Origin of the sequence: Vibrio sp. D417a, assembly GCF_030248595.1 — a bacterium.
GTDB lineage: Bacteria > Pseudomonadota > Gammaproteobacteria > Enterobacterales > Vibrionaceae > Vibrio > Vibrio alginolyticus.
Map to the genome: position 1 here is coordinate 1 of NZ_JAHGAM010000017.1, position 57,671 is coordinate 57,671.

Genomic DNA, 57,671 nt, shown 5'->3' on the forward strand with positions numbered 1-57,671 from the left:
CCGTCCACTCCGCCACTTATTTGAGCGTCGTCTCAATAAACACGAATTACAGGGGTGTAGCTCCAATTGGCAGAGCAGCGGATTCCAAATCCGCGTGTTGGGAGTTCGAATCTCTCCACCCCTGCCATACTCTAAAGCCTCAGCAGTAATGCTGGGGCTTTTTTGCATCTGAAGAAAAGAGAAGCTGACTAGTTGGAAGAGTTGTCGATTCCTCTGATACCAAAGTATCGGGGGGATTGAAAGCTCATATCTCCGGGATATTGGTCCACTTCACCTATCCCCCATATTCATAAGCTCTGGCTTAGGTCAGGGTCTCTTTTATTCCTAACGTATAGTTTCGATGTCAGGTGTATGTTTATCCAACGAATATGGCATACCTTTGCTTCAGATAGTTTTATTTTCTAGTAATGTAATTACTAAATGTTGATGTATCGCGTTGCTCTTTCTGTTTTACCTTCGAATTTCATAACACTTTTTCTTCGTTATCGAGCACATCTGATTCACAATCTATTGAAAGGTCAGTGGTTACATTGGCTTGGATGATTACTGACTTGGTTCCTGTTATCATCATGCATTAATGCTAATAATTAGGAAGTAAGTTTATGCCACATTTTCGATTCCGTGCTGTAGAGCCACAAGCTGTTCAGGCATTATCAAAACCCCTTACGGATGAACTTCAGCCTCTAATGGACTGTCCGCGTGAGGATTTTACTTTTGAGTATATCTACACTACGTTTTTCAATGAGGGTGAGGTGAGTGCTGCATATCCTTTTGTCGAAGTGCTTTGGTTCGACCGTGGTCAGGAAGTGCAAGATGAAGTTGCCAAGCTTATTACGCAACAAGTGCGCGGTATCGCTGGTGCCGATATTGATGTTGCAGTTATCTTTTCCGCCTTATCTCCTAAAGCTTATTACGATAATGGCGAACACTACTAAAGGTTAAAGGCTATGAGGCTGAGTTTCATTGTAACTTTGGGTTTATGTTTCTCAGCTTCAGTATGTTCTACTCCTTGGGAGTCTGCGGTTAATCCTACCCGAAACTCTTCCTCCTCTATTGGTAGTTATGCTAACGGTTGTTTAGATGGTGCATTACCCTTGCCTCTCGATGGCGTTGGTTATCAAGTCTTACGTAGTAAAACGAAGCGCTACTATGGGCACCCTAAAACGATAGAGTTTATTGAAAATCTGGCGCTTAAAGCTCACCAAAATCTCAACACCACTCTGCTGATTGGTGATTTGTCTTTACCTAGAGGTGGAAGGTTCTCCTCTGGTCATTCTAGTCATCAAACCGGGTTAGATATCGATATTTGGTTAAGACTTGCTGACCAACCGCTTTCTTATAACGAATTACAACTTCCTAAGCCCATGAGTGTGGTGGATTTAAAAGGTTATTCCATACTTAATCATCGCTGGGAAGAACGGCACTTTAAGCTAATTCGGTACGCTTCAAAAAGTAAGGATGTTGCACGAATTTTTGTACATCCTGTTATTAAGGAGCAACTTTGCTTGCAAGAAAACGGCAAAGATCGTTCTTGGTTACGTAAAGTACGTCCATGGTGGGGGCATCATTACCACTTTCACGTCAGGTTATCTTGTCCTGATTCGAGCGACTATTGTGTTGATCAAGCTCCACCTCCAGTAGGCGATGGCTGCGGTGTTGAGCTTGCAAGTTGGGCCCTGAAAGCAAAACCTATTGATACCCCTCCACGGGTAAAAACAACCTCTAAGCCCAAACGAAAAAAAGTCGTTCCACCTCAATGCTTGCCGCTTATCAATCCTAATTAGTGTTACTCTTCAGGTTTATCTGTACTTGGTGATCTCTTTTATGAAACTGGAGAAACATCATACTTTTGTCTACATTGAATAGTACCAATACAAAAACTAACCCAATTAGTTTTGGGGACATATTATAGAAATCTAAATTAAACAAAGAGTTGTAGTATGGGTAAGTTGTAACTTCTCTGTTTAGAAAAAGATCTTTCGTCACGATACTCTGGTTTCTTAGCAATATGTCTGTCAGTTGGCTAAAAAGCGATAGCAACGCAGACAAGTGTGTAAGGCAGGGATATGCCCTTTTCCTGTTAGAAGAGTAAATCAAGGACAAAACCATGACTATGATTTGTGCAAAAGAATTTGCAGAGTGGTTAAGACACAGATTTAGCAGTGATACTAAAGGAGTCTCTTTGACTCGAGAGGATGTGAATCACCTGACTGGGCGTCAACGCCTTGATCCGGGTTTTGTTAATGATGTGCATTATGAGCTGATGCAATATGGGATGGCTTTCGTTACTGATACGAGCCGAGAAAACTTTTATTTAATACCTGTTTCTCAAGCGGAGAATTGGCGTGAGAGACTAGAGTATCATTTTGAAAAAGAGCTATTCTGCAATATTATCCCTATTGAAAAATCAGGTTGAGAAAAGGTTCAACTTTGATGTCAAAGTTGAACCTAATTGCTCTTATGCTAACCCTTGAATAATCACGAATTTTTCAAGCAACTGCTCTTCAGTTTCGACATGGTTCGGATCAGTTATTATGCATTTTGTAATTGGACACACTGACTGACAGGTCGGCTTTTCGTAATGCCCCTTACACTCTGTACATAGCGCTGGATCAATTTCGAAAATGCTCTCTCCCATACTGATTGCCCCATTGGGGCATTCGGGATCACACATGTCGCAGTTAATGCATTTATCAGTAATGAGCAAGGCCATGGTTACTTACCAGTCGGGTTACGGGTGTCCTGCCCTGAGTTTAGATTACGCATTAATAGGCCATATTCTAAATCTAGCTCTGCTGGTACTGGAATGAATACAAAGTGACCGTTTCCTTTCGCGTCTTCAATAGACTCTGATTTGCGGTTTTCCATTGCCTCTAGCGTGAAAACAATATTGCCTTTTGGCGTCATTAGTTCAAGGCTATCACCGACAAGAAACTTATTTTTTACTTCTACTTCAGCCATGTCACCACGACGTTTGCCAGTGAATTCACCAACAAACTGTTGAGCATCAGAGACTGAGTAACCGTAATCGTAGTTTTGGTAAGTATCGTGTGTATGACGGCGTAGGAAGCCTTCAGTGTAGCCACGGTGAGCTAGGCTTTCTAGTGTACCCATTAGGCTTTCATCGAATGGTCGGCCTGCTACAGCATCATCAATTGCTTTACGATAAACTTGAGCGGTACGTGCGCAGTAGTAGAACGATTTAGTACGACCTTCAATTTTCAATGAGTGAACACCCATCTTAGTTAAGCGTTCAACGTGCTGAACCGCTCGTAGGTCTTTAGAGTTCATGATGTAAGTACCATGCTCATCTTCGTAAGCCGCCATTTTTTCTTCTGGACGGTGCGCTTCAGAAAGCAGAACGACTTCATCTGTTGGTTTGCCGCGACCAATTGTGGTTTCAGGGCGCTCGTCTTGTACTTCGACAGGCTGTGCTTCAGTCGGGTCGAATTTCTCTACGATATCACCAGCGTCGTTTTCTTTACCCTCTTCAACTTTGTATTCCCAGCGGCATGCGTTAGTGCAAGTGCCTTGGTTAGGGTCACGTTTGTTGATATAGCCAGAAAGTAGGCAACGACCAGAGTAAGCCATGCATAATGCACCGTGAACGAATACTTCAAGCTCAGTTTCAGGGCAATGCTCACGAATTTCTTCGATTTCTTCTAGAGATAGCTCGCGAGAAACGATCACACGCTCCACGCCATTCGCTGCCCAGAACTTAACGGTCGCCCAGTTTACAGCGTTCGCTTGTACAGAAAGGTGAATTGGCATTTCTGGGAAAGCTTCACGAACCATCATAATTAGGCCTGGATCTGACATGATCAATGCGTCAGGACCCATCTCTACGATTGGCTTAAGATCACGGATGAACGTTTTTAGCTTCGAGTTGTGTGGTTGAATGTTACATACCACATAAAGCTTTTTGCCTAGGGCGTGGGCTTCATCGATACCGATTTTTAGGTTCTCGTGGTTAAACTCGTTGTTACGTACGCGAAGGCTGTAGCGAGGTTGGCCAGCGTAAACTGCATCTGCCCCGTAGGCGAATGCGTAACGCATGTTTTTCAGGCTGCCCGCTGGAGATAGTAGCTCAGGCACGAATGCTTTCTCAGTTGTCATTGCTCAATTCTCTTTTATCTGATCACAAGTCAGGCCAATTCCACCTAATGGAAATGGGGCGCAAATTTTACGTCAAAATGTGAACTGTGACTAGGGTAATTGTGTTTCAGATAGAAAAACACCCTCAAAAAAAGTGAGGGCGTTATGGTTAACCTTTATACAATATTATGCGTTAGGATTCGGTAAGCCGCCTAGCGCGTCGTATAGGTTGGGAAGGAAAGCACTGAACTCTCCACACATTAGAGAGAAGTCTGCATCAAATCGAGCTGCTTGATCTTCACGTGGAATATCATCGTTTTGATCTTTCAATTCATCAGAGAATTTTAGACGTTTGATGCCCGCATCTTCCGTCATAATGAACTCAATACGATCTTGCCAATTAAGCGCAAGTTTCGTCACGACTTTATCCGCAGCGATGTGGTTGCGGATTTCATCAGTGGTTAGCTCTTGCTTCTTACAGCGAATCACACCACCTTCTTCAAGTACGGATTTTAGCTCAGCTTCGTCCATCATGCTGATACCTTGAGGTGTGTCACCGCTTTTCACCCACTCGGTTAGCGTAGTTTCAATCGCCACTTCTGGAATAGCAGGAACAACAGGTAAACTACCCATGGTTTTACGAAGCAATGCTAATACATCTTCTGCTTTTTTATAGCTGCTTGCATCAACAAGGATAAAACCTTCTTTTGGCATGATGAGCACGTGAGTGTGGCTGCTGCGGCTGAATGCGCGCGGCAGTAAATCCATTACGATGTCATCTTTCAGGTTGTCTTTCTCTTTCTTCTTCAGAGGACGACCTTCTTGCGCTTCCATTGCTTCTACTTTTGCATTCAATGATTCTTTGATCACAGAGGCAGGCAGCATTTTCTCTTCTTTCTTGGCGCAAATCAGAATGCGGTTTTCTGACACGTGAGTCATCATATCGCCATGTCTACCCATTGCACTGACCCAGCCAAATTTCTGTTTGTCTTGACTGCCACACGGGGTGAATCGGAATTCAGACAGCTGAGTTTCTAGTTGTTCGGCGTTAAAAGTAACCTCGCGGTTAACGCGGTATACCAGACAGTTTTTAAACCACATAAATCTTCTCTAGGCTTGATGACAAGGGACTAATCATAGGGAATTTTTGTGCTGATGTCTTAATAGAAATGAAAAATATCCGAATGAACCTCAAAAGAAAGTTATATGAAAATTTGTTTTCAAAGGTCACAAAAGTGTCATAATTGGTAGTGATAATGCTTATGCAAAGAGAGGCGCTTTGTCTCTTAAATTCATTAGCTCAACGAACATAAGGTTACTCAATTATGTCTAGAAGGATTCTGGTTGTTGAAGACGAAGCTCCTATTCGCGAAATGCTGTGCTTCGTACTTGAGCAGAAAGGTTACCAAGCGGTAGAAGCGGAAGATTACGATACTGCAGTAACCAAACTGGCTGAACCCTTCCCTGATTTAGTTTTACTGGATTGGATGTTACCAGGCGGTAGTGGCATTAACTTCATCAAACATATGAAGCGAGAGGAATTAACGCGCAACATTCCAGTTGTGATGCTTACCGCTCGTGGTGAAGAAGAAGATAAAGTGCGCGGTTTAGAAGTCGGTGCGGATGACTACATTACTAAGCCATTCTCTCCTAAAGAGTTGGTTGCACGCCTAAAAGCGGTGATTCGTCGCGTTACCCCTACTGCACTAGAAGATGTAATTGATGTACAGGGATTGAAGCTTGACCCTGTATCGCACCGTGTTACGGCTAATGATGCGCCATTAGACATGGGTCCAACAGAATTTAAGATGCTTCATTTTTTCATGACGCATCAAGAACGCGTATACAGCCGTGAGCAGCTATTAAACAATGTTTGGGGCACTAACGTGTATGTCGAAGACCGTACGGTCGATGTTCACATTCGCCGCCTGCGTAAAGCATTGGAAGCTGCAGGGCATGATAAGCTGATCCAAACTGTTCGTGGTGCTGGATACCGCTTCTCGACGAAGGCATAAATTAACACGCAGCTTATCGGTACCATTTCTGGAGTTATGAGTGGTTGAAAGATTAACGTGGAAAAAGCTGGCTTGGGAGCTGGCTTTTTTTTACACCCCATGGGTGATAGTAGGTTGGATATTCGGTTATATGCCGTGGTTGCTTTTGGCTGCTACGGCATTGCAGCTTGTGTGGCATTTGCATAACCAAGTACGTTTATCTTCTTGGTTATGGGATGAAAAACGCCTCACGCCACCGTCAGGTAGCGGTAACTGGGAATCTTTGTTCAATGGGTTGTATCGCTTACAACAGCGCCAACGCCGCAAACGAAAAGAACTTACTAATCTTATTCGTCGATTCCGAAATGGTGCAGAATCGCTACCCGATGCGGTAGTGGTATTCCGTGCTGAAGGAAATATTGTTTGGTGCAACAAGCTGGCTCAGCACTTACTGGGCTTCCATTGGCCAGAAGATTCAGGTCAACCTATCTCCAATCTCATTCGTACACCTGATTTTATCAAGTACCTCAACAAGAAAGACTTCTCAGAGCCATTAGAAATGCGTTCACCACTCAACGTCGAACGCATGCTGGAATTGCGTATCGTACCGTATACCGAGGGTGAGCACTTGATGGTAGTGCGTGATGTGAGCCAATTAAAACAACTTGAGGGAATGCGTCGCAACTTTTTTGCCAACGTATCTCATGAACTGCGTACACCAATGACGGTGCTACAAGGTTATTTGGAGATGACTGAAGACCCTGATATGGTCGTGGGTCCAATGTGGAGCAAAGCTCATGGTGTCATGACGGAGCAGCTTAACCGCATGAACAGTTTGGTGAACCAACTACTGACACTATCTAAAATTGAAGCGGCACCTATGCATGAGCTTGAGGAAGTCGTGAATGTGCCCGCGATGCTTGAAGTGTTAGAAAAAGAGGCGGTTAGCCTTAGTGGGGACAACCAACATAAATTGAAATTTGATGTTGATGCTAGCCTACGCGTGCTGGGCGATGATGACCAGTTACGTAGTGCTATCTCTAACCTCGTTTATAACGCCGTCAAATACACACCGCCTGGTGCGAACATTAATGTTCGTTGGTTCCAGACCTCTCAAGGCGCATGCTTAGAGGTGGAAGATAGCGGTGATGGTATTGAACCTCAGCACCTACACCGACTTACCGAGCGTTTTTATCGAGTAGATAAAGCAAGATCACGTGATACTGGTGGAAGTGGTTTAGGGCTAGCCATTGTAAAACACGCGCTGAGTCACCATGACTCTCATTTAGAAATTCACAGTGAAGTAGGTGTGGGCAGTAAGTTTTCTTTCGTATTGCCTGAGCGTTTGGTGGTGAAATAATGGCTTTACGATTGGCAAAAACATTCAGTTTATTCGCGCTTGTTTGTTCTTTTATTGCTGCCGCTCAAGATAAACCATTGCCGACTTATCATAAAACGACGGGGATTGTCGGGAACTTGCTCTCTGTTGGCTCCGATACACTTGCGGGTATGACAACGCTTTGGGTTGAAGAGTTTAAATCCATTTACCCGAATATTAATGCGCAAGTCCAAGCGTCTGGCTCTTCTACTGCCCCTCCAGCATTGACCGAACAAACAGCTCAGTTTGGTCCCATGAGCCGCCCTATGCGTTTAAGAGAGGTTGAAGCGTTTGAACGTGAACATGGCTACAAGCCAACGGCGCTTAGGGTAGCCATCGATGCAATCGGTATTTTTGTTCATCAAGATAATCCAATTCAAGGTCTTAACTTTAGTCAGTTAGATGCTTTGTTTTCTGCCACGCTACGCTGTGGTGAAAGTCAATTTGTCACAAACTGGCAGCAACTCGGTCTTGAATCACAGTGGGCAAAGCGAAACGTCCAGTTGTTTGGTCGTAACTCCGTTTCTGGAACTTACGGTTACTTCAAAAGCAATGCCTTGTGTGGCGGCGATTTCAAGACCCGAGTTAACGAGCAGCCAGGCTCCGCGTCAGTTGTGCAAGCTGTAGCGTCAACCATCAGTGGAATTGGTTATTCCGGTGTCGGTTATCGAGTGGCAGGCGTGCGCTTAGTCCCTGTGGCTAAAATGGGAAATGACTACGTGACTCCAACGCGAGAACATATTGTTAGTGGTAAGTACCCACTATCACGTTACTTATATGTTTACGTGAATAAGCACCCTGATTACCCATTAACACCAATTGAAGCTGAGTTTATTCGCTTTATCTTTTCTGCTCAGGGACAAGCGTTGGTTGAGAAAGATGGTTATGTGCCCATTACGGCAGACTTTGCAGAAGAAGAGTTAAAAAAAGTCGGCCTGTAAGCCGACTTTTTATTTAGGTATGGACAGTACGAGATCAGAAAGTGAGTGTCCACTTCGCGCTGTCCCAACGTTCTTGTTCTTCCTGTAAATCCGCGTGAAGTAATTTATTGTTTTCTAGCCATGCTTCATCTGTGCAGGTGAGAATCCATTCGTCATTTTTGATAGATAAGGTGATATCAGGCAATGGATCTTCATTACGCTGCCCATTTAATACGATAGAAAGTCGTAATATTTTGATGAGGCTTATAACGTCACTCTGTTTATAGAGGTTGAAATCTGGTAGTTCTTGCAATTTGAGCGCTTTACGCTGGAAGCGAGCTAATGTTGCAAGCACTAATTGCTGCTCACGGTTGAAGCCTTGTAGGGTGGAGTGCAACAGAATATAAAAAGAGTGGCGATGGAAACTACGCAAGTTGATACTTAATCCGACTTCATGAAGCAACGCTGCCCATTCTAGTAAGTCAAATAACTCACTCTTTTTCTTAATGCCTAGTTCAGAGCGTACCTGACATAACATCTCACGTGCATGACCCTTAACACGAGCGGCATGCTCTAAGTCGACTCGGTGCTTGTTGGCTAAATTTTCTGTGGTGCGCATGCGAATATCGGAGCGTGCGAAACGTTCTTCCATTTCGTACAACAGGCCTTCGCGTAGAGCACCATCGGAGAAAAACATTTGCTCAATGCGAAGCGCTTTGAAAATCGCGGACAAAATCGCTACGCCTGCTGCGAATACGGGTTTACGTTCTTCTGTTAGACCCGCCAGCTCAATATCTTCAATGGAATCAAATTTACACAGAGTTTCGATAAGTGTATCCAGTCGACTCGCTGTGATCAGGCCATCTTCAAAACCTAATCCTATTAGCACTTCTTGAATCGCTTTGATGGTTCCTGATGAGCCGAGAGCAATATCCCAGCCCTTTTTACGATATGTTGAAGCGATGGACTCGAGTTTTTGTTCGGCAGCTAACATCGCCTTGCTGAAGTTTTTTCCTGACAGTTTGCCGTTTTTAAAGTATTGCTCTGTAAAACTGACGCATCCCATTTGTTTACTGTTGAGAAGCTCAGGCTCAAATTCTTGTCCAATAATCATCTCGGTACTGCCGCCTCCGATATCGATGACTAGTTTGGAGTTGGATTCTACTTGAGTGTGCGCGACGCCTAAGTAAATCAGGCGGGCTTCTTCTTCTCCAGGGATAATTTCTATTGGGAAAGGCATCACTTCTTTCGCACGCTCGATGAAAAGGTGGGCATTTTTAGCGCGTCTTAGTGTGTGTGTGGCGGCGATACGTACATTTGACTCATCAAGCCCTTGCAACCTTTCAGCGAACATGGCTAAGCATTCTAGCGCACGCTCCATTGCGGCGTGACTTAAGTTCAATTCACTGTCGAGTCCTGATGCTAAGCGAACACGTTGTTTATGACGACTAACCAGTTGTAGGTCACTGCCGACAACTTTGGCCACCACCATATGGAAACTGTTTGAGCCGAGGTCTATCGCGGCAATGTAGCGAGTATCTTGTTCAAGTATTTGAGGCATCTGAATTTTGTTTTCTAGTTTGCTTTTCTATATTTTTAAGATAGTCATAGATAGCGATTTGAGAGCGAACTTTTTTGCGATTACCTCGTGGTACGTAAGCGTTACTCATTTCTTTATCTATTAAACGAGCCTTTACTGTATCGGTAAAATGGATATTCGTTATATCAATAATTCTCTGTTTCAAACGCGGATCACGGACTGGTACTGCTACCTCGATACGGTGATCAATATTTCTTGTCATCCAGTCTGCGGAGGAGATATAAACTTGCGGATCGCCATCATTGTGGGTGATCACCACGCGAGGGTGCTCAAGAAAGCGGTCAACAATACTGATGATGCGAATATTGTCGCTGATCCCCTCAATGCCCGGTACTAATGAGCACATACCTCGAATGATCATGTTTATTTTTACACCGGAAGTACTTGCTCCATAAAGCTTATTGACGATGCCTTTATCGACTAGGTTATTGACCTTGATCGTAAGAGCGGCTTTTTTCCCTAGCTTGGCATTCGCAATTTCATTATCAATTAAGCGGTAGATTTGGGTTCGAGAATTACGAGGAGATACCATAAGGTGATTGAACTTCACTGGTCGGTATGGATTCTCAATGTAACCGAAGACATTACGGACTTCATTAGTGATTTCTTGATCTGCCGTAAGCAGGGAGAAGTCGGTATAAATTCGTGCCGTCTTCTCATGGAAGTTGCCTGTGCCGATGTGTGCGTAGCGAATAATTTCTTCACCTTCGCGGCGGCTAATCATCAGTAGCTTTGAGTGAATCTTAAGACCAGGCGCACCAAAGATGACGTGCACACCCGCTTCGGTTAATACTTTTGACCATTCGATATTGGCTTCTTCATCAAAGCGAGCTTGCAGTTCGACGACCACAGTGACATTTTTGCCGTTGTGCACCGCATCAATTAAAGAGTTCATCAAGCGAGAATCTTTCGCGACGCGATAAATGTTAATCTTGATACTAAGTACTTTGGGATCGAAGGAGGCTTGGCGCACTAACTCACTAATATGGTCAAAAGTGTGGTAGGGATAATAGAGCAGAATATCTTTCGCTTTAATCGCGTCAAAGCTGTTGGCATAACCTTCGAAATCGGCACATTTCATTGGCGGGAGAGGTTTATTTTCAAGATATTCTCGTCCAACATTTGGAAAGCCGATGAAGTCTTTAAAGTTGTGATAGCGTCCGCCGGGGATAAGATTATCGTAGTTAGAGATATTAAGTTTGTTACACAGAAACTCTAACATTTGAGGCGGCATATCGCGTTCGTAGACGAAGCGAACGGGCTTTGCTGTCAGTCGCTGATTGACACCCTCTGACATTTGTTCAAGCAAGCTGTACTCGATTTCATTGCGTAAATCGTATTCAGCGTCACGCGTCATTTTCATCGCATAGCCGCTAAGCTCATCATAATCAAAAAAGCCTTTGAACAGCTCGTCCAAACAGTGGCGGATAATATTATCAAGTAAGATGATGGTTTTTCGACGCTTTCCTTTCTGTTCTGGTACCATCACAAAGCGGGGAAGGTGATCGGTCGGAATTTCGATCAGAGCGTACTGGTAATGTTCTTCTTTACGCAGTTCTACGGCGATGTAAGCGTACTCGTCTTTGAGAAATTGCAGAACATCGATCTCGTCTTTCATTAGGAGGGGAGTGATATGCGGCATTACCTCTCTACGGAAGTATTTCGCGATCCACTTTTGTTGCGATTCATCCAGTTGTTGCTCGTTGACCAAGAAAATGCGACGTCGCGCCATTTCTCGAATCAACTCGCTGTAAAGCTCATCAAATTGTTCGTTAAGCTTTAGTGCTTTCGACTGCATTTTGGTTAACAGTCGTTTAGGGCTATCACTGCCACCGCGCTCTTGGCTGATTAGGATTCTGCGCTTCACGTCCGCAAAGCGTACTTTGTAAAATTCATCTAAATTGTTGGAAAAGATCCCAAGAAAGCGAATACGTTCGATCAAAGGGACGGTTTTATCGGCAGCTTCTTGTAATACTCGTTCGTTGAAAGACAACCAACTCAGCTCTTTTTCTATATATAGTTTTTCTGCGCTCATAACCTTACCTAGCCAAAAGTGAAGTAACACGTACTCATCTTGGAAAAATGGATGAGTGAGAACATTATGAGATTTTCATTACAGATTTATTTCATACCACGCATTGCATAAGAGTTGTATTCTTTTCAGGTGTTTAATGTGATCTGTAATATAATTGTCATCTTAACGACATATTCTAGTACTAAGTCAAAAAAGGTAGAGATTTAAATGGCACAAGCCGAGTTTTCATTGCAGGAAAAAGATAAGAAACGACTGATAAAAGATCGTTTGGTTCGACTTGCAGTGACATCCGGTGGTGTCGGCGTACTCGCGGCGCTTATTTTGATCTTTGTCTACCTCGCTATGGTGATCATTCCGCTTTTTTCTGATGCGGAGATCAAAACCAACCAAGCCATTCGAGCCACTCATATTGAAACACCACTTGCGATTTCAGTGGATGATTACGCTCAGCTCGCGTTCGTTCTAACCCAAAGTGGTGAGATTCAATATTTGTCGATGGACGATCCTACGAAACCTGCGGTGTATACACAGCAAATCGTCCAGAAACCCGTCGCTTTCTCTCAATCTGCTCCTGGGCTAGGTTGGTATGGATTTGTTGATGGGCAGGGTAAAGCGAACCTTTTCAAGCCAGAATTTAATGCCACATTGAGAGAAAATACACGTCCTCCGGAAGTGATTGAGCTAGACACCAGCATGGATCTGACACTAAGTACGCCTCAAGATCCTGTGACTCAGTTTGTATTTGCAGCTTCGACGCCCTTACCAACGGTTGTTTGGCAGACGCAAAGTGGTGAAGTGAAAGCTCGCTGGCAAGTGGCTTCGTCTTTGGGTACGTCTCCTACAACGATCGATTTTACGTTCTCTTCAGGCTTTGATACGCCTCAGCAAATGTTATTGACACCTGACGGTGAAACGCTTTATTTGCGCGATGGCTCTGAGTTGATAGTGTTAAAGAAAACCGCACGTAAATTTGCTGTGCGAGAGGTGGTCGACCTAACTCAAGGTGATAAGAAGCATTCCGTTCGTACGATAGACTTATTGGCTGGTGCTTACTCGCTTTTGGTGACGCACAACGATGGTCGGGTGTCGCAATGGTTTGATACGCTGCAAGAAGAAAAACGCACGTTAACGCATATTCGTGATTTTAAATTGGCATCAGAGCTTAAGTATTTGTTGCCGGATTCTCATCGAAAAGGATTTTATAGCTTTTACACCAACGGCACGCTGCAAAGCCATTATACAACCAGTGAAAAACTGGTGTTGTTTAAGCGTGCGTACAATCAAGTGCCCGCAATCGCAGCAATGTCTAACAATGAACGCTACTTAATCACTTGGCAAAATAATGCGTTAAATGTTGCGGAAGTGGACAATGCCTATCCGGAAATTTCATTGTCTTCATTATGGCAAGAAGTGTGGTACGAAGGGTATCCTGAGCCTGAATTTGTGTGGCAATCGACTTCGGCGAGCGATAACTTTGAGGCTAAGTTCAGCCTAGTACCTATTGCGTTTGGAACGATAAAAGCGGCGATGTTTGCGATGCTGTTTTCAGTACCGCTCGCAGTGCTAGGTGCTATTTATACGGCTTACTTTATGTCGCCACGCATGCGTCGCGTCGTAAAACCGTCGATTGAGCTAATGGAAGCACTGCCGACGGTGATCATAGGTTTCCTAGCGGGATTGTGGTTCGCGCCTATTGTCGAAGATCATTTGATTACGATCGTCGTTATGCTGTTTGTTTTGCCCTTGAGCACCATGATTATGGGCGGGCTATGGGCATTAATACCGCAACCTTTGCGGAATCGTCTGCCTAATGGTTGGCATGCTTTAGTGCTCATGCCTGTCATATTGGTACTGATTGGGCTTGGAGTGTGGATTTCGCCTACGATTGAGCAGACGTTCTTTGGTGGCGATATGCGCTTATTCTTAACCGAGCATGGTATTGGTTACGATCAACGCAATGCATTGGTGGTGGGGTTAGCGATGGGGTTTGCTGTTATCCCGACGATTTTTACCATTGCCGAAGATGCCATTTTCTCTGTACCGAAGCATTTATCGGATGGCTCTTTGGCATTAGGGGCCACGCCTTGGCAAACTTTAATCTATGTTGTCTTGCTTACTGCAAGCCCAGGTATTTTTTCTGCCATTATGATGGGCCTGGGACGCGCTGTTGGCGAAACCATGATTGTGTTAATGGCAACGGGCAATACGCCATTAATGGATTGGAATATTTTGGAAGGATTGCGCAGCCTGTCGGCGACCATCGCCGTTGAGTTGCCAGAGTCGGAAGTTGGAAGTTCGCATTATCGCCTGCTGTTCCTAGCTGCATTGATTTTATTTGTGTTTACGTTTGCAGTAAACGCGCTTGCGGAGTGGGTTCGTCAGAGACTGAGAGATAAGTACCGTGCGTTGTAATAATGGTTTGAATAAAGAGCGAGTAATAACGTGTTAAATTGGATTCGTTCTGGCGCACCGTGGATATGGCTAACAGGCGGTGCAGTCAGCATCAGTTTGTTGTCGGTATTAGGGTTGTTACTCCTTATCGGCTGGAAAGGCCTGACTTACTTTTGGCCAGCGCCTTTGTATCAGTGGAATGTTGCAGCGCTGACTCCTGTACAAGGCGAAGTGCTACATGAAAATACTATTCTGATTGGTCAAGTGTATGAGCGCAGCTTTGTACCGAAGAGTTATTTGCCTGAAAGCGCAGCACAACAGTTAGAAGACGATGAAGATTTTGCCACGCGACTCAGTATCAAAATCGCTAACCGAGAGTTGTATCCCGCCGATTTTATCTCCGTATTGCAAATGCAGTTGGATGAGCCCACGATGCCAAAAGAGTGGGCGGTGATAGAGCGCAGTAGCGGTGGTTATTTCTTTGGTAAGCTGGTGGCGTTTCAAGATGGTGATAATATATACACCAGTGATATTCAATCGGTACTAAATAAAAAGCTTGATGATGCAGAAACTCTGCGCCATGAGATTGATTCTTTGGTGGTCGATCAGCTTAAAGAGCTTGGTTGGAAGCTAGAGCAGTTGCGATTAGAAAAGCGCAAGCATGAATTGAATGACACGCTGACAGAAAGCTTCTTAAACGAAAACCAGACGAAAAAAGAGCAGATAGAAAAAGCGCTTGCGACGTTAGATTTGCAACTTGATGGTTTACGACTTCAGCTCTCTGACTATGCCTTGATTGTCGAGGATATGACGGGGTCACAAGTATCGATTCCGCTCGAAGACATTTTGGACTACTGGTATCCAAACCAAATGTCACTGCCTGATAAAGTCATGCATTGGGGAAAACAGGTTTGGAAGTTTTTATCTGAAGATCCAAGAGAGTCTAACTCCGAAGGAGGCGTGTTCCCTGCGATATTTGGTACGGTTTTCTTAGTACTCATTATGTCGATCATTGTGATGCCACTCGGGGTGATCGCCGCTATCTATCTACATGAATATGCTAAGAATAACGCTCTAACCAGAGTTATTCGTATTGCGGTTATAAACCTAGCGGGTGTTCCATCGATTGTTTATGGCGTGTTTGGTTTAGGTTTCTTCGTTTATACGATTGGTGCCTCTATCGACAACGTATTCTATGCGGAGAAGCTACCGGCACCAACCTTTGGTACGCCGGGTTTGTTATGGTCAGCACTAACTCTTGCCGTGCTGACGCTTCCAGTTGTGATTGTGACGACAGAAGAAGGTTTAACTCGAATTCCGAGCTCCGTACGACATGGCTCTCTGGCACTTGGTGCAACTCAGTTCGAAACGCTATGGCGCGTGGTTTTGCCTATGGCGACGCCAGCTATTATCACAGGTTTGATCCTTGCGATTGCGCGTGCAGCTGGCGAAGTAGCGCCACTGATGCTGGTGGGGGTCGTGAAATTGGCATCCAGTTTACCGGTTGACGGACAATTCCCTTATGTGCATTTGGATAGAAAGTTCATGCATTTAGGTTTTCACATTTACGATGTTGGCTTTCAAACCTCCAACATCGAAGCGGCGCGACCATTAGTTTATGCCACCTCTTTCTTACTCGTGACAGTGATTGTCGGGCTAAACTTAACAGCAATCAGTATTCGCAATAATTTACGAGAAAAATACAGAACGTTAGGACAAGATTAAGTATGTTTAATTTTGATAGTACATTAGGTTATGAGCCACCATTGGATGTTCATAATTTAACGGATGAACAAACAGCCATCTCAATCGAGAACCTTAATCTGTTCTATGGTCAAACTCAGGCGCTGCATGATATTTCGATGCGAATTCCCAAAGGGCGAGTCACCGCTTTTATCGGTCCTTCAGGGTGTGGAAAGTCGACGTTATTACGTTGCATCAATCGCATGAACGACTTAGTGGAAGGGTGTCGAGTCACAGGTAAAGTGCGTCTCCATGGCAAGAATGTTTATCATCCTAATGTCGATGTTGCGACACTTCGACGCCGAGTGGGGATGGTGTTTCAAAGACCCAATCCATTTCCTAAGTCTATTTATGAAAACGTAGTTTATGGCTTACGCTTACAAGGTGTAAAAAACAGCCGCAGTTTAGATGACGCAGTGGAGCGATCCTTGCGCTCGGCGGCGTTGTGGGATGAGGTAAAAGACCGCTTGCATGAGAACGCATTTGGCTTATCTGGGGGGCAGCAACAGCGCTTGGTCATTGCGCGCGCGGTGGCGATTGAGCCGGAAGTCCTGTTATTGGACGAGCCAACATCAGCGTTGGATCCAATCTCAACTTTAACTATTGAAGAGCTTATCAATGAGCTGAAGACTCAATATACTGTCGTTATCGTTACCCATAACATGCAACAAGCGGCGAGAGTGAGCGATCATACTGCATTCATTCATATGGGTAAGTTAATTGAATACTCTGACGCGGACTCGATCTTCACTTCGCCAATGAAGAAACAGACCGAAGATTACATTACGGGTCGCTACGGTTAAGTCGCGACTCTATACGGAATAAGGAACATCATGCACTTTGGACGTCATATTTCAGGACAATTTAACGTAGAGCTAGAATCGATTCGTACTCATGTATTAACCATGGGAGGCTTGGTAGAGCAGCAGCTTTCGTATGCTATTCAAGCCTTGCATAAAGAAGACATCGAACTGGCGCGTAAGGTTGTGCGTGACGATCATAAAGTGAATGCGATGGAAGTCTCGATCGATGACGCCTGTACACGCATTATTGCTAAGCGTCAGCCAACGGCAAAAGACTTGCGCTTAATCATGGCTATCATCAAAACGATCACGGATTTAGAACGCATCGGTGATGTGGCGACACGCATTGCTTACGTTGCCATTGAAAGCCCATCATCAAAAGAACGACAATTCCAAGTGTCGTTAGAGCCTCTCTGCCGTCAGGCAATTAATATGCTGCATCAGGTTTTAGATGCGTTTGCCCGCATGGATGTAGAAGCGGCAGCAGAGGTGCATAAACAAGATGACAAACTAGACGCCGAGTATGAAGCGGTGATTCGTCAGTTGATGACTTACATGATGGAAGATCCAAAAAATATCCCTAATATTCTTCAAGTGATGTGGTCGGCACGCGCGATTGAACGCGTGGGGGACCGCTGCCAGAACATCTGTGAATACATTATTTACTTCGTGAAAGGGAAAGATGTACGCCATCTAGGTGATCAAAGTATTGATGACGTACTGAAGTAACTGACTTCAATAAATAGACCAGCTTTTAGGCTGGTCTATTTATTAGAGAGAAGGAAAGCACGTCAATATTTATCAGGAACGAAGGTCTGATCATCAATGGGCGCTCTGACGTAACCTTCTTTATTGAGTTCAGGTAATTCGATGGGTGAGTACTCAAGTGCTTTGTAATCAATCTGGCTTAGTAAATGACTGATACAGTTCAAGCGCGCTTTCTTTTTGTCATCAGAAGGGACGACCCACCAAGGGCAGCTTTTCGTGTCTGTATAGGCAAACATCTTATCTTTTGCTTCCGAATACTCCGCCCAGCGATGACGTGACTCCAAATCCATGGGGCTGAATTTCCAACGTTTGATCGGCGTATTAATTCGACCTAGAAAACGTTTTTCCTGCTCTTCGTCTGAAACCGAAAACCAATACTTAATCAGAATAATCCCGGAGCGTTGCAACATTCTCTCGAATTCAGGGCAAGAGCGTAAAAACTCCTCGTATTCGTCTGGAGTACAGAACCCCATGACTTTTTCGACACCTGCTCGGTTATACCAACTTCGGTCAAATAAAACGATTTCACCAGCAGATGGTAAATGAGCGACGTAACGTTGGAAGTACCATTGCATTTTTTCTTTTTCTGTCGGTGCAGGCAGAGCCACTACGCGACAAACACGCGGGTTTAGCTTTTCTGTAATTCGCTTTATCACTCCGCCTTTGCCCGCAGCATCACGTCCTTCAAACAGAACCACCACTTTTAACCCTTTGTGTTTGACCCACTCTTGAAGTTTTACGAGCTCAACTTGAAGGTTTTTGAGCTCCTTTTCGTATTCCTTTTTCTTCAATTTAGACATACACCTTTCCTCACTCCTTGATAAACAATATGTTAGCACTCAAAAGCTATGCGCGTGAGGTTACGGTCGTCTATTTGAGAGCTGCTACGACATCGGTAATGGCTTGTGTACTTGTGATGGGGATTAAAAAATCATCGACATCGGATGCGCCCATTTTGCTTTGTTCAGCAACAAAGGTCATTTGGCTAGGGCGTGTGGTTTTGCCTGACAGATGGATTTCAGGAACTTGAGTGTCTTCTACTAGCTCACGTACGTTACTCGCATTAACGCCAGCCCCCGCCATGATTGCTATGCGCCCTTGGGCTTGATTAACCAAAGCTCTAAGCACATCGATCCCTTGTGGTGCTGAAGGCGCAAGACCGGAGGTTAAAATACGTTCACAACCTAAGCTGATCACTTCTTCCAAAGTTTTTTCAGCGTCACGACACTGGTCAAAGGCACGATGGAAGGTTACGCCTAAGCCAATCGCTTGAGCAAATTCACACAGCGCAGCCGAGTAAGGCATGTGGATATCCCCCTCTTGGGTGAGTACACCGAGAACCACACCATCCAAGCCCGATTGGTGAGCCGCTTCAATATCCCAACGCATCATTTCGATCTCTTCTTCATTGTAGAAGAAGTCACCTTGGCGTGGGCGGATCATGGCATAAACTGGAACACTAGAAAGCTTAGCCGCTTGCTGCATAAAGCCATAACTGGGTGTTAGTCCGCCTAAAGCCAAAGAGGAGCAAAGTTCAATCCGAGTGGCGCCGCCAGCAATGGCGTAGTGCAGAGATTCAATATTATCAATACAGACTTCTAGGTGAGTAACCACGTTCATTCATCCTGCTAACGTTACAAATAAGTGTTGTGGCTAAGATATTAACAGGGCCAGTAAGCAGAATCTGTATGGAGGGGATGATAAATAGAGGTAAAGTTTACGCTAAAGCGTTACCTCATTTTGGCGGTTTATCTGAAGGAAAAAGAAAGCCCAGAGCTGAGGCTCTGGGCTTTGATAGGACTTTACTTAGACTGATTGGCGTTTGCGGTTTTCCGCATTAGCTTTTTGCTTTATATACATCCAACCATCACACCCGTTGAGCTAGGGTGAAGGTCTATTATTTTTTGCCTAGGTCAGCTGCGTGCTCAGATAGGAACGCTGCAACACCTTTTGGAGATGCGTCCATACCTGCTTTACCTTCTTCCCATTGTGCAGGACATACTTCGCCGTGCTTCTGGTGGAAGTTAAGAGCGTCAACCATGCGTAGCATTTCGTCGATGTTACGGCCTAGTGGTAGGTCGTTAACTACTTGGTGACGTACAACGCCTTCTTCGTCGATTAGGAAAGAACCACGGAAAGCAACGCCTGCTTCTGGGTGCTCAACGTCGTAAGCTTTACAGATTTCGTGCTTAACGTCAGCAACTAGTGGGTACTTAACTTGACCGATACCGCCATCTTCGATAGCAGTGTTACGCCATGCGTTGTGAGAGAACTGAGAATCGATAGAAACACCGATTACTTCAACACCTTTAGCTTGGAAGTCAGCTAGACGGTTGTCGAATGCGATTAGCTCAGATGGGCAAACGAAAGTGAAATCTAGTGGGTAGAAGAATACTACTGCTTTCTTACCTTTAGTGAACTCTGCAAAGTTGAAGTTTTCAACGATTTCACCGTTACCTAGAACAGCTGCTGCAGTAAAATCAGGGGCTTGACGACCTACTAGTACCATTTTTTTGCTCCTAAAAAGTATGGTTAGCTCCAAACCGAATTCAGTTGTGTCGGTTTGGTTCGTGTTTGTACGAGACAAACTATAGTACAGATTGTAGTATTGAAAAAAGCGAAATAAATAGATTGAGTTAATCGAAAAAAACGATAATAACAAAACTCTTAACTCGATCACTGGAACGGCGGTAGATACAAATACAATTATGAATAAATGGCCCAGTTTGAAGCAGTTACACTATTTAGTCACACTGCATGAAACAAGACATTTTAGTGACGCTGCAGAGCGTTGTTTTGTCAGTCAGTCGACTTTAAGTAAGGGTATTCAAAACTTAGAGGAGTTGATTGGCTGTCCATTATATGAAAAGAAAGACAAGAAAAGTCCACTGGTTTTTACCCAAACAGGAGAAATGGTAGTAAAGCAGGGGCGAGAGCTGTTAGCAAAAGGGCAAGATTTGGTCGAGCTTGGACGTATGTGCCAAGGCGACGATATGCAAGGCCAGCTAAAAGTAGGATGCATACCAACAATTGCTCCGTTTTTACTGTGTGATTTGGTACAAGAGGTGAACTACCGTTTCCCACAACTGAACCTTTTATTAAGAGAAGACACGACGACAAACTTACTCCAAGCGCTCAGACATGGTGAGCTGGATGTGCTTATTTTAGCGTTACCAGTCGAAATTGATGGGATGGAAAGCCGAGTAGTGGGTAAGGATCCGTTTCGAATGGTTATAAGCGCTAATCAAGCCCAATCGGTCCCTGTGCCGATTCGTTACGCGGATTTACCTGACGAATCCGTCTTTCTACTAGAGAAAGAACATTGCTTAACGGAACATGCGGTATCAGCGTGTAAATTAACAGACAAAGAAAAAATCAATCCGTTTACGGCAACCAGCCTCCATACACTGGTGCAAATGGTTGCGAATGGTTTGGGAACAACGTTCATTCCTCAAATGGCTATCGACCATGGCTTGCTGCATAACCAGAATTTAGTCGTGATCGATCCTCCAGGTAAACAAGCTTATCGCGAAATCGGCTTAGTTTGGCGTCCGAGCTCGTCAAGAACGAAAACATTTAATCAACTTGCAGAAGTCGTTTCAGAGCTGCTTTAGCTATTAGTATTAGCCCTTACTTCTCCATTATTTATCTAAAAGCGCACTGGAAACAGTGCGCTTTCTAGTATTTTATTCTGTTGGTAAACTTTGACTTGTAAAATTTTACAGCTCTTCTTTGATGAAGCTTTCATAAAATAGTGAAATTTCACAATGTTAATTTTACACAAAGCCCTGCATACCTTGTTTGACCCCTGTTTAAATACATCTCTTCAGCCCTTGTGAATACAAGGTGTTTGTTTACCAGTCTATATTCATACGCTTGTTTGAAATGATAAAACGACTTTAAATTTAATGTAATTTTATTACGTAATAACTTACAAAATAAGGCGCTTGATAGATGGTTTTTACCTTGCGGAATAAAACTTTGAATTTTCTGTTTTGTTTATATTGGGGGTTTCACTAAACCCTTTGTTGATATAGCTTATTTAAAGGCCGATACGACTTATGTCTAGATTGAAAATACACGTAGCATTACGCAATCTATCGGTATGGCTAGACGAGTTGAACACAAAGTTAAAGGATGTAATTTGTTGTTCATAACTTACAAATGTAGCTTTACGCTGACTGCCCAAGATTGATAAAGCACGTTAAGGATGAATGATTATGCTTGCTCAGACAGAACAAAAAACACAACAACTAAAGCAAACCCAAGGCATGCTTGAGGTGAATGGAGTCGTTGCTCCAGAACATCAAGCAATTTTCCCTGTTGAAGCCCAAACCTTTTTATCTCTACTGTGTGAAAAATTTGCCGGACGTGTTGAACAGTTGCTGGAAGCAAGAGAAGAGAAGCAAGCACGTATTGATGCTGGTGAGCTACCAGATTTTCTACCAGAGACACAAGACATCCGTGAAGGAAGTTGGAAGATCCTAGGAATCCCACAAGATCTGCAAGATCGCCGTGTGGAGATTACCGGACCAACTGACCGCAAGATGGTGATTAACGCACTGAATGCGAATGTAAAAGTGTTCATGGCAGACTTCGAAGATTCAATGTCTCCTGCATGGAGTAAAGTGCTGGATGGTCAAATTAACTTGCGCGATGCTGTTAATGGCACCATCAGTTACACCAATCCTGGCAATGGCAAACATTATCAGCTGGAAGATGACCCAGCGGTGTTGATCTGCCGTGTTCGCGGCCTTCATTTAAAAGAAAAACACGTTACGTGGCACGGTCAGATCATTCCAGGTGCGCTATTCGATTTCGCTCTGTATTTCTATAACAACTACAAAGCGTTACTTCAAAAAGGCAGTGGCCCTTATTTCTACCTTCCAAAACTGCAATCGCATCACGAAGCGAAGTGGTGGAGCGAAGTGTTCCATTTCACCGAAGACTACTTCGGTTTGGATACAGGCACCATCAAAGCGACTGTGCTGATTGAAACCTTACCAGCGGTATTCGAAATGGACGAGATTCTGTTCTCGCTTAAAGAACACATCGTTGGTTTGAACTGTGGTCGCTGGGATTACATCTTTAGCTATATCAAAACATTGAAAAAACACTCAGACCGAGTACTGCCAGATCGCCAAGTGGTAACGATGGACAAGCCATTCTTAAACGCTTACTCGCGATTATTGGTACGTACTTGCCATAAACGAGGTGCTTTCGCGATGGGAGGAATGGCCGCATTTATCCCAGCTAAAGACCCGAAAGAGAATCAAAAAGTATTAGACAAGATCCAGACTGACAAATCGTTAGAAGCTAACAACGGCCACGACGGTACTTGGGTGGCTCATCCAGGTTTGGCTGACACTGCTATGGAAGTCTTTAGTGCTGTGCTGGGTGAACGCACCAACCAGTTGGATGTGAGCCGTGCAGAGGATGCGCCTATTACTGCAGCCGAACTGCTTGAGCCTTGTGAAGGCGAGCGCACTGAAGGCGGAATGCGCCACAATATTCGCGTTGCGCTGCAATACATCGAAGCTTGGATTTCTGGCAATGGTTGTGTGCCGATTTACGGACTGATGGAAGACGCTGCAACGGCAGAAATCTCACGCGCTTCTATCTGGCAATGGATTCAACACGGCAAGTCGCTAGACAACGGATTAAAGGTCACTAAAGAGCTGTTCGAGCTCTATCTAAAAGAAGAGATTGAAGTCGTGAAGCAAGAAATTGGCGAGCAGCGCTACCATGCGGGTCGATTTGAAGAAGCAGCAGACTTAATGGCAAGGCTCACGACGAGCGATGAACTGACCAACTTTTTGACAGTTCCTGGTTATGACTACCTGGATTAATAAAGAATAACTGTAACACCAATAACGTGAAGGATTTTCAAGGCAGATAGGGAAGTACTGCCTGAGAACGGAAACTCAACGCACACGCATAAAGTGCAAATTATAAAGAGGGATAGACCAATGACTAACTTAACTCGCCGCCAACAAATTGAAGCTCTGGAAAAAGACTGGGCAACTAACCCACGCTGGAAAAATGTGAAGCGTACTTACACTGCCGAGGAAGTGGTGGAACTGCGTGGCTCTATGGTGCCTGCAAACACAATTGCACAACGTGGTGCAGACAAACTTTGGTCACTGGTCAACGGTAGTGCGAAAAAAGGTTACGTAAACTGTCTTGGTGCGCTAACGGGTGGTCAAGCCGTTCAACAAGCTAAGGCAGGTATTGAAGCGATCTATCTGTCAGGCTGGCAGGTAGCGGCGGATAACAACACCGCTTCGACGATGTATCCAGACCAATCTCTTTACCCAGTAGATTCTGTACCGTCAGTAGTAAAGCGTATCAACAACTCATTCCGTCGTGCAGACCAAATTCAGTGGGCTGCTGGTAAGACGCCTGAAGATGAAGGTGGTATTGATTACTTCCTACCTATCGTAGCGGATGCTGAAGCGGGCTTTGGTGGTGTGCTTAACGCTTACGAACTAATGAAATCGATGATCGAAGCCGGTGCCGCGGGCGTTCACTTTGAAGACCAGTTAGCATCGGTGAAAAAGTGTGGTCATATGGGGGGTAAGGTATTAGTTCCTACGCAAGAAGCGGTACAAAAGCTCGTTGCAGCTCGTTTGGCTGCTGACGTAGCGGGAACAACAACATTAGTTATTGCTCGTACTGATGCGAATGCGGCGGATCTCATTACTTCAGATTGCGACCCATATGATAAAGACTTTATTGAAGGTGAGCGTACTCAAGAAGGTTTCTACCGCGTTCGCGCGGGTATCGACCAAGCGATTTCTCGCGGTCTGGCTTACGCACCATATGCAGACTTGATTTGGTGTGAAACGGCTACGCCATGTTTGGAAGAAGCACGTAAGTTTGCAGAAGCAATTCACGCTGAATACCCAGATCAATTGTTGGCGTACAACTGCTCGCCTTCATTCAACTGGGAGAAAAACCTAGATGCAGAAACCATTGCTAAGTTCCAACAAGAGCTTGCAGACATGGGCTACAAGTACCAATTCATCACGCTAGCAGGCATTCACAACATGTGGTTCAACATGTTTGAACTGGCACACGCTTACGCTCAAGGTGAAGGTATGCGTCATTATGTTGAGAAAGTTCAGCGTCCTGAATTCCAAGCAGCTGAAAAAGGCTATACGTTTGTTGCGCACCAACAAGAAGTAGGTACAGGTTACTTCGATAGAATGACCAATACTATCCAAGGTGGTAACTCTTCAGTGACAGCATTGACAGGTTCGACCGAAGAAGACCAATTCTAATTGGCAGAGAAACACTTCCTTAATCAGCGTCAGTAATGGCATTTTGAGCGGCAACCCTGCCGCTCTTTTTTCGTTTAACCGGTGTAAAAACGAAACTTACAACAAAGAGAATACGCTTGCGTACTACTCTTCCTGCTCGATTTCTTCAGGTTCCACTTCTTCTTGTAGTTCCAATAAGTTAATCGCAATCGTCACGAAGTCACTATCAGTAATAATGCCGACCAATCGACCTTTGGTGACAACAGGTAGACAGCCAACTTTATGCTTTTGCATATAGATAGCGCTCTCTTTGAGCCCCGCGATAGGCTCTGCCGTCATGATATTGGTGTGCATCATTTCGTAGAGCGGTGTGTCTAAAGTAAAAGATTGTTCAGCCTCATCTGGGTGCAAGCTCGATTCTTGAGCAGCAAGAATGTCGCGTTGAGTCACCAAGCCTTGTAAGTGGTTATTGGCATCAACAACCGGAATGTGTCGAATATCAAGCGCATCCATCATGCTTTTTGCATCACGCAAGGTGTGCGTGCGCAGTAAGGTATGAGGATTACGAGTCATCATGTCTTCAACCTTGATCATAGAGACCTCCAGCGGCATTGTCCTTCTCTTAAATATAGAGAATATTTTTCTGTATATCTGGGAGCTAACTCGTTTTTCATCAATTAAATAGCACAATGCTGATGGGCTGCGTAATCTGTGTTTTATTGGTGTTTTTATTAATTTGAATAAGTCGGTTTGTGTGCGAGTCAGTTGGCATTTTTAGTTGATATTGAATGTGTTCCCAAGGTAATCCAATGAATTGAATCGCACATTTTTATTCGCTGGATTTTCCAAGATTCTTCTCTCGAAGAAGATACGTCCAGGCTTACCAAATTGAAGACAGCAACCTAGATGAAACGAACAACGTGTAACAAACTTATTGCGCTGGCAGTGGCGGCATTCAGTGTGCCATCAACACAGGCGATTGTGTTAGGAGATGAACAAACCGATCCTGTTGACCGCGTTACTTTGCGAGCAAGTAATATGGCAGAGTTTCCGCTGTGTGGTGGAACGATGCTGACAGAGCAATGGGTACTGACTGCGGCGCACTGTGTGGTGATGGGACAAGGAACCAATGAAGCAACCTACTATGTGACCCCGCCGGGTGAGCTGTCGGTGAATGCGAATGTGTATGAACTTAATTCTGCAGGGCTTGATAACTTCTATCCGGTGTCTCACGTTGTGGTTCATCCGGATTACACTCGGATTTCAAAAGCTGAGACCGACAGTAATGGCAACGTGAAACCTATCCAAACCGGTTTAGATTCAGACATCGCGTTGCTGTATCTCACGCGCCCAGTGGCAAACGCGAGCTTTGCTGACCTAGCGAGTAAAGTTGACATGGAGAGTATCGAAGCCCGTTTGGTGGCGGATTGGAACGATAATTACCTGACCAATCAACGTGTCGAAAATGTGCAAGTGTTTGGATGGGGGGCTACTCAGCCGGATGCTTCTGAACCTTCTAATACGCTCAAAACCACCATTAGCACATTTTTACCCATCGACAAATGTTATGAGCGTTTAGAAATTGGCAGCAGTTTTCCGGGGATCATTGATTCAAGAGACAACCAAACCAAAATTTGTACGCTACCAACACAAAACCATGTATTGGAGCCAGATAGCCATACTCAATATGGCAACTCTGCATGTAAAGGTGACAGTGGTGGCCCGTTGGTCGATGTGGCGACCGGCAAACAAATTGGTATTGTTAGTGGCGGCCCCCTTATTCTACCAACGTGTGGCTCTTTGACGATCCCAAGTTTCTACACCAAGGTGAGCCACTATTACGACTGGGTACAGTCTTACATCACTGCCGATGCGCCACCAAGTCGTTACATCATTGCGCCGAATTTTATCAAAAGTGGTGACAATAAAGAGTGTCACGATGGCATTGCGACCAATAACTGTGATTTCAAAGGCTCAGATGATGAAGGTGGCAGTCTAGGGTTTTGGTTATTGGGTTTATTCGTGCCGTTATTCTTGTGGCGAAAGCGTGAGGTTTGATAGGGCGATTGGAATGCCAAACTAATATAAGCAGCGGTATACGCTGCTTTGCTTTTTTCATGTTCTCTCTTTTGGGCTCAAATTAAAAATAGTGCCAAGTAATCGAGGCTTTTCACGTTTTATTACACTCTTCACCATGGCTTTTACTGCTATATTCTGGTGATTTGCTTGCTATTGCAGCATGTAAACATATACTAGTCTGCTGCGAAAAACTCGTCGCAATTTTATCGTCGCCTAGACGTGATTTGACCAATAGATAAGACAAGTAACATGCAAGTATCAGATTTCCATTTCGACCTTCCAGATGAACTCATCGCTCGCTACCCTCAACCAGAGCGTACCGCTAGCCGACTGCTGCAAATGGACGGCAATACCGGAGAGCTCATTGATGGCACATTTACTGATGTATTGGGCCAAGTTCAACCCGGCGACCTAGTGGTGTTTAATAATACTCGTGTTATTCCTGCTCGTCTTTTTGGCCGCAAGGAATCGGGCGGTAAATTAGAAGTGCTGGTGGAGCGTATGTTGGATGAGAAAAGCATCCTCGCGCACGTTCGTTGCTCTAAATCACCAAAACCAGGTACAACCATTATTGTTGGCGAGAATGATGAATATTCAGCAGAAATGGTTGCACGCCATGATGCTTTATTTGAACTGAAATTTAGTTCTGATAAGACGGTACTAGAAATTCTGGAAGAAATCGGCCATATGCCGCTTCCTCCTTACATCGACCGTCCAGACGAAGATGCAGATAAAGAGCGTTACCAAACGGTATATAATCAAAAGCCAGGTGCGGTTGCGGCACCGACGGCGGGCCTTCACTTTGATGATGTTCTCTTGGAGAAAATCAAAGCGAAAGGTGCAGAGTTTGCTTACGTTACTTTGCACGTTGGGGCGGGTACATTCCAGCCAGTAAAAGTGGAAAATATCAACGATCACCACATGCATGCCGAGTACGTAGAAGTACCACAAGAAGTCGTCGAAGCAATTAAAGCGACGAAAGCGCGTGGCGGACGAATTATTGCTGTTGGTACCACATCTGTGCGTTCACTTGAAAGTGCAGCGCAAGACGCATTGCAAAAAGGGACTGAGCTGGCCCCATTCTTTGGCGATACAGAAATCTTTATTTTCCCTGGTTACGAATATCAGTTGGTGGATTGCTTGATCACAAACTTCCACTTGCCTGAATCAACACTGATCATGTTGGTGAGTGCATTTGCTGGATACGAGAACACCATGAATGCTTACAAACATGCGGTGGAAAACAAATACCGTTTCTTCTCGTATGGCGATTCAATGTTCATCAAGAAGAAAACGGCGTAGTTAAAAATAGATTTACGAGTGCTAGCAGTAAGCTAGGAAATAAAGCATCCATTGCTTTGTCTCTCGCAAGGAAAAGCGACCGCTCCTTAAAGTAGGGTAGAGCCCTAAACACTCAGTCAGACTGTTTCTCTGACATCCGGAGGCATCGTGAAATTAAAATTCGATCTTAAGAAGAAAAACGGCAATGCACGTCGTGGTCAACTGACTTTCGAACGCGGCACTGTTCAAACTCCTGCGTTCATGCCAGTAGGTACTTACGGTACCGTTAAAGGTATGACACCAGAAGAAGTAAAAGGTACTGGTGCAGAAATTCTGCTAGGTAATACGTTCCACCTATGGCTACGTCCTGGTCAAGAAGTGATGAAAATGCACGGTGACCTGCACGATTTTATGAACTGGCACGGTCCTATTCTTACTGATTCAGGCGGCTTCCAAGTATTCAGCCTTGGTAAGATGCGTACGATCACTGAAGAGGGTGTTCACTTTCGTAACCCAGTAAACGGTGACAAGATTTTCATGGACGCAGAAAAGTCGATGGAAATTCAAAAAGACCTGGGCTCTGACATCGTCATGATTTTTGACGAGTGTACGCCTTACCCAGCGACACACGATGAAGCAAAGAAATCGATGGAAATGTCATTACGCTGGGCACAGCGTTCACGTGACCATTTCGAGAAGCTAGAAAACCCGAACAACCTATTTGGTATTGTTCAAGGTGGTGTTTACGAAGATTTACGTGATGTGTCGGTAAAAGGTCTAACGGAAATCGGTTTTGACGGTTACGCGGTTGGTGGTTTGGCAGTAGGTGAGCCTAAAGAAGACATGCACCGTATTCTTGAGCATACTTGTCCTCAACTTCCTGAAGACAAACCTCGCTACTTGATGGGCGTAGGTAAGCCAGAAGACTTGGTTGAAGGTGTTCGTCGTGGTATCGACATGTTTGACTGTGTAATGCCAACGCGTAACGCACGTAATGGTCACTTATTTGTGACTGGTGGTGTGATCAAGATCCGTAATGCGAAACATAAAACGGATACAACACCATTGGATCCGCATTGTGACTGTTACACTTGTCAAAACTACAGCAAGTCGTACCTTCACCATTTAGAGCGTTGTAATGAAATCTTAGGCGCTCGCTTGAATACAATCCATAACCTGCGTTACTACCAGCGTCTGATGGAAAGCATTCGTAAAGCAATTGATGAAGATCGCTTCGATGAATTTGTTACTGAGTTCTATGAGCGTCGTGGCCGTGAAGTGCCACCACTAGCAAAAGAGCAGTAATTGAAAAACTAAAAGAATTAAAGCCTTTGGCATGTCGCCAGAGGCTTTTGCTAATAAAGTAGGCTAACGCACGTTATTTTTGAGAGAGCGATCTCTATTAGTTACTCTCAGACTTGAATCTAAAATGCGAAAGCCCAATTTGTTTGATTATCAATAAAATATAATGAGGATGTTTTAATGTTTATTTCTCAGGCTCACGCAGCAGCAGAAGGCGCGCCAGCAGGCGGTGGTTTTGAAATGCTAATCATGCTTGGCATGTTCGCAGTGATCTTTTACTTCATGATTTACCGCCCACAAGCGAAACGCGTAAAAGAACACAAAAACCTAATGGCTTCTATGGGCAAAGGCGACGAAGTTTTAACTAGCGGTGGCCTAGTGGGTAAAATCACTAAGATTGCTGAAGACAATGACTACATTTCAATTGAGCTTAACGCGAACAATGAAGTAGTAATCAAGAAAGACTTCATCACTGCAGTGCTACCAAAAGGTACGCTTAAGTCTCTATAAAACAGCTAAAGGATCCTCGCTGTGCTAAACCGTTATCCATTATGGAAGTACTTGATGGTGCTTTTTGCCATCATCACCGCTGCGTTATACGCACTTCCAAATATCTACGGTGAAGATCCGGCTATTCAAGTTACAGGGGCGCGTGGCGCCTCTGTAGATATGTCAACGCTGGATGCTGTCACTACTGCTCTTAACAAAGAGCAACTTTCTCATAAATCCATTGCTCTCGAAGATGGATCAATTCTTGTTCGTTTTAACGACACTGACACACAAATCAGTGCTCGTGATGTCATCAGCGAAGCGCTAGGCAAAGACACAATTGTTGCACTTAACCTTGCACCTTCTACACCCGATTGGCTAGAAGCGATTGGCGCGTCACCATTGAAGCTAGGTCTTGATCTTCGCGGTGGTGTTCACTTCTTAATGGAAGTGGATATGGATGCAGCGATGGAAAAGCTTGTTGGTCAACAAGAAGAAGCTTTCCGTAGCGAACTTCGTGACGCCAAGATTCGTTACCGTGCAATCCGCCCTTCTGGAAAAGAAGCGGTAGAAGTGTTGTTGCGTAACGAAGAGCAATTAGCAGAAGCGAAAGCAACGCTAGAAAAGAATCACCCGGACATGATTTTTGTCGATTCTGATTCAAATGGCCGTTACGCTCTTACTGCCACCTTTACTGAGCAACGTTTACAAGAGATCCGTAACTATGCTGTTGAGCAAAACATTACGATTTTACGTAATCGTGTCAACGAACTAGGTGTTGCGGAACCATTGGTTCAACGTCAAGGTGCTAGTCGCATTGTGGTTGAACTGCCTGGTGTTCAAGACACTGCTCGTGCAAAAGAAATTCTCGGAGCTACGGCAACGCTTGAATTCCGTGAAGTTGATGATAAAGCTGACCTATCGGCAGCGGCAAATGGTCGTGCGCCAGCAGGTAGTGAAATCAAGATGGACCGTGATGGTCGCCCAGTTGTGCTTAAGAAGCGCGTTATTCTTGGCGGTCAAAGCATCACAGATGCAAGCTCAAGTGTTGATGAATATGGTCGTCCACAAGTTAACATCTCGCTAGACAGCGAAGGTGGTAATAAGATGTCTGCGTTCTCTAAGAAGAACATTGGTAAGCTAATGGCTACCGTGTTTGCAGAATACAAAGACAGTGGCCGTCGTACGCCTGAAGGCAAAGTTATTCTGGATAAGCATGAAGAAGTCATCAACCAAGCAACGATTCAATCGGCTCTTGGTCGTAACTTCCGTATTACAGGTATCGACTCTGCTGCAGAAGCACACAACCTAGCACTTCTACTACGTGCTGGTGCACTGATTGCACCTATCTCTATCGTTGAAGAACGTACCATTGGTCCATCAATGGGCCAGCAAAACATCGATATGGGTATCCAAGCATGTATCTGGGGTATGGTTGCCGTAATGCTATTTACGCTGCTTTACTACCGCGGCTTTGGTTTGATTGCAAACATCGCTCTAATGGCAAACTTGGTGCTTATCATTGGTGTTATGTCGATGATTCCAGGCGCTACCATGACGCTTCCGGGGATAGCCGGTATCGTGTTAACAGTCGGTATGGCGGTTGATGCGAACGTACTGATCTTCGAGCGTATCCGTGAAGAAATTCGTGATGGACGCAGTCCACAACAAGCGATTCACCAAGGTTACGCGAATGCATTCAGCACGATTGCTGATGCGAACATCACAACACTAATTACCGCAATCATTCTATTTGCGGTCGGTACAGGTGCGGTGAAAGGTTTCGCAGTTACTCTATCTATCGGTATCTTAACTTCAATGTTCACCGCCATTATTGGTACACGTTGTATCGTGAACCTGATCTACGGTGGCAAACGCGTTGATAAATTGTCGATCTAAGGCTGGGAATTAATATGTTTCAAATTCTAAAAGCAGAGAAGACGATCGGCTTTATGCGTTGGTCGAAAGTAGCATTCGTTTTTTCAATTATAATGATTGCTGCTTCTATCTTCACTTTGTCAACCAAGTGGCTTAATTGGGGTCTAGATTTCACTGGCGGTACGCTTATCGAGGTCGGTTTTGAACAGCCAGCAAACCTTGAAGAGATTCGTGCAGCACTAGATTTAAAAGGCTTTGGCGATGCGACAGTACAAAACTTCGGTAGTGCTCGTGAAGTCATGGTCCGTCTTCGTCCACGTGATGACGTTTCTGGTGAAACGCTAGGTAACCAAATCATTGGTGCTATCAAAGATGGTACTGGCGAAAGCGTAGAAATGCGTCGTATTGAGTTCGTAGGTCCCAACGTTGGTGATGAGCTAACAGAAGCTGGTGGTCTAGCGATCTTGGTATCGCTGATCTGTATCCTGCTTTATGTATCGATGCGATTTGAATGGCGTCTAGCGGCTGGTGCGGTAATGGCATTGGCTCACGATATAATTATCACGCTAGGTGTCTTCTCGTTTCTACAAATTGAAGTTGACCTGACCATCGTAGCTGCGCTACTGACAGTTGTGGGCTACTCACTCAACGATACCATCGTTGTATTTGACCGGATTCGTGAAAACTTCCGTAAGATGCGTAAGGGTGAACCTTCAGACATTATGGACGCCTCAATCACTCAAACGTTGAGCCGTACATTGATTACATCTGGTACGACGTTGTTCGTGGTAATTGCACTGTTCATGCAGGGTGGTGCTATGATTCACGGCTTTGCAACCGCACTTTTACTCGGTATCACTGTAGGTACTTACTCTTCTATCTACGTAGCATCAGCACTGGCTCTAAAACTGGGTATCCAGAAAGAGCACTTGATGCCACCTCAAGTAGAAAAAGAAGGTGCAGAGTTCGACGAAATGCCATAAGGCAGATTGAGAACCGAAAACAAAAACCGCTGAACAATCAGCGGTTTTTTTGTATCTGAATAGAGTCGTGAGCTTGCCGAACCTCATTGTATGGAGAGCCTTACATTGCAGCTAAGTGGATATGGTTCGGTAGATACAAAAAAGCCCCGCTCATTGAGCGGGGCTTTCTAAAGTCATCAGCGTGACGGGCTAAATATGACTTTCAAATCTTACTTAAGGATCGCGCTGTTACCGTTTTCGCGGATGTGCTTAAGGATAGATTTTACGCCACGAGCGCTTGAAGCAACGATGTTACCAGACTTCATGTAGTCAGTGCCGCCAGCAAAGTCTGTTAGGATTGCGCCAGCTTCACGAGCAATAAGCTCACCTGCTGCCATATCCCAAGGTTTTAGGCCTAGCTCGAAGTAACCATCAACACGGCCAGCAGCCACGTAACAAAGGTCAAGAGCAGCAGAGCCGCTACGACGGAAATCAGCACATTCAGTGAATAGCGCACCAACGATCTTGATGTAAGACTCAGCGTGTTGTTTCTGCTTGAATGGGAAGCCTGTTGCTAGAACAGTACCTTGAAGGTCTTTTAGTTGAGCAACACGAATACGCGCACTGTTTAGTTGAGCGCCGGCACCGCGTTGTGCAGTGAATAGCTCGTTTTGCATTGGATCGTAAACACAAGCAACTTCAGTTTTGCCCTTAATACGAACAGCGATAGAAACCGCGAAAGTTGGGTAACCTTTTACAAAGTTAGTGGTGCCATCCAGTGGGTCGATGATCCATTGTACGTCTTTATCTTTACCTTCGATAAGACCTTGTTCTTCAGCAACGATACAGTGCTCAGGGTAAGACTGCTTGATAGTATCGATGATGATGTATTCTGCTTCTTTGTCTACGTTAGTGACAAAGTCATTAGTGCCTTTAAGAGTAGATTCTACTTTATCAGTGTTTTCTAATGATTTAGCAATATGATTGCCTGCCTTTCGCGCAGCGCGAATAGCAATGTTTAGCATTGGATGCATACGAATTTCCCAACGGATGTTAAAGAACAAATGAAAGCGGCGGCGAGTATACCAGAGATAATTAAAAAGGGAAGTGGTTATTTTTTGTTCTAAATGCGGCTGGTTGAGTGTACAGAGCATACTGCGGACGAGAACAATAACCAAGAATGAGAAGAGAGGTCTGCTTGCCTCTAGGGTGTCTTAAAAAACTATGATAACATTCTGCGGTTTTAATTTAGGTAGCAAACACAGATGTTGGATCAAGTAAAAATTGTACTCGTAGGTACCTCTCATTCAGGCAATATTGGCTCAGCAGCTCGAGCAATGAAAGTGATGGGTTTAAACCAACTAGTATTAGTCGATCCACAATGTGAAGTGGATGAACAAACTCTTGCTTTAGCTGCGGGTGCTGGTGATATTGCTCAAAATGCAAAGATTGTCGGCACATTAGAAGAAGCTGTTGAAGATTGTGGCCTTGTTGTGGGTTCTAGCGCCCGCTCTCGTACATTAGAATGGCCAATGCTCGAGCCACGTGAATGCGGTGAGAAATTTGCAGTTGAAGGCCGAAAGCATCCGGTTGCGCTCGTGTTTGGCCGAGAAAGAACTGGTTTGACAAACGAAGAGCTACAAAAGTGCCACTACCATGTTTGTATTCCCGCTAATCCTGAGTACAGCTCGCTTAACCTAGCGATGGCTGTACAAACTCTCAGTTACGAAGTGCGAGTTGCACACTTGAACTTAGAGCAAAGCCAGTTTTCCCCAAATGAATCGGAAGAATACCCGCGTCATCGAGAACTCGAAATGTTCTTCGAGCATCTTGAAAAGGTGATGGTTGAGACCCAGTTTATTAACAAAGAGCAACCTGGACAGGTGATGAATAAGTTGCGCCGTTTGTTCTCTCGTGCTCGACCAGAAACCCAAGAACTTAATATTCTACGAGGCGTTTTGACTTCGATAGAAAAGAAGTTCTGAGTGAATAATAACCACTTTAGGTGTAAGGATGAATACCTGAGTAAAATGGTCAAATAAATACTTGACCAAATTACTCAGGTATGGAAAAATCTTAACCATTACAAACCATGTGGATACGGTGTGGTATGAAACTTACATCTAAAGGAAGATATGCGGTGACAGCCATGCTGGATGTGGCACTGCATTCGCAACAAAACCCTGTACCTCTGGCTGATATTTCAGAGCGTCAAGGGATCTCGCTCTCTTACTTAGAGCAGCTATTTTCAAAATTGCGTAAAGCAGGTCTCGTTGCCAGCGTTCGTGGTCCTGGTGGTGGTTACCGACTTGGTGCCGACGCTCACAGTATCGCTATTGGTACCGTGATTGCTGCCGTTGATGAGTCAGTAGATGCAACCAAATGCCAAGGTAAAGGAGATTGCCAAGGTGGAACACGTTGCCTTACTCACACGCTGTGGCGTGACCTAAGCTCTCGCATTAGTGACTTTTTGAATAACATCACTCTTGGTGAGTTGATGACAGACAATGAAGTACTCGAAATTTCTGATCGTCAGGACATTGATCTGGCGGTAACCCATGGGCTATCAAACAAAAATACAACCGCCGCGCCCATCGGTGTAAACGTCCGCTCTTAGCGGTCAGCTTTTTACATTGGAGTAGAGAATGAAACTGCCGATTTATCTTGATTATTCCGCTACATGTCCAGTTGATCCACGTGTTGCTGAAAAAATGGTTCAGTACATGACAATGGATGGCACATTTGGCAACCCAGCGTCACGTTCGCACCGTTACGGCTGGCAGGCAGAAGAAGCGGTCGATACTGCTCGTGAGCAAATTGCTGACCTTCTAAATGCAGATCCTCGCGAAATCGTATTTACATCTGGTGCGACAGAATCAGACAACCTTGCTATTAAAGGTGCAGCGCACTTTTACTCGAAGAAAGGCAAGCACGTAATCACTTGTAAAACAGAGCACAAAGCCGTTCTTGACCCATGTCGTCAACTTGAGCGTGAAGGCTTTGAAGTGACTTACCTTGAGCCAGAATCAAATGGCTTGATCGATCTAGAGAAGCTTAGAGCAGCCATGCGTGATGACACCGTGCTTGTGTCTATTATGCATGTAAACAACGAGATTGGTGTGGTTCAAGACATTACAGCGATCGGCGAACTGTGCCGTGAGCGTAAAATTGTTTTCCACGTGGACGCTGCGCAATCTGCTGGTAAATTACCAATCGACGTTCAAGAGATGAAAGTTGATCTAATTTCACTTTCTGCTCACAAAGTTTACGGTCCTAAAGGTATCGGTGCACTTTATGTACGTCGTAAGCCTCGTATTCGTCTTGAAGCGCAAATGCACGGTGGCGGTCATGAGCGTGGTTTCCGCTCTGGTACACTACCTACTCACCAAATCGTAGGTATGGGTGAAGCATTCCGCATTGCAAAAGAAGACATGCAAAAAGATTACGATCATGCTTTAGCGCTTCGTAACCGTCTTTTTGATGGCGTGAAAGACTTAGAAGCAGTGACGGTAAACGGTGACTTTGAGCAGCGTGTACCACACAACCTAAACATCAGTTTCGCATTCGTAGAAGGTGAATCACTACTAATGTCGCTTAAAGATCTAGCGGTATCTTCTGGTAGTGCTTGTACGTCTGCAAGCCTTGAGCCTTCTTACGTTCTTCGTGCCCTAGGCATGGATGACGAATTGGCTCACAGCTCGGTTCGTTTCTCGTTTGGTCGTTTCACGACTGAAGAAGAAATTGATTACGCAATTGAACAAATCCGCGTTGCAGTGACTAAGCTACGCGACATGTCTCCTCTATGGGATATGTACAAAGAAGGGATTGATTTGAGCACTGTTGAATGGGCTCACCATTAATCTCAGGGATTGAAATAGAGGATTCGAGGTAATTTATCATGGCATACAGCGAAAAAGTAATTGATCACTACGAGAACCCACGTAACGTTGGTTCATTCGATAAAGAAGATCCATCAGTAGGTAGCGGCATGGTTGGCGCTCCTGCGTGTGGTGACGTAATGAAGCTTCAAATCAAAGTGACACCTGAAGGTATCATCGAAGATGCGAAGTTCAAAACATACGGTTGTGGTAGTGCAATCGCATCAAGCTCACTAGTAACTGAGTGGGTAAAAGGTAAGTCAGTTGATGAAGCGGCAGCAATTAAAAACTCTGAGATTGCTGAAGAGCTAGAGCTTCCACCAGTGAAAGTTCACTGTTCTATTCTTGCTGAAGATGCAATCAAAGCAGCGGTTGCTGACTACAAGAAAAAACACCAAGAATAATTATTCCGTAATATAATGGGAGCTTTGACGCTCCCATTCCAATCGAAATTTAGACAGACTAAGGTGCAGTATGGCCATCACAATGACAGAATCAGCGGCAAGTCGCGTAAGAGCATTCCTAGATAACCGAGGCAAAGGTATCGGTTTACGTCTTGGAGTGAAGACGACTGGTTGTTCCGGCATGGCATACGTACTTGAGTTTGTTGATGAGCTCAATGAAGAAGACGAAGTATTTGAACTCTCTGGAGTGAAAATTATCATCGATCAAAAGAGCTTAGTGTACCTAGATGGTACTGAATTGGATTACGTGAAAGAAGGGTTGAATGAAGGTTTTGAATTCAACAACCCTAACGCGAAAAGTGAATGTGGTTGTGGTGAAAGCTTCAACGTCTAATTGATTGTCCTTCTGGGCAAACGAGTCCGGAAGGCTTTACTAGGACCCGAACTTAATGAATCACTTTGAATTATTTGGGCTACCAAGTCAGTTTAAGCTGGATGGTAGCCTTCTTTCTTCTCAGTTCCGAGAACTACAAAAACGCTTCCACCCGGATAACTTTGCAACGGGCTCAGAACGTGACCGTTTGATGGCGGTGCAAAAGGCGGCGCAAATCAACGATGCCTATCAAGTTCTGAAAAATCCTATTTCTCGCGCCGAGTATATCCTCGCTGAGCAAGGTGTTGAGATCCGAGGTGAACAGCAAACAATGCAAGATCCGATGTTCTTAATGGAGCAAATGGAACTGCGCGAAGAACTGGAAGAGATTGCTGACAACTCCGATCCTGAATCGGCGCTTTTTGACTTCGACTCTAAGGTCAGCAAAATGTACAAACAGCATCTGGCAAGCGTCGAGCAAGAGCTTGATGATGGTTTATGGGCTGAAGCCGCAGACCGAGTTCGTAAGCTAAAATTCATTGCCAAACTAAAGAACGAAATTGAGCTAGTCGAAGACAAACTCCTCGGCTAGTAAGCGTGACAAGGACCTATCATGGCACTACTTCAAATCGCAGAACCGGGCCAAAGCTCGGCACCTCATGAGCATAAGTTAGCAGCGGGTATCGACTTAGGTACTACCAACTCTTTGGTTGCTTCTGTACGTAGCGGCGATGCAACTCCACTTGCGGACGAGCAGGGCCGTACTATTTTACCTTCAGTCGTTAATTACGCTGAGGAAACGTTAACGGTCGGCCACGAAGCCAAAGCCAAAGCAGAGTTTGAACCAGAGAACACGATTATCTCTGTAAAACGTTTGATCGGTCGTTCATTAAAGGACATTCAGTCCCGTTACTCTTCACTTCCTTATCGTTTTAAAGAGAGTGAAAACGGCCTGCCAATTCTGCAAACACCTCAAGGTGACAAAAACCCGATTGAAGTATCTGCGGACATCCTAAAAGTATTGGGTAAGCGAGCTGAAGATACGTTAGGTGGTGAGTTAGCTGGTGTCGTTATTACCGTTCCTGCTTACTTTGATGACGCGCAACGTGCAGGTACAAAAGATGCGGCGAAATTAGCTGGTCTTCATGTTCTCCGTCTACTTAACGAACCAACCGCTGCGGCAATTGCTTATGGCCTAGACTCAGGTCAAGAAGGTGTGATTGCGGTTTACGATCTAGGTGGCGGTACTTTTGATATCTCTATCCTACGTTTATCGAAAGGCGTATTTGAAGTATTAGCAACAGGTGGCGACTCTGCATTAGGCGGTGACGACTTCGACCATCTATTTGCTGATTATTTAATGGAGCAAGCGGGTCTAGAAGCGCCGCTTTCTGCAGAAAAGAACCGTACACTGTTGAACATTGCTACTGAAGCTAAGATTGCTTTTTCTGAGCAAGACAGTGTTGACGTTGACGTTTTTGGTTGGAAAGGCACCGTGACTCGCGAGCAGTTCGAAGATCTGATTCGTCCGCTAGTGAAGAAAACCCTGATGTCTTGCCGCCGTGCGCTGAAAGATGCGGATGTAGATGCGGAAGATGTACTTGAAGTAGTCATGGTCGGTGGCTCAACACGCACATTGCTTGTACGAGAAATGGTTGGCGAATTCTTTGGCCGTACACCACTGACAAGCATTAACCCAGATGAAGTTGTTGCAATCGGTGCGGGTATTCAAGCTGATATCCTAGCGGGTAACAAACCTGACTCTGAAATGTTGCTTCTTGATGTGATTCCACTGTCGCTCGGTATTGAAACCATGGGTGGTTTGGTCGAGAAGATCATCCCCCGCAACACTACGATTCCCGTTGCGCGTGCGCAAGAATTTACCACATTCAAAGATGGCCAAACGGCGATGAGTGTTCATGTGGTACAAGGTGAACGTGAAATGGTTGATGACTGTCGTTCACTTGCTCGCTTCTCGTTAAAAGGTATTCCTCCGATGGCAGCGGGTGCGGCACATATTCGCGTGACTTACCAAGTTGACGCTGATGGCCTTCTTTCTGTTACGGCAATGGAGAAGAGCACTGGTGTTCAATCAGAGATTCAAGTAAAACCTTCTTACGGCTTAAGTGACAATGAAGTGGCGGATATGTTGCGTGATTCAATGACGCACGCAAAAGAAGACATGCAAGCTCGTGCCTTAGCTGAGCAGCGTGTTGAAGCCGACCGAGTGATAGAAGGTTTGATTGCAGCGATGCAAGCTGATGGTGATGACTTACTATCAGAACAAGAGAAACAAAACTTGATTAAAGCCATCGAAGCCTTGATTGAGCTGCGTAATGGTGATGATGCAGATGCGATAGAGCAAGGCATTAAAGATACCGATAAAGCGAGCCAAGATTTCGCATCACGCCGTATGGATAAATCGATTCGAGCTGCGTTGTCAGGTCAATCAGTAGACGATATATAAGAGATAAGTAGTTATGCCTAAGATTATTGTATTACCACACGACGATTTGTGCCCAGAAGGTGCAGTGTTGGAAGCAAACTCTGGTGACACCGTTCTAGACGTAGCGCTAAAAAACGGTATCGGTATTGAACATGCGTGTGAGAAGTCATGTGCGTGTACTACCTGCCACGTAATCATCCGTGAAGGTTTTGATTCACTTGAAGAAAGTGAAGAACTAGAAGACGACATGCTAGATAAAGCGTGGGGTCTAGAGCCTGAGTCACGCCTAGGGTGTCAGGCGAGAATTGCTGATGAAGACTTGGTGGTAGAAATTCCTAAATACACACTAAACCACGCTTCAGAAGATCACTAAAACTATCTTCCCAATATAGGGAAGAAGCAAAAGGAAGATGAGCAATGAAATGGACAGATTCTCGCGATATCGCGATTGAACTTTGTGACAAGTTTCCAGATGTCGATCCAAAAACAGTGCGTTTTACCGATCTTCATCAATGGATCATGGAGTTAGATGAGTTTGACGATGAGCCAAACCGTTCTAATGAAAAGATTCTAGAAGCCGTTATCATGTGCTGGATGGACGAAGCGGACTAAGTCTGTAAAACACAGCCTAGTTAACAATTCTTACTAAAAAAAGCGGACCTTTAGGTCCGTTTTTTTATCCAATTGACATTTTTGCCCTACATAATGCTAACATCCGCGAGTTATTAAAAAGAAGCAGCGTAGGCAACGCTGCTATAAGACAAGGAGAAACCATGTCTACACAGATGTCTGTATTTTTAAGTCAAGAGTCGGCAGCACCACATTGGGGTGAAAAAGCACTGCTTTCATTCGCTGAAAACGGCGCAACTATTCACTTAGGTGAAGGTCATTATCTCGGCGCAATTCAACGTGCAGCTCGTCAGCTAGATGGCCAAGGAATTCGTTCTATTTTTCTTTCTGGTGATAACTGGGATCTAGAGAGCGTATGGGCTTTCCACCAAGGGTTCCGTAACCCTAAAAAACATGGCTCAGTTGAGTGGGCTGCATTGTCTGATGAAGATCAAACAGAGCTTCAAGCTCGTATTACTTCGACTGATTTTACCCGCGATATTATCAACAAAACGGCAGAAGAAGTTGCTCCTCGTCAGCTAGCGACAATGGCTGCTGAATTCATCAAATCAGTTGCGCCGAAAGGCACGGTGACAGCTCGTATCGTCAAAGACAAAGACTTGTTGGCAGAAGGTTGGGAAGGTATTTACGCAGTAGGCCGTGGTTCTGAGCGTACTTCTGCGATGCTTCAGTTAGACTACAACCCAACAGGTGACGAAAACGCACCTGTATTCGCATGTCTTGTGGGTAAAGGCATCACCTTTGATTCCGGTGGTTACAGCTTGAAGCCTTCTACCTTCATGAGTGCAATGAAAGCTGATATGGGTGGCTCGGGTACTATAACTGGTGGCCTAGGATTAGCTATCTTGCGCGGTTTAAACAAGCGCGTAAAACTGATCTTGTGTTGTGCTGAGAACATGGTTTCTGGCCGTGCCCTTAAGCTTGGCGACATCATCACTTACAAAAACGGCAAAACCGTTGAGATTATGAATACCGACGCGGAAGGTCGCTTGGTGCTTGCAGACGGTCTTATCTACGCCAGTGAGCAAAAGCCTGAGTTAATCATTGACTGCGCGACGCTAACAGGCGCAGCGAAGAATGCGTTAGGTAACGATTACCATGCGCTAATGAGCTTTGATGATGAGCTATCGCATCAAGCGCTTACGGCGGCAAACCAGGAAAAAGAAGGCTTGTGGCCGCTACCACTTGCTGATTTCCATCGAGAAATGCTGCCATCTAATTTTGCCGATTTATCGAATATCAGCTCTGGTGATTATTCTCCGGGTGCAAGTACTGCAGCTGCATTCTTGTCTTACTTCGTTGAGGACTACAAAAAAGGCTGGTTACATTTCGACTGTGCGGGTACGTATCGTAAAGCCGCTTCTGATAAATGGGCTGCGGGAGCAACGGGTATGGGTGTTCGTACACTTGCTCGTTTCCTCAATGAGCAAGCTGGAAAATAAGATTGATTGCAGCACTCTCTTGTTTGAGTGCTGCTCTTACCCAGTAAGTCACTTTAAAAGCACAACTATTATTACAAGTACAGAAAGGAAATTTTATGGCTCTAGAAAGAACATTTTCAATCATTAAGCCTGATGCTGTAGAGCGAAACCTAATTGGTGAAATCTACAATCGTATTGAAAAGGCTGGCCTACGTATCATCGCTGCCAAAATGGTTCACCTGACAGAAGATCAGGCAAGCGGCTTTTATGCAGAGCATGAAGGTAAAGAGTTTTTCCCTCCTCTAAAAGAGTTCATGACATCTGGTCCTATTATGGTTCAGGTATTGGAAGGCGAAAATGCGATTGCACGTTACCGCGAGCTAATGGGTAAAACCAACCCAGAGGACGCGGCATGTGGCACTTTGCGTGCTGATTACGCACTCAGCATGCGTCACAATTCAGTTCATGGTTCAGATAGCCCTGAGTCTGCCGCTCGTGAAATTGAGTTTTTCTTCCCTGAATCAGAAGTTTTCTCTCGCTAACTCGTTCATGCATCACTTTTGCGTGATGATCTAGTTCGTAATAACCTCGGAATTGTCCGAGGTTTTTTATTCCGCGTTCTCCATTTCACCTGCGAGTTCATTCGTAATTATTCGCGAAGATGTTGGCTAATCTGAGCATCTTACAGGGGTGAAAGCTTAGTTACGTGTGTTTGTTCTCACTGTTTTCTCTGTACCACTTCTACGCTTTTGTTGTCGGTTGTCTAATCATTATTCTCACCGTAAAGTCTGATTAAAATTTAATCGTTTTTATTTTAATGCCTTAGCAAACTCAGGGTCTTACACCCCTTGTTGTAGCTGCATAAAGGCTGTACAATTCGCGCCCTTATTCTTGTTTCAGTCATTGAGAGGCAACATGACCACTGAAAAAATCAATCTACTCGACTTTGATCGCAAAGGCATGCGTCAGTTTTTCGCGGAAGAACTTGGCGAGAAAGCGTTTCGTGCCGATCAGGTTATGAAGTGGATCTACCATTTCGGTGTAGATGACTTCGAAAAAATGACAAACATCAACAAGAAGCTGCGCGAAAAGCTTTTACACAAGTGTGAAATTAAAGCACCAACTGTAGCAGAAGCTCAGCATTCTTCAGACGGCACGATCAAGTGGGCAATGAAGGTTGGTGATCAGGATGTAGAAACGGTTTACATTCCAGAAGATGATCGCGCAACGCTTTGTGTATCTTCTCAAGTAGGTTGTGCATTGGAATGTAAGTTCTGCTCAACAGCACAGCAGGGCTTTAACCGTAACTTGAAAGTTTCAGAGATCATCGGTCAGGTGTGGCGTGCTGCACGTGAAATTGGTCTTGAGAAAGAAACAGGCCGTCGCCCAATTACGAACGTCGTGATGATGGGCATGGGTGAGCCGCTTCTTAATATGAAGAACTTGATTCCTGCATTGGAGTTAATGCTGGATGACCTTGGCTTTGGTTTGTCGAAGCGTCGCGTAACCGTATCAACATCAGGTGTCGTTTCTGGTCTTGATCAGATGACGGGCAAAATCGACGTTGCGTTAGCGATCTCTCTTCATGCGCCAAACGATAAGCTGCGTAGTGAAATCATGCCAATTAACGATCGTTGGGATATTCAAGATTTCCTAGCATCCGTTCGTCGTTACATTGCTTCATCGAATGCAAACCGTGGCAAGGTAACAGTCGAGTACGTGTTGCTTGATCATGTGAACGATGACATGGACCATGCTCGTGAACTGGCTGAATTGATGAAAGACACACCATGTAAGATTAACTTGATTCCGTTTAACCCGTACCCAGGTTCACCTTACAAGAAACCAAGTAACTCACGTATTGATCGCTTCCAAAAAACATTGATGCAATACGAGCACACAGTTACGGTTCGTAAAACGCGCGGTGATGACATTGATGCCGCATGTGGTCAGTTGGTCGGTGATGTAATTGACCGAACTAAACGTACGGCAATGCTGAAAGCGTCACGCGGTGCCGATACCATTGAAGTGAAAGCTGTATAAACGACCGGAATTCAAAAATAGCCAGAGCCATTCGCTCTGGCTATTTTGTTTATTGTTTAGGACATTTTCGCCAAGATTTGGGACTATCACTCTTCAACCTAAGGTTATTTGGGTATAATTTCGAATTCCTTTGTCAAAGTTTGGACAAAAGCTTGAGCTATCTGTTAGTTTGAGTGTAAAGAGTTTTTGTCTTCGTTGCGCATTCGCTTATCATGATATGTAACACTAACGATGACACCGATAATTCTCAGCACTTTCTCACATACGTTTTGCTGATTTTTGCAAAACGGGTATTCGCACTCAGATCGCTGAGAGTTTCTTAAAATTATTATTTTTGGTTAACGCGTTTAGGCTAGCTATCTTTTAAAGAGGCTTAAGAACAATAACGAAAATACATGACCACGTTAGCCACTAAAACAGATTAAATACCGCCATTATGACAGAACACGAAAATACGAATGAAGTGCCACTCTCTATTGAAGCTGGCACATTACTGAAAAACAAACGTGAATCCTTGGGAATGAGCCAAAAGCAAGTTGCCGATCGCCTGAGGCTTCGCATTTCTGTGATTGAAGATATTGAAAATAACCGATTTGAATCTCAACAAGTCGCGACATTTACGCGTGGTTACTTACGCTCTTACGCTAAATTCGTGGGTCTTGATGAGAAGGTGGTTTTGACGGCGTTAGAGCAGACTGCCGATGCTCAGCCTCAAGAGCAAGAAATTGAAATGCAAAGCTTCTCTCGTAAAACAAAAGACGAGAAGCACAATAGCCGTATTATGCTCCTTACTTGGGTTATCGGGCTGGTCATTATTGGCATTTCAGCGGCATGGTGGTGGCAAAACCAACAAGAGAATAGCCTAACTAAGGAAGTAACGGATTCAAGTGTTGAAGCGCCGCAGCCCACTGCTCAAGAATTAGCTGATATCGATTTGATGACGGCTGAAGAGTTAATCGCAAGCACTCCTGAAGAAGTTGCTTCAACTAATGAAGGCGTTGCTGAATCGACTGAAGCATCCGTTGAGCAAGGGGCGGATCCTTTGCTGACTGAAACTGAAAATACAACAAGCGTAGATTCTGAAGAACCTGTTGCCGTGATTGAAGCGGCGGAAGAGGAACAGCCTGCGCCAGTAGTACCTGAAGGCATGACACTTCTTACTATGAAGTTTAAAGCGGACTGTTGGATTCAAGTAAAAGACACCAATGGTAAAACGCTGGTAAGTGGTACTCATAAGCCAGGACAAGATGTAGAACTTACCGGAAAAGCGCCATTTAAAGTGATATTAGGCGCACCGGAAGGGGTTACAATGACATTTGCAAGTGAACCTGTCGACCTTTCTGGGTATACTTCAGGCAAAGTAGCTAGATTCACTCTACCGTTATAAAAAATTATGCAACACGAATCTCCAATTATTCGTCGTAAATCGACGCGTATCTATGTGGGTGATGTGCCAATTGGTGATGGTGCGCCAATTGCAGTACAGTCAATGACTAACACTCGCACGACTGACGTAGAAGCGACAGTCGCTCAAATCCGAGCACTAGAAAAAGTCGGCGCAGATATCGTTCGAGTTTCTGTACCTACGATGGACGCAGCAGAAGCTTTCAAACTGATTAAACAGCAAGTTTCTGTACCATTAGTGGCTGATATTCATTTCGACTATCGTATCGCGCTGAAAGTTGCGGAGTACGGAGTTGACTGTTTACGTATCAACCCAGGTAACATCGGCAATGAAGAACGCATTCGCGCTGTTGTCGATTGCGCTCGCGATAAAAACATCCCGATCCGTATTGGTGTCAATGGTGGATCTTTGGAAAAAGACCTACAGATGAAATACGGTGAGCCAACGCCAGAAGCCTTGGTTGAATCGGCGATGCGTCACGTAGACCATCTCGATCGTCTTAACTTTGACCAATTTAAAGTTAGCGTGAAAGCTTCAGACGTTTTTCTTGCGGTGGATTCATATCGTCTGCTGGCGAAGAAAATCGATCAGCCTCTTCATTTAGGTATCACAGAGGCGGGTGGTGCTCGAGCTGGCGCTGTTAAGTCATCTGTTGGCTTAGGTATGCTGTTATCTGAAGGGATAGGCGATACGCTGCGTATCTCTTTGGCTGCCGATCCAGTTGAAGAAATCAAAGTCGGTTTTGACATCCTTAAATCTCTGCGCATTCGCTCTCGAGGCATCAACTTTATTGCGTGCCCAAGCTGCTCACGCCAAGAATTCGATGTGATTGGTACGGTGAATGCACTGGAGCAACGTTTAGAAGACATCATCACGCCAATGGATGTGTCTATCATCGGTTGTGTGGTAAACGGCCCTGGTGAAGCAGAAGTTTCTCACTTAGGTCTAGCAGGTAGTAACAAGAAGAGCGCATTCTACGAAGATGGTAAACGCCAGAAAGAGCGCTTTGATAACGATGACCTTGTGAATAAGCTAGAAGCTAAGATCCGTGCGAAAGCAGCTATGATGAATGGCGAAAACCGCATCGAAGTTAAAGTACAAGATTAATCTCAACGAGAATTACGGTAAGTATTGTGGCAAAAACAATTCAAGCAATTCGAGGCATGAACGATTGCCTCCCAACTCAGTCGCCACTGTGGCAAAAATTAGAAAACACAGTGAAAAATGTAATTAGCGCATACGGTTATAACGAAGTGCGCATGCCAATCGTTGAAGAAACAAACCTATTCAGCCGCGCTGTTGGTGAAGAAACAGACGTCGTTTCAAAAGAAATGTACACCTTTGATGACCGTAACGGCGACAGCCTAACACTTCGCCCTGAAGGTACGGCGGGTTGTGTACGTTCATGTATCCAAAACAGCCTGATCAACCGTGATGAACAGCGTCTGTGGTACATGGGGCCTATGTTCCGCCATGAACGTCCGCAGAAAGGTCGTTACCGTCAATTCCACCAGTGTGGTGTTGAGGTGTTTGGTCTAAATGGTCCAGATGTTGATGCAGAGCTTATCATGATGACGGCGCGTCTATGGCGTGAGCTAGGTATCAATGAACATGTTCGTCTTGAGCTGAACTCTATCGGTTCTCAAGAAGACCGCGCAGACTACCGTACTGCACTGGTTGCATTCCTTGAGCAACATATCGATGTGCTAGACGAAGATTGTAAGCGTCGCATGCACACGAACCCACTGCGTGTTCTGGATACGAAGAACCCAGACGTTCAAGCTATTTTAGGTGATGCGCCTCGCCTTTCAGATTACTTGGGTGAAGAATCTAAAGCACACTTCGCAGGTCTATGTGAACTTTTAGACGCCGCAGGTATCAAATACACAGTTAACGAACGTCTAGTTCGTGGTCTGGATTACTACAATCGCACGGTATTTGAGTGGATCACTGAGAGCCTAGGTGCTCAAGGCACTGTATGTGGCGGTGGTCGTTACGATGGCCTTGTAGAGCAATTAGGTGGTAAACCAACACCAGCGGTTGGCTTTGCAATGGGCCTAGAGCGTCTAGTACTGATGCTAGAAACGTTGGAACTGACCGACGTTCGTCGCAGTGTTGACGTGTACGTAGTCACAGCGGGTGAAGGCACCATGATGGCAGGAATGAAGCTAGCAGAACAGCTTCGCGAGTCTGTTCCAGGCGTTCGTGTGATGAATCACTTCGGTGGCGGTAACTTCAAGAAACAGTTTAAACGCGCAGACAAAGTTGGTGCTGTTGTAGCATTGGTTCTGGGCGAAAACGAAGTTGCGGATAATACCGTAGTACTGAAAGACTTAGCTGGTGGTGAGCAAGAGACTTACAACCAAGCAGAAGTTGCAGAAAAGATCGCAGCACTGATTTAAGTCTTTTAGTAATCTAACAAAATTACATCCTAGTTCGTAAGCTAAGGCTCCCAAATGTGGAGCCTTTAAACGAAATAGGAACAATGGCAGCTAAGCTGCCATTTACATGTTTTAAGAGGACAGGAAGTGGAACTTTACGATACTGAAGAACAACAAGTTGAAGCCATTAAAGACTGGTGGAAGGAAAACGGCAAAGCCGTCATCATCGGTGCGGTTGTTGGTTTAGGTGGTCTATTCGGCTGGCGTTACTACCAGGATTCTGTGATTCAGGCGAGTGAAGCAGCTTCTCAAAGCTACACGACAGCAATGAATGCTTTGCAAGACAAAGGCACTGATGCTCAAGCTGACGTGAAAGCTTTCATTGAGTCAAATGAAGTAAAAGAATATTCAGTATTGGCTGCGCTACAACTTGCTAAAGCACAAGTTGAAGCTCAAGACCTTTCTGCTGCATTGGAGCAACTGAAGTGGGCGCAAAGCAACACTCAAGATGCTGCGTTGTTACCATTGATTAGTTACCGCATTGCGCGTATTGAGACGGAAATGGGTAACTTCGACGCTGCAACGGCAGAGCTAAGTAACGTCACTGATACAGCATGGACAGGTCGTATTGCTGAACTTCGTGGCGATATTGCGATTCGCCAAGGTGACAAAGATGCTGCGTACGCTGCGTATACTGAAGCTCAGCAAGCGGCAGATGCAAGCCCGACACTACAAATGAAATTGGACGATCTGGCGAAATAAGGACCGCATTGGATGAAAAGAGTCTTTAAGAAAGCCTTGCTAGGGGCGTTAACAATGGGAGTACTTGCCGGTTGTGCAGGTGAGAAAGACACCATTGTAATGGCGCCACTACCTCAGGTAGACAGTCAGTTTACAACCAGTAGTGAGTGGAGCACATCGGTTGGCGATGGTGTTGGTCATTACTTTTCAAAACTATCCCCTGTATTTGCGAATGATACATTGTTCGTGGCAAGTCGTGATGGCTTAGTAAAAGCGCTGGATCCTGAAAACGGTAAACAACGTTGGCAAACGGACCTAGAAGAAGATGTCATTGCTCGTCTCTCTGGTGGTATCACAGCGGCATACGGAAACCTTTACATTGGCTCTGAGAATGGTGAAGTCATCTCTCTTGACCAAGAAACAGGTGAAATTGTTTGGCGTGTAAAAGTTGGTGGTGAGGTACTGGCGAAGCCAGTTGCAGATTCAGGCCTTATTATCATCAATACTAGCCGAGGCATGTTGATAGCCCTTAATGAGAGTACAGGTGAGCAACGCTGGGCATTGAGTACAGAAGTGCCGAACTTAACTTTACGTGGCGATAGTACTCCGACTGCAATTGGTGGCGGTGTATTTTGGGGAACGGCAAATGGCCGACTCGCAGCTGCTATTGTTGAGCGTGGCCAGTTGATTTGGCAACAGCCTGTTGGTACGCCAAAAGGCGCGACAGAAATTGATCGTTTGGTTGACGTTGATTCATCGCCAATTGTGCTAGGCGGTACTCTTTTCACCATTGGATACAATGGTCAACTTATCGCCATTGACTTGCGTTCAGCGAACCCGATTTGGAAGCGTAATTACTCATCTGCGACAGACATTTCTACAGATGGTAGTCGCATCTTTGTGATAACGGAAAAAGATCATGTTGTTGCCGTTGATTCACGAAGCGGGACTGAGTTGTGGGAAAACAGCTTGCTTGAGCACCGACAACTTACAGCGCCAGTTATTGTTGGCAATTATCTCGTTGTCGGTGACACGCTTGGTTACCTTCACTGGATGGATCGTTCAACGGGCGAATTTGTTGCGCAGCAGTTTGTCGATGATAGCGGCTTGGCTGTTGGCCCGACGTTATTGTCGGATGGTTATGTGATTACAACTCGCAACGGCGATGTAAAGAAACTAACCATTAACGAATAATATCGTGATATAATTCACATTCGGCTCCTGGCTGGTGACAGCTAGGAGCCGTTTTGTTGTTTGAATTTATTAACCCTGACGTGGTTATAGGTAAAAAGCTGGTTTGATTTGGCATCGAGCAAGTCGTTACCTATAACTACAGAAGAAAGATTATTGTAGAGGTTGTTATGGTACCTGTTGTAGCTCTAGTAGGGCGTCCGAACGTAGGTAAATCTACACTATTTAACCGATTGACTCGCACTCGTGACGCGTTGGTTGCGGACTTTCCAGGCCTAACGCGAGACCGTAAATATGGCCAGGCGAGACTTGGTGAAGAGCACGAATTCATTGTGATTGATACTGGTGGTATCGATGGCACAGAAGAAGGCGTGGAAACAAAGATGGCAGAACAGTCATTAGCCGCGATTGATGAGGCTGATGTTGTATTGTTCCTTGTTGACGGTCGTGCTGGTCTGACACCTTCAGATGAAGCAATTGCTGCGCATCTGCGTAAAATTGAAAAGCCAGCGATGCTGGTAGTAAACAAAATCGATGGTATTGATGCCGATGCGGCGTGTGCTGACTTTTGGCAGCTCGGCGTGGATGATATGTACCAGATTGCGGCCGCTCATGGCCGTGGTGTGACCGCTTTGCTTGAGCGTGCTTTATCTCCATTCTTTGATGATCTACTAACAAGTGAGTCTGAAGACGGTGAGATTGAAGACCTGACTGGATTCGAAGACGAAGAGCCTCTTGTTGAAGATTACACTGAAGAAGACGCAGAAGCAGAGTTCAAACGCCTTCAAGAGCAGCCGATTAAGTTGGCGATCATCGGTCGTCCTAACGTAGGCAAATCGACACTGACTAACCGTATTCTGGGTGAAGAACGTGTAGTTGTATACGATATGCCAGGTACAACGCGCGATTCTATCTACATCCCGATGGAGCGTGATGGACGCGAATACGTACTAATTGATACCGCAGGTGTTCGTCGTCGTGGTCGTATCAATGAAACGGTTGAAAAGTTCTCTGTTGTTAAGACGCTGAAAGCGGTAGAAGATGCAAACGTCGTTCTACTGGTGATTGATGCTCGTGAAAATATTTCAGACCAAGACCTAAGCTTGCTTGGTTTTGCACTGAATGCTGGCCGCTCAATTGTCATCGCCGTTAACAAGTGGGATGGTCTAGACAGTGACGTGAAAGAAAGCGTGAAGAAAGAACTGGACCGTCGTCTAGGATTCGTCGATTTCGCGCGTATCCACTTTATCTCCGCGCTACACGGTACTGGCGTTGGTCATTTGTTTGAATCTATCCAAGAAGCATACAACTCTGCGACAACACGTGTAGGTACCTCAGTACTGACGCGTATCATGAAGATGGCAGTGGATGATCACCAGCCGCCAATGGTTCGTGGTCGTCGTATCAAACTCAAATACGCACACGCAGGTGGTTACAACCCACCGATCGTTGTTATCCACGGTAACATGGTTCGTGAATTGCCAGATTCGTATAAACGTTATCTGATGAACTACTTCCGTAAGTCTCTGGAAATTATGGGAACACCGATTCGCATTAACTTCCACAACAGTGATAACCCATACGAGAACCGTACGAATAAGCTTACGCTATCACAAGAGCGTAAACGTAAGCGTATGATGTCGATGGTGAAAAACCGCAATAAATAATGAAATTCGAATACCCAAGTTTCTACTTGGGTATTTTTTTATCAAAAGTAATCGTAAAAATGACTATCACAGCAACAAAGACTCGTTTTTGTCATCAAACATGGCAATTAGAAGCACAAATACAGCTCGTTCAACCTACGGAAAAAGTGACTTACGTTATTACAGATGTCACGCCGTTCCATCCCGTTAGTCACATATGGCCGGATCACCCTGCAGACAAAGGAACGTTGAAGGTGAATGGGGCTGAGCATGACGTAGTAGATTGCCAAGTTGGAGCAGTGGAGCAGGAGAGTGGTGCTTTGTATGTGGGTAGTGACATCCCTGTAAAGCGTGATGCTGAAGGTTGGGTGTTTGTCGTCGTGCATGTTTTATCACGTACGGAATCATTTGCAATTAATGACTTGGTAACATTAGCGGTAGATAAAGACTATCAAAATGCTTTGAGTCGAGGCCACACTGCAGGACACTTAGCGTATTTGGCGTTGAATAAAGTACTATCGGAAGACTATTGGCGAAAAGACGCAGACCGCAAAGACCCACATGGTTATTATGACTTTAATAGCTATGCGCAAGTCACGAGTTATGTCACTCCAGACAAGTGCCTCGATACGTACCGTTTGGGTAAAACACTTCGTAAAAGAGGATTAAACAGTGCAGATATGCTGAATGACCTCCAGGCGATTGCAGAAAAAGTGAATGGCCAACTGGTTGAATGGCTTCAAAGAGATGCGATGATCACCATGGAATGCCACGGCGAAAGATTAACGGATTCTCGCTATTGGAAGTGCGATTTAGGGGAAGGTCAATTAGCGGTAATCCCTTGTGGTGGAACGCATGCGAGCCATTTAAATGAGTTTGCTTTTATCCAAGTTAAACTCGTTGAGCTCGACGCTCAAACTATCGAAATGCACACCAATGTAAACACTGCTTTTTGAATAAGATCTTTTTATTAAATTCTGATTTTTCGTTTAATTAAATCCACATAAGGTTTTTTATTCTATCTTAAATTGGAATGCAGAATATGTAACTTATGCTTTCGGTGTGTGGTTATATAAATATTCTTTTAAGGGGTGATCGCTGATCAAGGAGTAAATATCAGACGATCAGTATAAGATCCTACGTATCAAGTATGGTTAACGCCTCGTGAAACTTGTTGGGGCGGTGATGAAGATCAACATACTTGTTCGTTATTTTGAGTAGCATGCGTTACTCGAAATTGCTTAGTTTAGAGAGAGGAACGGGATATGCAGCAGAACATTTGCCCGACTTGCAATGTCGAACTGGAATGGACAGGACAATACCATTGTGCACAGTGTGAATCGGATTTTAAAAAAGTAGGTTTTTGCCCTGATTGTGAGGCGGAGCTGGAGAAGCTGCAAGCATGCGGTGCTGCGAGTTACTTTTGTAATGTGTGTAATGAACTCAAATCAAAATCACGTGTCCGATTTGAGTTCCAGAAAGTCAGTTAACCAGAGTTTGTATTCAGTTAACGGTAGAACGAACGTCGCCTTCGGCTAACCAGGTAATCAATACATCTCCTGACTTTACATCTGAAGATTGCGTAATTACTTTACCTTGCTCAGTTTGAGTAATTGAGTAACCTCGTTTCAATGTCGCTAGTGGGCTGACGGTGTCCAACTTTTCTGCGGCAATCGCGAGTTGATGGCGCATAGTCAGTAATTTGCGATCCATTGCATCCATGAGCTTTTGCTCAACACGTTCTAGCTTCGACTTCTGCTCGGCAAGGCGTGTTACAGGAGAATTTAATTGCAGCCGATAATGTTGACGCTCGATTCGCTGTTGACGCAAGGCAATAAAACGACTCATCGCTCGCTGTAAGCGCATGTCCAACTCATCTAACTGTTGCGTCTGACGTTGCAAGCGATAGCTTGGGTGCTGTCTCTCTAGACGGTGCACTAATTGAGCAGATTGCTGCTTTTGTTGTGCTAGGTAGTAACGCATCGCGCTCGCTAACTTATGCTGGCGGGTAACTAAAGCTTGATCTTTGTGGCTGTTATCACGGCTTACTAGCTCAGCGGCTGCTGATGGAGTAGGCGCGCGTACGTCGGCGACAAAATCAGCTATTGTCACGTCAACTTCATGTCCAACGGCGCTAATAATAGGAATTTGGCTTGCTGCAATCGTGCGAGCTAATATCTCGTTGTTAAAGCACCATAAGTCTTCTAATGAACCACCACCTCGGCCCACAATTAGCACATCACATTCATCACGGCTGTTAGCGCGACCAATGGCTTGTGCAATTTGAATGGCTGCGTCCTCACCTTGTACCACTGTCGGATAAATCACAACAGGTAGGGAAGGATCACGACGTTTCAATACGTCTAAGATATCGTAAAGCGCGGCACCAGTTTTCGATGTGATGACGCCAACACGTTTAGGGTGCTCAGGCAAAGATTGCTTATTGATTTGCGCGAACAACCCTTCTGCTGCAAGCTTCATTTTCAGCTCTTCAAACTCTTGTTGAAGACGGCCATCACCTTCCGGTTGCATGCTTTCGATGATCAATTGGTAGTCACCGCGAGGCTCATAAAGAGAAAGACGAGCTTTTACTAGGACTTGATTACCGTTAGCGGGCTTGAAAGTAACGCGGCGATTGTTACCACGAAACATGGCACATTTAACTTGAGCGCGAGAGTCTTTAAGAGTGAGGTACCAGTGACCAGAGACAGGAGCTGAAAAGTTGGATATCTCTCCGACGAGCCAAACGATCCCCATTTCGTTTTCAAGGAGTAAACGAACTTCTGCGTTGAGACGAGAAACAGTAAAGATGTTTTGATTGGTCTTGGAGAGCACAGCTAATCTCTTAGACGTGAGTATGGAAATTAGCGGCAATATAATACATAGCAAGGGGGTAATTGCAAGAAAAAAATTAAAAAATTTGTGGTCAAGCGATTGCGTTAACCGTATAATCCCTCCGCAATATCTAATCCAAATGTAGCTTGTTGCTAACACAGGTTACCCTCATTATGCGAAACGATGAGATTGGATTGTTCTTTTTACTCCTCTAATTGTGAGATATTGCAAATGCTAAGAATTGCCAAAGAAGCGCTGACATTCGATGACGTACTACTTGTGCCAGCACACTCCACCGTTCTCCCAAACACAGCTGATCTTCGCACTCAGCTAACTAAGAACATCACCCTAAACATCCCAATGATTTCAGCGTCTATGGACACTGTTACTGAAGCTCGTCTAGCGATTGCGCTAGCGCAAGAGGGTGGCATTGGCTTTATCCACAAGAACATGTCTATTGAGCAGCAGGCAGCCGAAGTTCGTAAAGTTAAGAAGTTCGAAGCTGGTATGGTGACTGACGCGGTTACTGTAAACCCTGACGCGACCATCGCTGATGTTGTTGCACTCACTGAAAAACATGGTTTTGCAGGTTTCCCTGTTGTCACTGAGAGCAATGAGCTTGTTGGTATTATCACTGGTCGTGACGTTCGTTTTGTGACGGACCTTTCTAAGAAAGTATCTTCAGTAATGACGCCAAAAGAGAAGTTGGCAGCAGTTAAAGAAGGTGCAACACGAGAAGAAGTGCAAGAGAAAATGCACGAAGCTCGTGTAGAGAAAGTATTGGTTGTGAATGATGAGTTCCAACTAACCGGTATGATTACTGCGAAAGACTTCCACAAAGCAGAACGTAAACCAAACGCATGTAAAGATGAGCGTGGTCGCCTACGTGTTGGCGCAGCCGTTGGTGCTGGCGCTGGTAACGAAGAGCGTGTTGCTGCTCTAGTTGAAGCAGGCGTTGACGTTCTACTTATCGACTCTTCACACGGACATTCTGAAGGTGTTCTAAACCGCATTCGCGAAACACGTGCAGCTTACCCAGATCTAGACATCATCGGTGGTAACGTAGCAACAGGTGCTGGTGCTAAAGCACTAATCGAAGCTGGCGTAAGCGCAGTGAAAGTTGGTATCGGCCCTGGTTCTATCTGTACAACTCGTATTGTAACGGGTGTAGGAGTTCCACAAATCACTGCAATCGCAGATGCGGCAGAAGTGGCTAATGATTATGGTATTCCGGTTATTGCTGACGGTGGTATCCGTTTCTCAGGTGATATCTGTAAAGCAATCGTAGCTGGCGCATCATGTGTGATGGTTGGTTCTATGTTTGCTGGTACTGAAGAAGCGCCGGGTGAAGTGATTCTATACAATGGCCGTTCTTACAAGTCTTACCGCGGCATGGGTTCTCTTGGTGCTATGTCTCAAGGTTCTTCTGACCGTTACTTCCAGTCTGACAACGCAGCGGACAAGCTAGTACCAGAAGGTATCGAAGGTCGTATCGCATACAAAGGCCGTCTAAAAGAGATCGTACACCAACAAATGGGTGGTCTACGTTCAAGCATGGGTCTAACTGGTTCTGCAACTATCGAAGATATGCGTACGAAAGCTGAATTTGTACGTATCTCTGGTGCAGGTATGCAAGAGTCTCATGTACACGATGTTCAAATTACTAAGGAAGCGCCGAACTACCGTCTAGGGAACTAATTACCCAACGGAAACGTTTGCTTTTTCCTTGAAGCATTAAGAAGAGGCGAGTACACTCGCCTCGGTTTTAATCACTTAGCCTTAAAAAGACTGCTCAAAATGACTAAAAATATCCATGACCAACGTATTCTGATCTTGGACTTCGGTTCTCAGTACACTCAATTAGTAGCACGCCGCGTACGTGAAATCGGCGTTTACTGTGAACTATGGAGCTGGGATGTAGAAGAAGCGGATATTCGCGAATTCAACCCAGATGGCATTATCCTATCTGGCGGTCCAGAAAGCGTAACGGAAGAGAACTCTCCACGCGCGCCTCAATATGTGTTTGATTCTGGTGTTCCTTTGCTTGGCGTATGTTACGGCATGCAAACCATGGCGGAACAGCTAGGAGGCAAAGTGGCGGGCTCTAACGAACGTGAGTTTGGCTACGCTCAGGTTAAAGTTTCTGGTGAATGTGCTCTATTTAAAGACCTTGAAGCAACTCAAGACGTTTGGATGAGCCATGGCGACAAAGTAGTAGAGATCCCAGCCGATTTCGTAAAAGTTGGTGAGACAGACACTTGTCCTTACGCTGCGATGGCGAATGAAGAGAAGAAATACTACGGCGTTCAGTTCCACCCAGAAGTGACACACACAAAAGGTGGCCTACAAATGCTTGAGAACTTTGTTCTTGGCGTATGTGGCTGTGAGCGTCTATGGACATCGGAATCTATCATCGAAGACGCGGTTGCTCGCATTAAAGAGCAAGTGGGTGACGACGAAGTTATCCTAGGTCTATCTGGTGGTGTTGATTCATCGGTAGTTGCGATGCTGGTTCATCGCGCAATCGGCGACAAGCTAACGTGTGTATTTGTTGATAACGGTCTACTTCGTCTAAACGAAGGTCAACAAGTAATGGATATGTTCGGCGACCAATTTGGTTTGAACATCATCAAAGTTGACGCTGAAGAACGCTTCCTAAAAGCACTTGAAGGCAAGTCTGACCCAGAAGAGAAGCGTAAGACTATCGGTCACGTATTCGTAGATGTATTCGATGAAGAGTCTAAGAAGCTGAAAAACGCGAAATGGCTAGCTCAAGGTACGATTTATCCTGATGTAATCGAGTCAGCTGCATCTAAGACTGGTAAAGCGCACGTGATCAAATCGCACCACAACGTGGGCGGTCTTCCAGATGACATGGAAATGGGTCTTGTTGAGCCACTACGTGAGTTGTTCAAAGATGAAGTTCGTAAGATTGGTCTAGAATTAGGCCTGCCTTACAACATGCTTTACCGCCACCCATTCCCGGGTCCTGGTCTAGGTGTTCGTGTTCTTGGTGAAATCAAGAAAGAGTACTGTGACTTGCTACGCCGTGCTGATGCTATCTTTATTGAAGAGCTTCACGCAGCTGATTTATACAACAAAGTATCTCAAGCGTTCACGGTATTCCTACCAGTACGTTCTGTTGGTGTAATGGGCGATGGCCGTAAGTACGATTGGGTTGTGTCTCTACGTGCGGTAGAAACCATCGACTTTATGACGGCACACTGGGCGCACCTACCATACGACTTCCTAGGTAAGGTATCTAACCGTATTATCAACGAAGTTGATGGCATTTCT

The 57,671-nt window shown here is 44.9% G+C and carries 51 protein-coding genes, 1 tRNA gene and 2 pseudogenes (1 of these 54 running past the window's edge); 43 read left to right on the plus strand and 11 right to left on the minus strand.

Features of this window, described 5'->3' with window-relative positions:
- Positions 1 to 50 precede the first annotated feature (50 nt).
- From KI742_RS16365 to KI742_RS16380, 4 genes are all read left to right on the plus strand, one after another.
- Positions 51 to 127, plus strand: a tRNA-Trp gene (locus KI742_RS16365).
- A gap of 475 nt (positions 128 to 602) precedes the next feature.
- Positions 603 to 935, plus strand: coding sequence for a DUF1904 domain-containing protein (locus tag KI742_RS16370; protein WP_005381768.1), 333 nt, complete (start codon positions 603 to 605; stop codon positions 933 to 935).
- Between the two features lie 12 nt (positions 936 to 947).
- Positions 948 to 1,784, plus strand: coding sequence for a penicillin-insensitive murein endopeptidase (mepA, locus tag KI742_RS16375; protein WP_285385708.1), 837 nt, complete (start codon positions 948 to 950; stop codon positions 1,782 to 1,784).
- Between the two features lie 323 nt (positions 1,785 to 2,107).
- Positions 2,108 to 2,416 carry a hypothetical protein gene (locus KI742_RS16380; protein WP_005381765.1) on the plus strand — a complete coding sequence of 103 codons (309 nt, stop codon included), beginning with the start codon at positions 2,108 to 2,110 and terminating at the stop codon, positions 2,414 to 2,416.
- 42 nt (positions 2,417 to 2,458) lie between these two features.
- Here KI742_RS16380 and KI742_RS16385 read toward each other — a convergent pair whose 3' ends face one another.
- The 3 genes from KI742_RS16385 to rdgC form a co-directional block, all read right to left on the minus strand.
- Positions 2,459 to 2,713, minus strand: coding sequence for a YfhL family 4Fe-4S dicluster ferredoxin (locus tag KI742_RS16385; RefSeq protein WP_005381763.1), 255 nt, complete (start codon positions 2,711 to 2,713; stop codon positions 2,459 to 2,461).
- A 2-nt stretch (positions 2,714 to 2,715) separates the two neighbouring features.
- A complete protein-coding gene (gene yegQ, locus KI742_RS16390) occupies positions 2,716 to 4,116 on the minus strand; it encodes a tRNA 5-hydroxyuridine modification protein YegQ (RefSeq protein ID WP_005381754.1) in 1,401 nt (466 codons plus the stop codon).
- A 165-nt stretch (positions 4,117 to 4,281) separates the two neighbouring features.
- On the minus strand, positions 4,282 to 5,196 hold the full coding sequence (gene rdgC, locus KI742_RS16395; protein ID WP_005381753.1) for a recombination-associated protein RdgC: 915 nt from the start codon (positions 5,194 to 5,196) through the stop codon (positions 4,282 to 4,284).
- 224 nt (positions 5,197 to 5,420) lie between these two features.
- Here rdgC and phoB point away from each other — a divergent pair, with 224 nt between their 5' ends.
- From phoB to KI742_RS16410, 3 genes are read left to right on the plus strand one after another with little or no spacing between them, the layout of a single operon-like run.
- Positions 5,421 to 6,110, plus strand: a complete 690-nt coding sequence (gene phoB / locus KI742_RS16400) for a phosphate regulon transcriptional regulator PhoB (protein ID WP_005381752.1) — start codon at positions 5,421 to 5,423, stop codon at positions 6,108 to 6,110.
- Positions 6,111 to 6,150: 40 nt separating this feature from the next.
- Positions 6,151 to 7,449 (plus strand): phosphate regulon sensor histidine kinase PhoR, encoded by a 1,299-nt coding sequence (gene phoR, locus KI742_RS16405; RefSeq protein ID WP_005383667.1) that lies wholly within the window; start codon positions 6,151 to 6,153, stop codon positions 7,447 to 7,449.
- Complete coding sequence (locus KI742_RS16410) at positions 7,449 to 8,408, plus strand: PstS family phosphate ABC transporter substrate-binding protein (RefSeq protein WP_005383668.1); 960 nt, start codon at positions 7,449 to 7,451, stop codon at positions 8,406 to 8,408. Before phoR ends, KI742_RS16410 begins: the two co-directional genes overlap by 1 nt.
- A gap of 34 nt (positions 8,409 to 8,442) precedes the next feature.
- Here the strand turns inward: KI742_RS16410 and ppx are convergent, their stop codons facing one another.
- Positions 8,443 to 9,948, minus strand: coding sequence for an exopolyphosphatase (gene ppx, locus KI742_RS16415; RefSeq protein WP_005383670.1), 1,506 nt, complete (start codon positions 9,946 to 9,948; stop codon positions 8,443 to 8,445).
- Positions 9,932 to 12,022 carry a polyphosphate kinase 1 gene (ppk1, locus tag KI742_RS16420; RefSeq protein WP_005381748.1) on the minus strand — a complete coding sequence of 697 codons (2,091 nt, stop codon included), beginning with the start codon at positions 12,020 to 12,022 and terminating at the stop codon, positions 9,932 to 9,934. The genes ppx and ppk1 overlap by 17 nt, the downstream gene beginning before the upstream one ends.
- 207 nt (positions 12,023 to 12,229) lie before the next feature.
- Between ppk1 and KI742_RS16425 the strand changes: the two genes are divergently transcribed.
- From KI742_RS16425 to phoU, 5 genes and pseudogenes are all read left to right on the plus strand, one after another.
- Entirely contained in the window at positions 12,230 to 14,434 is a 2,205-nt protein-coding gene (locus tag KI742_RS16425; RefSeq protein WP_238843517.1) for an ABC transporter permease subunit, read from the plus strand.
- 30 nt (positions 14,435 to 14,464) lie between these two features.
- Positions 14,465 to 14,696 (plus strand): annotated as a pseudogene (locus tag KI742_RS23590) (phosphate ABC transporter, permease protein PstA); the annotation flags it as partial.
- Positions 14,697 to 14,761: 65 nt separating this feature from the next.
- A pseudogene (gene pstA, locus KI742_RS16430) lies at positions 14,762 to 16,138 on the plus strand (phosphate ABC transporter permease PstA); the annotation flags it as partial.
- Positions 16,139 to 16,140: 2 nt separating this feature from the next.
- Positions 16,141 to 16,959 carry a phosphate ABC transporter ATP-binding protein PstB gene (gene pstB, locus KI742_RS16435; protein WP_005381745.1) on the plus strand — a complete coding sequence of 273 codons (819 nt, stop codon included), beginning with the start codon at positions 16,141 to 16,143 and terminating at the stop codon, positions 16,957 to 16,959.
- A gap of 30 nt (positions 16,960 to 16,989) precedes the next feature.
- Positions 16,990 to 17,688, plus strand: a complete 699-nt coding sequence (phoU, locus tag KI742_RS16440) for a phosphate signaling complex protein PhoU (RefSeq protein ID WP_005381744.1) — start codon at positions 16,990 to 16,992, stop codon at positions 17,686 to 17,688.
- A 62-nt stretch (positions 17,689 to 17,750) separates the two neighbouring features.
- On the opposite strand, the gene ppk2 is transcribed toward phoU, so the two are convergent.
- The 3 genes from ppk2 to KI742_RS16455 all read right to left on the minus strand — a co-directional run bounded on the left by ppk2 (position 17,751) and on the right by KI742_RS16455 (position 20,236).
- Positions 17,751 to 18,527: a polyphosphate kinase 2 gene (ppk2, locus tag KI742_RS16445; protein WP_238843516.1), complete on the minus strand. Its 777-nt coding sequence runs from the start codon at positions 18,525 to 18,527 to the stop codon at positions 17,751 to 17,753.
- Between the two features lie 70 nt (positions 18,528 to 18,597).
- Complete coding sequence (locus KI742_RS16450) at positions 18,598 to 19,341, minus strand: copper homeostasis protein CutC (protein WP_373417457.1); 744 nt, start codon at positions 19,339 to 19,341, stop codon at positions 18,598 to 18,600.
- 283 nt (positions 19,342 to 19,624) lie between these two features.
- Entirely contained in the window at positions 19,625 to 20,236 is a 612-nt protein-coding gene (locus KI742_RS16455) for a peroxiredoxin C (RefSeq protein WP_005381738.1), read from the minus strand.
- 199 nt (positions 20,237 to 20,435) lie between these two features.
- On the opposite strand from KI742_RS16455, the gene KI742_RS16460 reads away from it, so the two are divergent.
- The 3 genes from KI742_RS16460 to aceA all read left to right on the plus strand — a co-directional run bounded on the left by KI742_RS16460 (position 20,436) and on the right by aceA (position 25,010).
- Positions 20,436 to 21,341 (plus strand): hydrogen peroxide-inducible genes activator, encoded by a 906-nt coding sequence (locus KI742_RS16460; RefSeq protein ID WP_005383681.1) that lies wholly within the window; start codon positions 20,436 to 20,438, stop codon positions 21,339 to 21,341.
- A gap of 606 nt (positions 21,342 to 21,947) precedes the next feature.
- Positions 21,948 to 23,576: a malate synthase A gene (gene aceB, locus KI742_RS16465; RefSeq protein ID WP_017820561.1), complete on the plus strand. Its 1,629-nt coding sequence runs from the start codon at positions 21,948 to 21,950 to the stop codon at positions 23,574 to 23,576.
- A 120-nt stretch (positions 23,577 to 23,696) separates the two neighbouring features.
- Complete coding sequence (aceA, locus tag KI742_RS16470) at positions 23,697 to 25,010, plus strand: isocitrate lyase (RefSeq protein WP_005381733.1); 1,314 nt, start codon at positions 23,697 to 23,699, stop codon at positions 25,008 to 25,010.
- 123 nt (positions 25,011 to 25,133) lie between these two features.
- On the opposite strand, the gene KI742_RS16475 is transcribed toward aceA, so the two are convergent.
- Positions 25,134 to 25,583, minus strand: coding sequence for a CBS domain-containing protein (locus tag KI742_RS16475; protein WP_017820562.1), 450 nt, complete (start codon positions 25,581 to 25,583; stop codon positions 25,134 to 25,136).
- Positions 25,584 to 25,895: 312 nt separating this feature from the next.
- Here KI742_RS16475 and KI742_RS16480 point away from each other — a divergent pair, with 312 nt between their 5' ends.
- The 6 genes from KI742_RS16480 to secF all read left to right on the plus strand — a co-directional run bounded on the left by KI742_RS16480 (position 25,896) and on the right by secF (position 33,001).
- Positions 25,896 to 27,047 carry a trypsin-like serine protease gene (locus KI742_RS16480; protein ID WP_239932527.1) on the plus strand — a complete coding sequence of 384 codons (1,152 nt, stop codon included), beginning with the start codon at positions 25,896 to 25,898 and terminating at the stop codon, positions 27,045 to 27,047.
- A 270-nt stretch (positions 27,048 to 27,317) separates the two neighbouring features.
- Positions 27,318 to 28,370, plus strand: a complete 1,053-nt coding sequence (queA, locus tag KI742_RS16485) for a tRNA preQ1(34) S-adenosylmethionine ribosyltransferase-isomerase QueA (RefSeq protein ID WP_005381728.1) — start codon at positions 27,318 to 27,320, stop codon at positions 28,368 to 28,370.
- Positions 28,371 to 28,517: 147 nt separating this feature from the next.
- Positions 28,518 to 29,654, plus strand: coding sequence for a tRNA guanosine(34) transglycosylase Tgt (gene tgt / locus KI742_RS16490; protein WP_005381727.1), 1,137 nt, complete (start codon positions 28,518 to 28,520; stop codon positions 29,652 to 29,654).
- A 177-nt stretch (positions 29,655 to 29,831) separates the two neighbouring features.
- Positions 29,832 to 30,161 carry a preprotein translocase subunit YajC gene (gene yajC, locus KI742_RS16495; RefSeq protein WP_005381725.1) on the plus strand — a complete coding sequence of 110 codons (330 nt, stop codon included), beginning with the start codon at positions 29,832 to 29,834 and terminating at the stop codon, positions 30,159 to 30,161.
- Between the two features lie 21 nt (positions 30,162 to 30,182).
- On the plus strand, positions 30,183 to 32,039 hold the full coding sequence (gene secD / locus KI742_RS16500; protein WP_005381724.1) for a protein translocase subunit SecD: 1,857 nt from the start codon (positions 30,183 to 30,185) through the stop codon (positions 32,037 to 32,039).
- 14 nt (positions 32,040 to 32,053) lie between these two features.
- Positions 32,054 to 33,001, plus strand: coding sequence for a protein translocase subunit SecF (secF, locus tag KI742_RS16505; RefSeq protein ID WP_239932526.1), 948 nt, complete (start codon positions 32,054 to 32,056; stop codon positions 32,999 to 33,001).
- Positions 33,002 to 33,210: 209 nt separating this feature from the next.
- On the opposite strand, the gene suhB is transcribed toward secF, so the two are convergent.
- A complete protein-coding gene (suhB, locus tag KI742_RS16510; RefSeq protein ID WP_005381722.1) occupies positions 33,211 to 34,014 on the minus strand; it encodes an inositol-1-monophosphatase in 804 nt (267 codons plus the stop codon).
- 231 nt (positions 34,015 to 34,245) lie between these two features.
- Here suhB and trmJ point away from each other — a divergent pair, with 231 nt between their 5' ends.
- The 20 genes from trmJ (at position 34,246) to KI742_RS16610 (ending at position 53,029) form a co-directional block, all read left to right on the plus strand.
- Positions 34,246 to 34,965: a tRNA (cytosine(32)/uridine(32)-2'-O)-methyltransferase TrmJ gene (gene trmJ, locus KI742_RS16515; RefSeq protein ID WP_005383693.1), complete on the plus strand. Its 720-nt coding sequence runs from the start codon at positions 34,246 to 34,248 to the stop codon at positions 34,963 to 34,965.
- A 125-nt stretch (positions 34,966 to 35,090) separates the two neighbouring features.
- The gene (gene iscR / locus KI742_RS16520) at positions 35,091 to 35,597 is read left to right on the plus strand and encodes a Fe-S cluster assembly transcriptional regulator IscR (RefSeq protein ID WP_005381720.1); all 507 of its coding nucleotides are present in this window, start codon (positions 35,091 to 35,093) and stop codon (positions 35,595 to 35,597) included.
- A gap of 28 nt (positions 35,598 to 35,625) precedes the next feature.
- Positions 35,626 to 36,840 carry an IscS subfamily cysteine desulfurase gene (locus tag KI742_RS16525; protein WP_005381719.1) on the plus strand — a complete coding sequence of 405 codons (1,215 nt, stop codon included), beginning with the start codon at positions 35,626 to 35,628 and terminating at the stop codon, positions 36,838 to 36,840.
- Positions 36,841 to 36,878: 38 nt separating this feature from the next.
- A complete protein-coding gene (gene iscU, locus KI742_RS16530; protein ID WP_005381718.1) occupies positions 36,879 to 37,262 on the plus strand; it encodes a Fe-S cluster assembly scaffold IscU in 384 nt (127 codons plus the stop codon).
- 70 nt (positions 37,263 to 37,332) lie between these two features.
- Positions 37,333 to 37,656: an iron-sulfur cluster assembly protein IscA gene (gene iscA, locus KI742_RS16535; RefSeq protein WP_005381717.1), complete on the plus strand. Its 324-nt coding sequence runs from the start codon at positions 37,333 to 37,335 to the stop codon at positions 37,654 to 37,656.
- A gap of 55 nt (positions 37,657 to 37,711) precedes the next feature.
- A complete protein-coding gene (gene hscB / locus KI742_RS16540; protein ID WP_042521163.1) occupies positions 37,712 to 38,227 on the plus strand; it encodes a co-chaperone HscB in 516 nt (171 codons plus the stop codon).
- 21 nt (positions 38,228 to 38,248) lie between these two features.
- Positions 38,249 to 40,102, plus strand: a complete 1,854-nt coding sequence (hscA, locus tag KI742_RS16545) for a Fe-S protein assembly chaperone HscA (RefSeq protein WP_053302969.1) — start codon at positions 38,249 to 38,251, stop codon at positions 40,100 to 40,102.
- 13 nt (positions 40,103 to 40,115) lie between these two features.
- A complete protein-coding gene (fdx, locus tag KI742_RS16550; RefSeq protein WP_005381713.1) occupies positions 40,116 to 40,454 on the plus strand; it encodes an ISC system 2Fe-2S type ferredoxin in 339 nt (112 codons plus the stop codon).
- Positions 40,455 to 40,498: 44 nt separating this feature from the next.
- Positions 40,499 to 40,693, plus strand: a complete 195-nt coding sequence (gene iscX / locus KI742_RS16555; RefSeq protein ID WP_005381711.1) for a Fe-S cluster assembly protein IscX — start codon at positions 40,499 to 40,501, stop codon at positions 40,691 to 40,693.
- A 161-nt stretch (positions 40,694 to 40,854) separates the two neighbouring features.
- On the plus strand, positions 40,855 to 42,153 hold the full coding sequence (pepB, locus tag KI742_RS16560) for an aminopeptidase PepB (protein WP_285385704.1): 1,299 nt from the start codon (positions 40,855 to 40,857) through the stop codon (positions 42,151 to 42,153).
- Between the two features lie 95 nt (positions 42,154 to 42,248).
- Complete coding sequence (gene ndk, locus KI742_RS16565) at positions 42,249 to 42,674, plus strand: nucleoside-diphosphate kinase (protein ID WP_005381702.1); 426 nt, start codon at positions 42,249 to 42,251, stop codon at positions 42,672 to 42,674.
- Between the two features lie 373 nt (positions 42,675 to 43,047).
- Complete coding sequence (locus KI742_RS16570) at positions 43,048 to 44,175, plus strand: bifunctional tRNA (adenosine(37)-C2)-methyltransferase TrmG/ribosomal RNA large subunit methyltransferase RlmN (protein ID WP_017633913.1); 1,128 nt, start codon at positions 43,048 to 43,050, stop codon at positions 44,173 to 44,175.
- 436 nt (positions 44,176 to 44,611) lie between these two features.
- A complete protein-coding gene (gene rodZ, locus KI742_RS16575; protein ID WP_005381700.1) occupies positions 44,612 to 45,562 on the plus strand; it encodes a cytoskeleton protein RodZ in 951 nt (316 codons plus the stop codon).
- 6 nt (positions 45,563 to 45,568) lie between these two features.
- The gene (gene ispG, locus KI742_RS16580) at positions 45,569 to 46,687 is read left to right on the plus strand and encodes a flavodoxin-dependent (E)-4-hydroxy-3-methylbut-2-enyl-diphosphate synthase (RefSeq protein WP_005381699.1); all 1,119 of its coding nucleotides are present in this window, start codon (positions 45,569 to 45,571) and stop codon (positions 46,685 to 46,687) included.
- 26 nt (positions 46,688 to 46,713) lie between these two features.
- Entirely contained in the window at positions 46,714 to 47,982 is a 1,269-nt protein-coding gene (gene hisS, locus KI742_RS16585) for a histidine--tRNA ligase (RefSeq protein WP_005381698.1), read from the plus strand.
- Between the two features lie 126 nt (positions 47,983 to 48,108).
- Complete coding sequence (locus KI742_RS16590; RefSeq protein ID WP_005381697.1) at positions 48,109 to 48,723, plus strand: YfgM family protein; 615 nt, start codon at positions 48,109 to 48,111, stop codon at positions 48,721 to 48,723.
- A gap of 12 nt (positions 48,724 to 48,735) precedes the next feature.
- Entirely contained in the window at positions 48,736 to 49,896 is a 1,161-nt protein-coding gene (gene bamB, locus KI742_RS16595) for an outer membrane protein assembly factor BamB (RefSeq protein ID WP_005381696.1), read from the plus strand.
- Positions 49,897 to 50,063: 167 nt separating this feature from the next.
- Positions 50,064 to 51,560 carry a ribosome biogenesis GTPase Der gene (gene der, locus KI742_RS16600; RefSeq protein WP_005381694.1) on the plus strand — a complete coding sequence of 499 codons (1,497 nt, stop codon included), beginning with the start codon at positions 50,064 to 50,066 and terminating at the stop codon, positions 51,558 to 51,560.
- A 59-nt stretch (positions 51,561 to 51,619) separates the two neighbouring features.
- A complete protein-coding gene (locus tag KI742_RS16605) occupies positions 51,620 to 52,495 on the plus strand; it encodes an alanyl-tRNA editing protein (RefSeq protein WP_285385702.1) in 876 nt (291 codons plus the stop codon).
- 309 nt (positions 52,496 to 52,804) lie between these two features.
- Positions 52,805 to 53,029, plus strand: coding sequence for a zinc ribbon domain-containing protein (locus KI742_RS16610; protein ID WP_005381691.1), 225 nt, complete (start codon positions 52,805 to 52,807; stop codon positions 53,027 to 53,029).
- Positions 53,030 to 53,042: 13 nt separating this feature from the next.
- On the opposite strand, the gene xseA is transcribed toward KI742_RS16610, so the two are convergent.
- Positions 53,043 to 54,374 (minus strand): exodeoxyribonuclease VII large subunit, encoded by a 1,332-nt coding sequence (gene xseA / locus KI742_RS16615; RefSeq protein ID WP_085569930.1) that lies wholly within the window; start codon positions 54,372 to 54,374, stop codon positions 53,043 to 53,045.
- A gap of 231 nt (positions 54,375 to 54,605) precedes the next feature.
- Between xseA and guaB the strand changes: the two genes are divergently transcribed.
- Both guaB and guaA read left to right on the plus strand, forming a co-directional pair.
- On the plus strand, positions 54,606 to 56,072 hold the full coding sequence (guaB, locus tag KI742_RS16620) for an IMP dehydrogenase (protein ID WP_042521181.1): 1,467 nt from the start codon (positions 54,606 to 54,608) through the stop codon (positions 56,070 to 56,072).
- A 99-nt stretch (positions 56,073 to 56,171) separates the two neighbouring features.
- Positions 56,172 to 57,671 carry the 5' portion of a glutamine-hydrolyzing GMP synthase gene (guaA, locus tag KI742_RS16625; RefSeq protein WP_005381685.1) on the plus strand. 54 nt of this gene lie beyond the right edge of the window, so the window shows 1,500 of its 1,554 coding nt (coding positions 1–1,500); it begins with the start codon at positions 56,172 to 56,174; its stop codon lies off the right edge, out of view.

Coding starts and splice junctions, on each gene's coding strand:
- KI742_RS16370 (WP_005381768.1), top strand. CDS start 603: ATGCCACATTTTCGATTCCGTGCTGTAGAGCCACAAGCTGTTCAGGCA.
- mepA (WP_285385708.1), top strand. CDS start 948: ATGAGGCTGAGTTTCATTGTAACTTTGGGTTTATGTTTCTCAGCTTCA.
- KI742_RS16380 (WP_005381765.1), top strand. CDS start 2,108: ATGACTATGATTTGTGCAAAAGAATTTGCAGAGTGGTTAAGACACAGA.
- KI742_RS16385 (WP_005381763.1), bottom strand. CDS start 2,713: ATGGCCTTGCTCATTACTGATAAATGCATTAACTGCGACATGTGTGAT.
- yegQ (WP_005381754.1), bottom strand. CDS start 4,116: ATGACAACTGAGAAAGCATTCGTGCCTGAGCTACTATCTCCAGCGGGC.
- rdgC (WP_005381753.1), bottom strand. CDS start 5,196: ATGTGGTTTAAAAACTGTCTGGTATACCGCGTTAACCGCGAGGTTACT.
- phoB (WP_005381752.1), top strand. CDS start 5,421: ATGTCTAGAAGGATTCTGGTTGTTGAAGACGAAGCTCCTATTCGCGAA.
- KI742_RS16410 (WP_005383668.1), top strand. CDS start 7,449: ATGGCTTTACGATTGGCAAAAACATTCAGTTTATTCGCGCTTGTTTGT.
- ppx (WP_005383670.1), bottom strand. CDS start 9,948: ATGCCTCAAATACTTGAACAAGATACTCGCTACATTGCCGCGATAGAC.
- ppk1 (WP_005381748.1), bottom strand. CDS start 12,022: ATGAGCGCAGAAAAACTATATATAGAAAAAGAGCTGAGTTGGTTGTCT.
- KI742_RS16425 (WP_238843517.1), top strand. CDS start 12,230: ATGGCACAAGCCGAGTTTTCATTGCAGGAAAAAGATAAGAAACGACTG.
- pstB (WP_005381745.1), top strand. CDS start 16,141: ATGTTTAATTTTGATAGTACATTAGGTTATGAGCCACCATTGGATGTT.
- phoU (WP_005381744.1), top strand. CDS start 16,990: ATGCACTTTGGACGTCATATTTCAGGACAATTTAACGTAGAGCTAGAA.
- ppk2 (WP_238843516.1), bottom strand. CDS start 18,527: ATGTCTAAATTGAAGAAAAAGGAATACGAAAAGGAGCTCAAAAACCTT.
- KI742_RS16455 (WP_005381738.1), bottom strand. CDS start 20,236: ATGGTACTAGTAGGTCGTCAAGCCCCTGATTTTACTGCAGCAGCTGTT.
- KI742_RS16460 (WP_005383681.1), top strand. CDS start 20,436: ATGAATAAATGGCCCAGTTTGAAGCAGTTACACTATTTAGTCACACTG.
- aceB (WP_017820561.1), top strand. CDS start 21,948: ATGCTTGCTCAGACAGAACAAAAAACACAACAACTAAAGCAAACCCAA.
- aceA (WP_005381733.1), top strand. CDS start 23,697: ATGACTAACTTAACTCGCCGCCAACAAATTGAAGCTCTGGAAAAAGAC.
- KI742_RS16475 (WP_017820562.1), bottom strand. CDS start 25,583: ATGATCAAGGTTGAAGACATGATGACTCGTAATCCTCATACCTTACTG.
- KI742_RS16480 (WP_239932527.1), top strand. CDS start 25,896: ATGAAACGAACAACGTGTAACAAACTTATTGCGCTGGCAGTGGCGGCA.
- queA (WP_005381728.1), top strand. CDS start 27,318: ATGCAAGTATCAGATTTCCATTTCGACCTTCCAGATGAACTCATCGCT.
- yajC (WP_005381725.1), top strand. CDS start 29,832: ATGTTTATTTCTCAGGCTCACGCAGCAGCAGAAGGCGCGCCAGCAGGC.
- secF (WP_239932526.1), top strand. CDS start 32,054: ATGTTTCAAATTCTAAAAGCAGAGAAGACGATCGGCTTTATGCGTTGG.
- suhB (WP_005381722.1), bottom strand. CDS start 34,014: ATGCATCCAATGCTAAACATTGCTATTCGCGCTGCGCGAAAGGCAGGC.
- trmJ (WP_005383693.1), top strand. CDS start 34,246: ATGTTGGATCAAGTAAAAATTGTACTCGTAGGTACCTCTCATTCAGGC.
- iscR (WP_005381720.1), top strand. CDS start 35,091: ATGAAACTTACATCTAAAGGAAGATATGCGGTGACAGCCATGCTGGAT.
- KI742_RS16525 (WP_005381719.1), top strand. CDS start 35,626: ATGAAACTGCCGATTTATCTTGATTATTCCGCTACATGTCCAGTTGAT.
- iscU (WP_005381718.1), top strand. CDS start 36,879: ATGGCATACAGCGAAAAAGTAATTGATCACTACGAGAACCCACGTAAC.
- iscA (WP_005381717.1), top strand. CDS start 37,333: ATGGCCATCACAATGACAGAATCAGCGGCAAGTCGCGTAAGAGCATTC.
- hscB (WP_042521163.1), top strand. CDS start 37,712: ATGAATCACTTTGAATTATTTGGGCTACCAAGTCAGTTTAAGCTGGAT.
- hscA (WP_053302969.1), top strand. CDS start 38,249: ATGGCACTACTTCAAATCGCAGAACCGGGCCAAAGCTCGGCACCTCAT.
- fdx (WP_005381713.1), top strand. CDS start 40,116: ATGCCTAAGATTATTGTATTACCACACGACGATTTGTGCCCAGAAGGT.
- iscX (WP_005381711.1), top strand. CDS start 40,499: ATGAAATGGACAGATTCTCGCGATATCGCGATTGAACTTTGTGACAAG.
- pepB (WP_285385704.1), top strand. CDS start 40,855: ATGTCTACACAGATGTCTGTATTTTTAAGTCAAGAGTCGGCAGCACCA.
- ndk (WP_005381702.1), top strand. CDS start 42,249: ATGGCTCTAGAAAGAACATTTTCAATCATTAAGCCTGATGCTGTAGAG.
- KI742_RS16570 (WP_017633913.1), top strand. CDS start 43,048: ATGACCACTGAAAAAATCAATCTACTCGACTTTGATCGCAAAGGCATG.
- rodZ (WP_005381700.1), top strand. CDS start 44,612: ATGACAGAACACGAAAATACGAATGAAGTGCCACTCTCTATTGAAGCT.
- ispG (WP_005381699.1), top strand. CDS start 45,569: ATGCAACACGAATCTCCAATTATTCGTCGTAAATCGACGCGTATCTAT.
- bamB (WP_005381696.1), top strand. CDS start 48,736: ATGAAAAGAGTCTTTAAGAAAGCCTTGCTAGGGGCGTTAACAATGGGA.
- der (WP_005381694.1), top strand. CDS start 50,064: ATGGTACCTGTTGTAGCTCTAGTAGGGCGTCCGAACGTAGGTAAATCT.
- KI742_RS16605 (WP_285385702.1), top strand. CDS start 51,620: ATGACTATCACAGCAACAAAGACTCGTTTTTGTCATCAAACATGGCAA.
- KI742_RS16610 (WP_005381691.1), top strand. CDS start 52,805: ATGCAGCAGAACATTTGCCCGACTTGCAATGTCGAACTGGAATGGACA.
- guaB (WP_042521181.1), top strand. CDS start 54,606: ATGCTAAGAATTGCCAAAGAAGCGCTGACATTCGATGACGTACTACTT.